This window comes from Saliniferula longa, assembly GCF_050789285.1.
Classification (GTDB): Bacteria; Pseudomonadota; Alphaproteobacteria; order Rhodobacterales; family Rhodobacteraceae; genus CAVPWP01.
The window spans coordinates 1233517-1289923 of the sequence record NZ_JBOUVX010000001.1; the positions used below are offsets into that span (position 1 = coordinate 1233517).

The window sequence follows — 56407 nt, forward strand, 5'->3', positions numbered from 1 at the left end:
TTTGCCGCGCGCGTTGAGATCATAGAGAAACGTGAAGCGGCAGCTTCGGCGGTGAACGAGGACATCGTCGGCACGAGTGTCCGCCTGCCGGGATATATGCTGCCCTTGAAATTCCAGGATCGAAAGGCGGTTGAGTTCCTTCTCGTGCCGACCGTCGGCGCCTGCATCCACACCCCGCCGCCGCCCGCCAACCAGGTCGTCCATGTCGTGTATCCCGAGGGCATCGAGGTGGACGGACTTTTCCGGCCCGTTTGGATCACTGGGACCATGGTCGCCCAAAGTTCGGTTCAGGACGTCGGCTACGTCGACGGACAGGCTCCGGTCTCCGTCAGCTATTCGATGCAGCCAGTGCTGGTCGAGAAGTACGGCGGCTGAACGCCGGAACAGGGGCAGACCGGTATCTCAGCTTCGTGGGGTCCTGTCAGAGAAACTTGGCTTGAGGCGGGGCAGGGCGCTGCCTAGGGGCAGGACCCAGATACCCTAATTAAAGGAAAGCGGACCTTGGTGCGCTCCGCAGCGAATGGCTGCTTCGAGCCCTTCTCGGACCTCCGGCTTGAGCGCAGCATTCGACTTGATGGGCGGTGAACGGACCTCCGTTGCGAGGGAAACGAATATCCGCTTTGGAGATCAGTGAAGGGACTGCGGGGCTGCCGCCTCGCACCGCCCGGGACGTCACCCTGGACGCCGATCCGTCGATGGGGCGCGTTGTGCGTGGGGAATGGGTTCGCTGAACCTTGCCGCGCTTCCATTTAGAGCACTAGGCGCATGGCCGCCCGACAGGTGCCCACGGGGTGCCAGGTTTTCTGTGACGATCTCCTGCAGGTGCTGAAGAAGGTACCCGGCCCGGTGTGGACCGGGCCCATCCTGGCCCAGTCCACGTCTTCTGGCGTCAGTTGCCCGAGGGCAGCCCGAGCGAGATGCCGTCCTTCGCCAGAGTGTCCCGCAGGTGCTGGAAGCGCTGGTAGTCGGTGATGGTGATCGGGCCCGAGTAGCCTTCGCTCTGCAGCTTCCGCGGCGGATACTGTACGTAGGTCTTCATGAGAGCCGAGACCGCCTCATTCGCCGGAACCATGGCCCAGGTGCTTTCGGTGAAGGTCGTCATGAAGATGTCGTAGCGTTCCTGCGGGTCGGCCAGGAGATCGAACACCTGCGGCGCCGTCGCGACGTAGCTTTCGGGGCCTTTCCAGCCGAGGTTCGTGTCGACCGCAAGTCCGCCGGTCTCCGCTCCGTCGTCGCCCCGCAGGTTGAAGACGTACTTGAAGTTGCCGACGCGCACCGCGCCGGGGCTCAACTCGTTCTCGGTGAAATAGAACCAGCTGTTCCGCTGGGCCTCGCCGGATCCGGTCCAGACGGGCGTCATGTCGTAGCTGTCGAAGACGATCGGCTGGCCTTCGCGGTCTGTCTTCGGCAGTTCCGTCCCGGCAAGCGAGGCGAACGTCGCCATGAGGTCGAGCCCGCCGAGGATGTCGTTGTTCACGGCGCCCGGCGCGACCTTGCCTGGCCAGCGGACCATCGTCGGCACCCGGCTTCCCCCTTCCCGGACGGTGCCCTTGGTCCCGCGGAAGGGCGTGTAGCCCGCGTCGGGATAGACGTCCTGCCACGCGCCGTTATCGACGGTGTAGAACACGACCGTGTTGTCGGACAGGCCGAGTTCGTCGAGCTTCGCAATCACGTTGCCGATCCGGGTATCGAGCTCGACGACGGCATCGGCATACTTCGACTTGCCCTCCGACTTTCCGATGAAATCGGGGTGCGGCAGGTTCGGCTGGTGGTTCTTCATGAAGTTGACGTTGATGAAGAACGGCGTGTCGGGAGTCTTCGCGGCATCCTCGAGGAATTCTATGGCTGCCTTCTCGACATAGGCGTCAAGGAACGGAATGCCGACGACACCCATTTCGGGCGTGTCGACGTATTCGCCGGTGACCTTGAAATCCTCCGTCGCAGGCTCGCCGGCGTTCCCAGACAGCGCGCCCTTGGTGACCTTCGTGAACATCTCCCGCAGTTCCGGGCTCATGGCCGGGAACCAGGCCGGATCGGCGTAAGTGTAGGCGTTGAGGTGATAGAGGAAGGCGTGCTTCATCACGTCGTAGCCTTGCGCATTCGGAAGGGCGTAGTCGGATTCCCCCAGATGCCACTTGCCGGTGAAGTAGGTCTTGTACCCGGCCTCGTGGAGGACGGAGCCGAGCGTCCACTCCGCGGCCGGCAACCCACCGCCCTGGCCCTGGAAGGCGACCGTCGTCATGCCCGAGCGGTTCGGGATGCGGCCAGTCTGGATCGCGGCCCGGCCAGGCGTGCAGGAGGGCTGGCCGTAGAAGTTGGTGAAGGTCATGCCCTCCGCCGCGAGTGCGTCGAAGTTCGGTGTCGCCATGCCACGTGCATCGCCGCCTAGATAGGGGCCGAGATCGCCCCAGCCCGTGTCGTCCGACACGATCAGGAGGATGTTGGGGCGCTCGGGCGTGGCCTGGGCCACGGCTTCCTGCGGCGCCGCCGTGAAGCTCGCCACCACGACCGCGATGCCGAGGATGATCGCTCGTCCACCTCCCTTGGTCCTGTTCCGATCTGATGATCTCATCGAAGCGTCTCCCGTTCCTGTGTTTCAGATGGTGTCGTTCCGTGACCCTCAGCCCGTCATTGGGCCAAGGCGCGCGAGGAGCTCACGTTCGAGCTCCTCGACTATCTCGTGGAAGTCGTTGGTTCTCTGATCCGCGGGGCCGGCCACCGCGGCCCAGTGGGCGTGTGCATCCGCGGCCTCCTCGTAGTCCTCGAGGGTCGCGCGGAAGGTCGGGTCACGGGCGCAGAGAAGCCGGATCTCGAACTCGCGCTCGGCCCATCGGGCGATGAATGACCGTGTTCGCTCCACTTCCCCTGACGCTCCCACGGCGTCGCCAAGACGTGCCCTTTTCGTTCCGGACCTCGAACTGACAGACGGACGCTGCCCCCTCGGAACATCGCGGAGAAGGGACGAACATGTTCGAACATGTGGCACCTTCGCGGCGGCGGCCGTGGTGATCTACGTCAAGGTCTTCGGGGCGGGGCCGTGGTAAGTCGCACCCTGTCCTGCGGAAGGAAATGGCAAGAGCATGACCCCCTCGCGAGCCCCGGGAGATCAGTCAGACGCGACTGGCGCGGACGAGGTTCAGGCCGAGCTTGACCGCGTTCTCTCGAGCGTCGAGTTCGAGGCGAGCGACAGGCGGCGGCGATTCCTTCGCTACCTCGTGGAAGAGACGCTTGCAGGGCGGGGCGAGCGTCTGAAAGGTACAACGATCGCGATGGACGTCTTCGGCCGCGACGAGACGTTCAACTCCCAGGAGGACCCTGTCGTGAGAATTGAGGCGCGGCGGTTGCGCCGCGATCTCGACAGCTTTTACATTGGTGCGGGTGCAGTTCACCCGCTGCGTATCCACATCCCGAAGGGCGGATACGCGGCGCGCTTCGACAGCCTCGCGCCTTCGTCACAGCCATCCGCTGGCGGGCCGGCGCCGGCCGAACATGGATCCGGCATGAACGCCTCCCCGCGCCGGCCCGGTACATTCACCTCGGAGTGGTTCCGGATGCGGACCCTCGGAGGCTTCGCCTTACTCGCCGGCATCATCGCGATCGTGGTGTCCATGGCCGGCCCAGGGCCGGTGGCGCCGTTCAGCGCGGCGGCCACGCGACCCTCCCCAAGGCTCTTTATCCAGGCTTTCGGGGCCAACGACGGCTCGGAAATCTCGCGGTCGATCTCGGCCGGCCTCGGGTCAGAGCTGCTCGTCGACCTGACGAAGTTCCAGGGGCTTCGGCTCTACATGCTCGCAGAGACCAGCGTCATGCCCGCCCCGGGAGACGGCCCCGCTTACCTTGTGAGTGGCGATGTACTGACGGACGGGACGCAAGCCAGCATTCTTGCGCGGCTTCTCGACGCGGAGACGGCCGAGGTCGTCTGGAGCGAGGCGTATCGCGTCCCGGTCACGCCGGCGACGCTCATTGAAACGCGGCGGGACATTTCCGCGCGGATCGCCACGGTCCTCGGCCAGCCCTACGGGCCGCTCGCCGACGATCTGCGCGAGGATCATGCTGGCTCCGCGGGGTCGAGCACGGAAAGCTACCTCTGCGTTCTGCGGTCTTACAGCTACCGCCGGTCCTTCACGGATGCGGCCTTCGCAGAGGCTCTCGCCTGCCTCGAGCCGGCCGTGCGGCGCGATCCCGATTACGCCGACGCCTGGGCCATGCTGGGTTGGCTCTACATGGACGACGGCCGCTTCGACTTCACCGGCGGCGACACCGCGACCCTCTACGCAAAGGGAGCGACCGCCGCGGAACGGGCGCTTGCGCTCGATGGCGACAACGTGACGGCCCTCAAGGCGCTCGCATCGATCCGGTACTACACGGGTCATTATGCGGAGTCCGAAGCGCTTGCCCGCCGCGCAGTCGCGCTCAATCCCTACGACCCGGATACGCTCGCCCAGCTCGGCTGGCGACTTGCGGCGCGCGGCAACTTCGACGACGGGATTTCCTACCTCGAACAGGCGATTGACCGCTCCGTCGATCCGCCCGGCTGGTACTTTCACATGATGATCATCGACCGCTATCTCGCGCAGGACTACGAGAAGATGCTCGCGCTGGCCCAACGTGCGACAAAAGACGGATCGGAGTTCAGTTCCGCCATGCTGGGTCTGGCCTACCTGCGTCTGGGCGACGAGGAGGCCGCGCGCGGAGCCGTCGAACGGGTTCCGGCGGCAAGCTCCCTCCGCTCGGACCCCGACGCGTTCTTCGCGCGGCACGGGGCGAGGGATGCGCTCAAGCAAGAGATGGCGAGCGCGCTTCAGGAAGCCTTTGCCGTCAGCATCCAGAAGAGCGGCTCACCTTAGGGCAGGGTCACGACATCGCGCTCTTGCAGGAAGTCTTCCACGTTCGGGAGCGAGAGCGGGAACCGGACGTACATCATCACCGCCAAGCGGATGGTCTCGGGCTGATGTTGAACCACTCGAACGGGATGTCGTTGGTCATGCCAAGACGTTACGGAGCCCCCTGTGCCTCAACCCAGGTCTCCCTGCCAAAGCCCTTTTCGTTGATCGCCGCTAGGCGCTCGAGATTGACAATCGTGGACAGCATCAGTCGGTCCTGGCTCCAATCCCCGGGTTGCCGGACCGAGGCGGCCGCCACGGCAACGCCCACGGCCATTCCGAAGGCGATGACCGGCATTGCCAGCGCGAAACGGGACGGTCCCGGACGGTTTGCCAACGCGAGCAGTCGACCGGCGAATGCGCGTTTGGCCAGAGGCTCCTGGCCACGGAAGAACGCCACATGCATCGCGTAGGGAAGTGGGTTGCTGACCTCGCGTTTGCAGAAGCCCATCAGGCAATCCATGTAGTCCCGGGTCGCAATCCGGTTCCGGGCTATCACCTTCTGGTCGCAGCTGAGCTCGCGCAACTGATCGAAAGACCGCTTCCAGATGCCAAAGGCCGGATTCCAGAACATGAGCGGGCGCATGACTTCGAAAGCCAATTCCCATTCTACGTCGCCGTCCCTGATGTGCTGAAGCTCGTGCGCCAGGATCATGCGCATTTCCTTGGGTTCCGAGACTAGGCTTGACGGCAAGACAACGTACCGACGCACGAAGCCGCGCGCCGCGAAGGGAATGCTCACCCTATCCGAAAGCCTGACGTCGATCTTGCCGATGCGGCGCCAGAGATAGCTTCCTTGGATGGCCCGTCGCAAAGTAGCGGCCGCCTGCAGCATCCTGATCGCCTGCAGCACAGCAACGGCAAGCAGAGCCGCGACAACGCCGGCCAGCCAGAGGGCCTCACCGTCGAACAGCGCATCCAGCAGCCGGCTCCTTGCGCCGAGCAGAGCCTCGAATTCCACGGCGGGGATGGCTATCTCGCCTCTCAGGTAGGACGCCACCGCAATGTCGCTGATCGTGATCGGCGTCGTTGGCCAGATGCTTTTGCTGGCCAGGATTGAGACATGTGCGATCGCCGGGCTGAGAGCAATGCAAATCAGCGCTATTTTCATCAGTCGAAACTGGGCTGGATAGTTGTGTTTGTAAACGGTGCGGGAAACACCCTGCTGGACCACCACCCACAGACAGAATGCCAATAGAAATACTATGTTGGCGTCTATGAACAGTTCAAGAACCGGCTTCATCGCTGCCATCTTGGAGCCTCCTCTCCACCAGCGCCCGAATGTCCTCAAGATCCCCCGCCGTCAGTCTCGCATCGTCGACAAGGCGCGCGACAAGAGATGCCGGCGTGTCGTCGAACAGAGTGCGGGACAAGTTCTGCAGCGAACGTATCTGATAATTGTTTTTTTGGAGAAGCGGCTTGTAGATAAGGGTCTTGCCTTCTTTGCGGCTTTGGACGAAGCCCTTCTCGTCAAGGATCCTCAGGATCGTTGCACCAGAAGTATAGGCAAGGTTACGGTCTGGCGGCAGTCGGTCAAGGACGTCCCGCACCGATCCTTCGCCCAGCGCCCAGAGTTCATTCATGAACTCCAGCTCAACTTCTGTCAGAAGGTTTCCGCTCTTCCGTTTCCGCATCGGTAAGTGCCGTTCCAATTCGATCGTCGCTCCCCGTGGTAACAAGACCACCGATTTCGACTCAAGCGAAGCCTAAACCTTCCAGAACACGAAGATTCCCCATCCGATGGCAATGAAAAGGGGGGTCCAGATTGGCTGACCGACAAATCCAAGCCATGCAAGAAAGATGTAGGCGGAGCCGAGAAGCGTGATGAACAGCCGGTCGCCCAGCGTCGTCGTCAGTCCCAGCACACCCTTGCGCTCCAGGCCGTCGCGCAACCAGAACACCTCCAGCAGACCGATAACCAGTATCGCAGAGAAGATCCCGACGAAGACCGCCAGAGTCGCGGGCGTCCAGGCCATCCAGAAATCCGGCCAGAGCGGGTCAGTCCAGGAAAAGCCAGCGCTGTCCTGCTGACCGACATTCCCCCAGCCCGCCGCCGCTTGCGCCAACGCCGGAGACGGAAGCAGAAGAAGGAGTGGCAGATACCGCAACATGTCTCAGACCCTTCCCATCGCAAAGCCACGGGCGATGTAGTTTCGCACGAACCAGATCACGATCGCGCCCGGAATGATCGTCAGGGTGCCGGCTGCCGCGAGAAGCCCGAGTTCGTAGCCCGCGCTGGACGCCGTGCGCGTCATCACTGCGGCGATGGGCTTGGCCTCGACGGCGGTCAGCGTTTTTGCCAGCAGCATCTCGACCCAGGAGAACATGAAACAGAAGAAGGCCGCGACACCAACGCCGGCCTTGATGTTAGGCAGGAAGATCGTCGTGAAGAAGCGCGGGAAGGAATACCCGTCGACATAAGCCGTTTCGTCCAGTTCCTTGGGAATGCCGCGCATGAACCCTTCGAGGATCCACACCGCGAGCGGCACGTTGAACAGCGTGTGCGCCAGCGCGACGCCGATGTGCGTATCGAACAATCCGATCGAGGAATAGAGCTGGAAGAACGGCAGGGCAAAGACTGCTGCAGGGGCCATGCGATTGGTCAGGAGCCAGAAAAAGAGCTGCTTGTCGCCCAGGAACCGGTAGCGAGAAAAGGCATAGGCAGCTGGCAGCGCAACAGAGACTGACAGAACCGTGTTCAGAGACACGTAGATGATCGAGTGCACGTATCCCATGTACCACGTCGGATCGGTCAGGATGGCCTCGTAGTTCTCAAGAGTGAAAGTCTGTGGAAACAGGGAAAAGCCCGACAGGATCTCATTCGTCGTCTTGAATGACATCGCGACAAGCCAGTAGATGGGAAGCATCAGGAAGGCGATGTAAAGGATCGGAATGATTGATCGTTTTCTCATTTCTGATCGTCCTTCGTCATCAGCGTGTAAAAGACCCAGCTGACCAGAAGCGTGATCGCGAAGTAGACCAGGCTCATCGCCGCCGCCGGCCCAAGGTCAAATTGCCCGAGAGCGATCTTCACCAGATCTATCGAAAGAAGCGTCGTCGCGTTGCCGGGCCCACCGCCGGTAAGCACGAAGGGCTCTGTATAGATGTTGAAACTGTCCATGAACCTCAGCAGGATCGCGATCGTCAGCACTGTCTTCATTTTCGGCAACTGGATATAGCGGAAGACGCTCCATGGGCTCGCGCCATCGATCTTGGCGGCCTGATAGTAGGCGTCCGGGATTGAGACGAGGCCCGCGTAGCACAGCAGCACCACCAGCGAGGTCCAGTGCCAGACATCCATGACGACGATGGTGATCCATGCAGCTAGCGGCTGTTGGGTCATGTCGTAGTTGATGCCCAGTACATCGTTCAGGAGATATCCCATCAACCCGATCTTCGGCAGCGTGAAGATGTTCCACATCGAGCCGACGACATTCCATGGGATCAACATGGGCAGCGCCATCAACACGAGGCAAACCGGCACCCAGATGCCTTTCCGGGGCATCGAAAGCGCCACGATTATACCAAGCGGTATCTCGATCAGGAGGATCAGGAAGGTGAACAGGAATTGGCGCCCAAGCGCAGCCTGGAAGCGTTCGGAACGCAGGATCTGTTCGAACCAGCCGAGACCTTCCCAGAAGAACTGGTTGTTTCCGAACGTCTCCTGCACCGAGTAGTTGACCACGGTCATCATCGGCACGAGAGCGTTGAACGCGACCAGCGCCAAAACCGGCAGGACGAAGAACCATGCCTTTTGATTCTCGGTTTTCATTTCCTCTCCTCGGTCGCGATCCAGCCGTCTCGATAGACCCGCGTCTTTTCGGGGCGAAAGCCGAGGTGGACCTCTGAGCCCTGTTCGGGGGCGCCGTGTTCGGAGACGACCTTGACGGCGCAGTCGCCGACCATCGCCTCGATGACAAAATGCCTTCCAACGTCGGCAACCTTGGAAACCCTTGCAGGCAGGCCAGCGTTCCCGATCTCGATGTGTTCGGGCCGGATGCCAAGCTTTACCGTACCACCCTTCCCCGTCACGGGGCCCTCAAGCGCCACCTCATGACCCTGGAAGCGCGCGCGGTCATCGTGGACTTCGCAGGGCAGAACGTTCATGCCTGGCGACCCGATGAAATGACCGACAAAGGTATGCCGCGGCCGCTCGAACAGATCGACGGGCGTGCCGATCTGTACGACCTCGCCGTGCTGCATCACCACGACCTCGTCGGCGAAGGTCAATGCCTCGGTCTGGTCGTGGGTTACATAGATCATGGTCACCTTCACGCGCTGATGAAGTTCCTTTAGCTTCGATCGGAGTTTCCATTTCAGATGTGGGTCGATCACCGTCAGCGGTTCGTCGAACATCACGACGTTCACATCGTCGCGCACAAGGCCGCGACCCATTGAGATCTTCTGCTTGTTGTCCGGGCTGAGGCCAGAGGCGCGGGTATCGAGCATCGACTCGACCTCCAGCATGGCCGCGATCTCTGCCACTCGGGCTTCGATACGGGCTGAATCCACGCCTCGATTCTTGAGCGGGAAGGCAAGGTTTTGACGGACAGTCATCGTGTCGTAGATCACCGGGAACTGGAACACCTGTGCGATGTTGCGCCGATCCGGCGGAAGGTGCGTCACGTCCAGGTCATCGAAAAGCACCTTCCCCTCGGATGGCGTCAGAAGCCCCGAGATGATGTTCAGAAGCGTGGATTTTCCACAACCCGATGGACCCAGAAGCGCATAGGCGCCACCGTCCCTCCAGGTAACGTCGATCTCCTTCAGCGCATAGTCGTCGGGTCCAGTCGGGTTCGGATAGTAGCTGTGGCGCAGTTTCGACAATGTAATCCGCGCCATGTCAGGCCACCCTCTTTCCGTCGGTGCCGAAGTAGCGGCAATGAGCGGGGTTCATGTAGAACACGTGGTCCGTTCCGACTTCGTAGGGATGCACCCCGACTGCAAGCGAAACCCAGGCATCCTCTCCCAACCGGAAATGCGCACTGGAGTCCGATCCGGAAAGTTCCGTGACTAGCACGTGCCCATTCAATGCGACGTCTCGGTCAGTCAGCCTGTGCGGCGTCACGCGATGCGGCCGCACGGCGATCGTGTATTCCCCGTCTGGAAGACTTGCCGCGTGGCCGTCCAGTTGCCAGCTGATGCCGCTTGCCAGCCGCATTTCGTTACCGAATTTCGTTGCGGCGGCGGAATTGATGGGCGGGTCAGAGAAGACCTGCGCGGCCTTCAGATTGTCAGGGTTGCGATAGATTTCTGCGGTCGGTCCGAACTGGGTCACCTGCCCATCCGCCATCAGCGCAGTCCGCCCCCCCAGAAGCAGCGCCTCTTCGGGTTCGGAGGTTGCATATACGACGACCGAGCCGCGGCCCGCCAGCAGTTCCGGCAACTGTTCGCGAAGTTCCTCGCGCAGCTTGTAGTCCAGGTTCGCCAGCGGCTCGTCCAGCAGGACGGCGCGGCTTTCCTTGGCGATGGCCCGGGCCAGAGCGGTGCGCTGCTGTTGTCCGCCCGACAATTCGCTCGGCCGGCGGTTCAGCATCGGGCGCAATTGCAGGAGATCAGCCGCCTCCTCGACCCGCCCTTGAATTTCGCTTCTTGCCATGCCTGCGACACGCAGCGGCGAGGCGATGTTCTCGAACACGGTCATATGGGGATAGTTCACGAAGAACTGGTGCACCAGACTGACTTTGCGCTTCTGCGTCGACACACGGCTGACGTCCACGCCGTCGATCAGGACCTTGCCGTTCGCCAAGGGGTCAAGACCGGCGATCAGCTTGATCAGCGAGGTCTTTCCCGAACCCGTCGCCCCCAGAAGCACGTTGAAGTGGCCTGCCTCCAGACGAAGTGTCGTCGGCTTGATGTGGGTGACCCGTCCGACCACCTTCGAGGCTTCTTGAAGCTCGATCATCCTCGGTATTCCACTCTTGGCAGGTCAGGTGAGTGAGACCGCCGCGAGCTGCGGCGGTCTCCGTTTTCGGCTGGTGCGCTTACTGCGACTGCCAGCGCGCAACCAACTCGTCGTAGTTGACGGTCTCGCCCATCGGCTTCTCGTTCTCGAGCTTCGCCTTGGGCCCGTCGGGACGACCAAGCCATTCCGAGGGATCGATTGCCTCGTTCAGGCGCGGGCCGCATCCACCGTAGACGCCGGCTGCCTCGTCGGCCTCCTGCATCCGCGCCATGGTGATGTCCATCTCTTCGGCGAGACGGTCCATGGCTTCCTGCGGGGTGAAGGCACCCGAGTTCACGTCACCGATCTGCTGCCACCAAATCTGGGCAAGCTTCGGGTAGTCGGGCACGTTGATGCCCGTGGGCGACCAGCGCACCCGGTCGGGCGAGCGGTAGAACTCTACCAATCCGCCAAGCTTCGGCGCGCGCTCGGTGAAGCTTTCGTGCCGGACCGACGAGTCGCGGATGAAGGTGAGGCCGACGTGGCTCTTCTTCACGTCCACCGTCTTCGAGGTCACGAACTGGGCATAAAGCCAGGCAGCCTGCGCCCGGTCAGCAGGGGTCGACTTTAGGAACGTCCACGACCCCACGTCCTGGTAGCCGACCTTCTGACCTTCCTGCCAGTAGGGGCCGTGCGGGCTGGGGGCCATCCGCCAAAGCGGATTGCCGTCGGCGTCGACGGTATTGTTGCCTTCCGACTGCGGCTTCACCATGTCGGCGGTGAAGGCGGTGTACCAGAAGATCTGCTGGGCCACGTTGCCCTGCGAGAGTGCCGGAAGCGACTGGTAGAAGTCGTAGGAGGCCGCACCCGGAGGAGCATAGTTCCTGAGCCACTCGTCCCATTTGGCGATCGCGAACACCGCCGCCGGCCCGTTGGCCTCGCCGCCGCGCGACACGGATGCGCCGGACGGGTTGCAGGACCCCGCTTCCATGCGGATGCCCCATTCGTCGATCGGGATACCGTTGGGCTCACCCACGGAACCCGCGCCCGCCATCGACAACCAGGCGTCGGTCATCCGCCAGCCAAGGTCGGGCGCACGCTTGCCGTAGTCCATGTGCCCATAGATGCGCGTGCCGTCGATTTCACCCACGTCGTTGGTAAAGAACTCGGCGATGTCCTCATAGGCCGACCAGTTTACCGGAACGCCCAGATCGTAGCCGTACTTTTCCTTGAAAGCGGCCTTGAGATCTTCGCGGTCGAACCAGTCCTTGCGGAACCAGTACAGGTTCGCGAACTGCTGGTCCGGCAACTGGTAGAGCTTGCCATCAGGGCCAGTGGTGAACTGCCGGCCCATGAAGTCTTCAAGATCGAGAGTCGGCGAGGTGGTGGCGGCCCAGTCGCCAGCCATCATGTCGGACAGCGGGTAGGCAAGTTGAAGGCGCGCGTGCGTACCGATCAGATCGGAATCGTTGACGTAGCCGTCATACAGGTTCCGGCCCGTCTGCATCTGAGTCTGCACGGCCTGAACCACTTCACCCTCACCGAGGATCTGGTGGTTCACCTTGATGCCAGTGATTTCCTCGAACGCCTTGGTCAAAACCTCGGATTCGTAGGAATGCGTCGGGATACCTTCCGACAGCACGTTGATTTCCATGCCGGCGTAAGGTGCGGCGGCGTCGATGAACCACTTCATCTCGGCCAACTGTTCTTCCTTGGTCAGCGTCGAAGGCTGGAATTCCTCGTCGATCCAGCGCTGGGCAGCGGCTTCGTCAGCCAAAGCACTGCCGTATCCCGCAATGACAGCGCTCGCCGCCACTGCGGAGAGTAGATACATCCGCATCTGTCTCCTCCCTGAGTGTTTGGTCCGAAAGTGTACCGGACGCGGGAAGCGTGTGACACGGCCGAAAATTTGTCAAACTAAAAGATTAGTACTTGATCCCGACGTTGCGACCGGCGAGTTGCTCGACGGCGGACACAGACGAACATTGACCTCTTCAAGCTTCTGCAAGATCCGCGCTCTGCGGCGATGGTTGGAATCAACCGCCAAGCAGGAAAAGCAGCGGGAGCAACAACGCAGCAAGGATTCCGCCTTCAAACCCCCCGCCGTCTTCAGGCGGCGCCTCGACCTCTTCCTCGGGGACTTCGCCGACTGGAACCTCGTCGATTTCCCCAAAATCGTCTGGCGTATAGTCCATGAGGTCGATTTCGTCGTCCATGGAGATCACGCTCAATTCGTCTGCAGCATCCTCCGTCTTTGCGAAGACAAGACGAACGACATCAAATGCGCCCATCATGACGCTCAGGGTGGCCCCTTCAATGTCGACATCCGCCGCCGATCGAACTCCCGGGGCGTAGGTTGCTGCCTCGGGGCTTTCATCGATCTCCGGATTGTCCGGTACGTCGAATTCCTGCATCCAGTCCGGATTGCTTCCCACTTCCAGGCGGTCGGCCCATAGCGAAATGAGATCCTCACCGATGCCTGCGACGTCCAGTGCAACCTTGCCGGGGGCATCTCCCCCCGCGGCTAGAAAGATGACAAGACGGTCGTCTCCTTCGAAACCGTAGGCGGTCAGGTTGTCGCCCCGTTCAAAATCCTTGGTCGATTGAAGAGCCCGGGTGCCCTTGAGGCTCTCGTAGATCATCTCGACCATTTTGCCGCCGACGAATATGTGGTCCTCGCCATCGGGCGATCGCCATGACAGGCGGCCGGGATGCATGACGTCAAATCCATAGACCGCCCCTGCGGACGCTCCTGCTTCGGCATAGCTGGCAAAGGTTTCGAGCAGGAGCCGGGGATGCTCTTCCCCGTAGGAGAAGTCCTGCAGGCGATCCTGCCAATACCTCTCGAATTCGGTTGTCGTCCTGTTCTCGAGATCGACATCTTCCCGGCTCAAATCGCGATTGATCGAGAGATACTCGTCGAGAGCGTCTTCCCGGGTGATCTGGGCGACGTTCCAGGCCGACACGAAGAGATCGCCCCCATCTCCCCCTGCAGTCTCGATCGCCGCTTTCCACGCTGCCTTGTTGGCCAAGACGATGTCCATCTGCCTGTCGATTCCCTGCGCCTCGGCGGGAAAGCGGTGGTGGATGAGAAGATCAACATTGTCGAAAACGAAGTCATTCAGACCGGCACGGATTTGCACGTCATCCACATGGGACCGTCCCATCTGAACAGCAATCTTGAAGTCGGCGCCGGCAATGTTGACCGAGAGATCCCCAAGCCCGGAAACGATCTCTTCGACCATGGTCTGGGCAATGGTCGCGTACTGTTGCGCCGCTGTCCTGGCTCCATCCTCGAAGTGCCCGTAGTATTCGCTGCCAACCTGCAGGATCAGGTTGTTCGGCAGAACGCCGTATTTGCCGCTGAGCAAGTCGGACATCAGATTGGAAATGTCTGACCGCAAGACCTCTTCCTTGCCAACATAGCGTGCCGTCGGGAGGATGATGGACAATGCTGCATCCGTCGCGATCGCCTGCTGCATCATATCCGCGAGGTCGGGTCGATCGATGTCGTCTCGGTAGAGGCCGGGATACTCCAACCCATACCTGTCGGTACGTTCTTCGGCGAGAGCCCCGCCCGGCCAGATGAGCAAACCGGGATTCGAAGGTTCCGTGTGTGCCTCGAAACGATCGAAGTTGTGAAAGCTGACGAAGCGCGCCCCGAACGCCAAATCGTCGAGCACGACGGCGTCCGGTGCAGGTTCGCGAGAGAAAAGATCAATGGCAGCAAGCGACAACGCACACCTCTACTTCGGGAGCAGGCCGGCACAACCGGCGGGACCCATGCGGGGTAGCGAAGTAAGGTTAATCACGGGCTAACTGTCGTCGGTGCGACAGGCGCCCTCTCCAGTGTCACGAGACAGCTTTCCTGGCACCGCTTGGCCGGGGTCTACTTCGGAGGGCGCGCGCCAAACGCGCCAGCGACTTCGCACGGAGATGTCACACGACGAGATGCCGGTGGATAAAGCTCTCTAAACCGTAGCCCGACAGCTACCAAGGCACCCGAAAAGCTCTCGGCATGGTGGCATGCTTCAAGGGAATCAGGGCTGTTACCGATCCCAGAACAATGACCTGCGGCCTGCCCAATTGATGCGATCGACAACTGCCTACTTTGTTTGGAGGCAACTCACGCCGAGGCCACCATATATTGTGCCCATGAGCATAATTCCGCCTATTTGAAGTGTCATATTAACCCGCCATTAAGGAAGTTGGCACCTACTGGGCGAGAATTGACCCCAGGCAAGGCAGCCATGTCCGATCTAAAAGACCACACCAATCCAGACGAAAAACTTTACATCCAGGACATCCTGGCGTCGGCAGCTGAAGCTCGGGCGGCTGGCTTCCATCATACCGCGGAAGCCTTCGAGCACCTCCACAAGCTCGCGGTGGAAGCGGAACTGCGCTGCAAGAGTGCGCGCGCCTGAACATTCCCATTTACTTGTCATTAACCGAATGCAACCGATAGTTGTATCACTCGGGGGTGTATGCGTTGATCTTGTTAGGAATGTAGGGTTACGATGCAACTAAGAAAGATGGGACAGACGCTCTTGACGCTTATCGAGAACGCAGAAGCAAACGGCAATCAACACTTGGTAACGGTGGCAATTGCCTCTGCTCGAGCCGCCTTGATGGAGATACCGGATGCGTTTCGGGAGCCCGACATTGTCAAGGCCGCCTCGTGGCGGACTCCATTCGGCATTTCCGATGTGCCACTGGAGCAATTGTTCGTGCCGAGTACCGGAGGAACTGATCGGAAGGGCCGCTCGTTCGACACGTCACAAGTGGCGTTCGCCGAGTTTCCGTTGATGGGCGACGACTGATGAACTCGCCGCACATCTACGGAAGACACATTCTCCTCACATTATTCACATAACGCTGACGCTATTCCTGCTGAAGGTACGATGGGGACCGGACCCGTCACTTTCGTTCTCAGGAGGCATGCCATGTGCAGCGATCGAGCAGGGCAAGCGCTAGCTGTCGATGAGGCCAGCGAACTCGAGGAAGATCTTCTCGACATGGGCGGCGTGCCGCACATGGAGCCGTCTAGGTCCTGGGAGCGTTCCTTTCCAAGGAGCACGATCGAGGGGGCTCGCTGGATGATTGATGTTCTCGATGATCTGATCGCGTTCTCAAAGGATCGGGAGCTCTTTCAGATCGCGGCCGATCTTCAGGAAGCGCGGGACAAGGTTCACAAAAAGCTCCTGGGATAGGTCATAGGCCGACTCTCTCGGCGCGCCTTTGCGAAAACGCTTGCCTTGGTGGTGATCATCACTGGATTATTGACCGCCATTCCCTGAACGAGTTCGAGCACGCTCAGCTTCGAAACCATCCTCTGAAGCAAGCCTTCTTGCCACAGCGACACCGGGTTCAAGAAAACCACAGCCGTTTCGTCGTAGCCTTGCACCGGCATCTCCTCCGCGGCGACCCATCCCACACGATAGGGGAAATACGACTTCAAATCCAACTCGATCCGCCGAAGGCTCCAATCTATCAAGATGCACATGCATCGATAGGCGAGTTCAGGCAGCTGAAAACCAGACCCGAAACTGGAGGAGAGTGGATTAGAGAGAAAGAGTTTGCCCGATAGGTTCCTGAAGTCATCATAGTCCTCAAACGCTCGTGCAAGCTCATCGCAGAAATCATTGCGGTATGCTAGGTTCAATTCTCGTTCTACAAGATTGATTGATTCCAGAAAGCGCAGGAGCGCGTAATTGATAACGTCGAAAACTGTGTGGAAGCGGAAATCTGTTTGCCAGTCCGAACCACTGCCGCTCCGCTCGATGCGGTTGTCAGTGATTTCTCTTGCGTAACTATGTTTGTCAATGCCCACGATACGCCTGAATTCCTCAGGCGATATCAATGTCGTTCTGAAGTCAATGACAACCATTCCACCCACTTCTTGGAGGTAGCATGCAAAGGATGGTGGGATTTCACTAAAATACTCCTAAAGACCTCCTTTTTCTCTCGTCTTGTCCCTTATTGTCGCGTCATTCGGATCACTGAAAGGGTGCCGGCAGTGACTATGTCCCTGTTACCACAGAGTAAACGAAGTGTTAACCTTTTCCCGCAAGGGTTGAGTGGTGTCTCGTGACTGGGAGTGCCGCTGATGCTGATCCTTCACCTCGTTTCTGTGCAGATATGTCTGTTGTCCTCGGCCGTGCTCCATTTTGCGTTCGGGCTGAACCCTTGGGTGCTATGGGCGGGCAGCATACTGGGCGTTCCCGTCTTCAGCTTGGTGCTGCTAGCCGTGGGAAGGCTTTCGGCGCGAGGTCGCCGGAGAACCCTTCTCGATGTAACGTGCCTCGTAACAGAAGGCCCCATCCGTGAAGAGTGCTGAACCGCTGCCGCCCCACGCTTGGCTCGTCTCGGTTCTTGAGGACGTCGTCGGTTATGCGGATGCCAACAATCTCGCCCAAACTGCTGATCTTGTCAGGCAGGTGCTTCCCTCAATTGTAGAAGAGACGGCCGGCACAGCGAATAGGCGGTTAAGTTCGACGCGTTGGCAATGATAGCTTGCGATTAGGTCATTGCCCACATTTAGCCTTCCTCTGGAGCAGCACGCCAAGAGCCCATCTCCCAAGCATGAGGGAGATGGCAATAGAAATTTGGTAGTAGTAGTGGCATGTTGGGTGTTGTCAAAAGGATTCCGGTTGAGACGGGCAGGGCGGCCCCGTAGCGTCCGGCCATGACCAAACCCAACCTGTTCAAGGGTTTCCAAAGCAGCCCCGAGATCATCCGCCTGGCGGTGATGCTGTATGTGAGGTTCCCGCTCTCGCTGAGAAACGTCGAGGACCTACTCCACGAGCGCGGTGTCGAGATCAGCCACGAGACTGTCCGGTTCTGGTGGCATCGCTTCGGTCCAGTGTCCGCCGCCTAGATCCGAAAGCGGCGGATCGAGGGTATGAAGTCCAGCCAGTAGCGGTGGCATCTCGACGAGATCTTCGTGAAGATCAACGGTGAGCGGCACTATCTTTAGCGCGCCGTCGGTCACGAGGGCGAGGTGCTGGATTGCTTCGTCACGAAATCGCGAGACAAGAAGGCCGCGTTGAAGTCCCTCAGGAAAGCAATGAAGAAGCACGGTCCGTGCGAGCGCTACGTCGCGGACAAGCTGCGGTCCCATGGTGCGTCGATGACGGAACTCGGTGTCGAGGACAGGCAGAAGTCGGGTCGCTGGCTCAACAACTGGGCCGAGAACTCGCACCTCCCCTTCCGACGACGGGAGCGGGCCATGCTTCGGTTCCGACGGATGCGAAGTTTGCAGAAGTTCGCCTCCGTAACCAACCTCTTCAACCAAGAACGCAGCCTCTCTAGCCGACCTTTCTTCAAGGCCAACCGCACCGCCGCTCTCGCCGGGTGGCGCTGTCACTGCGCGGCATAAACGACAGTGTCACTGTCCAAGCAGAGACGAGTTCGAATCCGTCTGACAGTACCGTTTCGATGGGTAAGCCCGAAGAGGAGGTTTGCTCCCAGTCGCGTCCCCTCCAGAGTACACTAAGGAAGGGATTCCGGGCATGGACCCATGCAGGATTGGAGCGCTCCGCCATAATCGCCAGCGTGCCGGACACTCTACATGTGCGCTCCGTGTGCAATCGCTTCGAATGTCCAAGAGCGCGTCAGGGTGGCCCCAGTTTCGCCCCGGATTGGCCGGTTTTCTTACGGGTTTATCCTTCCTGAACTGGCAAAAAAACTCGCAAAATCAAGCAACATCGACTCTCGAACCGCCCTCCGAAGGCAGAGGTCACAGGTTCGAATCCTGTCGGGTGCGCCACTCCCAAGGCCCGTGTTTGCAGTGGTTCATGCCGCTGAAGGGCCGCCGCGAAAACCCTCCGAAATGCAGCGTGTCGCACTCTGGTCCCGTCATGGGGAAGTCTGACAATCGAAGGGACGTCACGGTCAGGCCGCGCGTGGCGTAGCTTCGGTGGAGACGCGGCTGAAGTGGGTCGTGGATCCCGGATCGCCCACCGATGCGCCGGCGCCCTTCGCGGGAAGACGGTGGCATCGTCAGGCAAGCCCGGTCAGATGAAGGGCCACGCCGGCCGCGGCCGCGCCGCCAAGCACCGTCGCGGTTCCAAGGCCGAACCGGAAGACCGCCAGCATCGCGAGAACGGTCAACGCGGCGGCGGCCCAGTCGATCGAGCCCAGGACCGGCAGCTCAAGCGACAGGGGGCCCGCTTCGATCCTCAGGACCTCGCGCCAGACCACGTGGACCGCGAACCACAGCGCGAGGTTCAGAATGACGCCCACGACGGCGGCGGTCACCGCGGTGAGCGCGCCGGACAGGATCGCGTTCGCCCGGAGTCGCTCCATCCAGGGCGCGCCGAGAAAGATCCAGGCAAAGCACGGCGCAAAGGTGACCCAGGTGGCGAGAAGCCCGCCCAGCGTTCCGGCCAGAAGCGGCGCGGTCCAGCCCGCTTCGCGGAACGCCCCCACGAAGCCCACGAATTGCAGGACCATGATCAGGGGACCCGGGGTCGTCTCGGCCATGGCGAGGCCGTCGAGCATCTCGCCCGGAGCGAGCCAGCCGTAGGTGCCGACCGCCTCCTGCGCGACCCAGGCGAGAACCGCATAGGCGCCGCCGAAGGTCAGGACGGCGAGTTGCGAGAAGAACACGGCGATGTCGGTGAAGACCGAGCCGGGCGCGATCAGAAGGAGAACGCCCACCGGAAGCAGCCAGAGCGCCAGCGCGACAAGCCCGGCGCGGCGCGCCGCGGCGCGCCCTGCGAGATCTCTCTCACCGGCCTCTTCGCCGAGCAGCGTCTCTGCGTCGTGGACGTGGCGTGCCCCTGCGGTTCCATGCCCGCCTGCGGCGCGGAAGATCGCAAGTCCGGCCGCCGCCCCGACCCAGCCGACGACAGCCGCCGCGAGGACGATCACCGGGAACGGGACGCCGAACGCGAAGATCGCCACGAACGAGGCGGCTGCGATGACGCGAAGCCCCGCGCTTTCCAGCGCACGCCGGCCGACGCGGATGACCGCCTGCGCGACGATGGCGAGGACCGCCGCCTTCAGCCCGAAGAACATCCCCGAGACCAGGCCGACCTCGCCCCAGATGGCGTAGATCCAGCTGAGCGCCATGATGGCCGCCACGCCGGGCAGGATGAACAGGATGCCCGCGACAAGCGCGCCGCGCACCCCGTGCATGAGCCAGCCGATGTAGGTGGCGAGTTGCTGCGCCTCGGGTCCGGGCAGGAGCATGCAGAAGTTCAGCGCATGCAGGAACCGCCCGTCGCCGAGCCAGCGCTTCTCCTCGACAAGGATGCGGTGCATCACGGCGATCTGTCCGGCGGGCCCGCCGAAGGACAGGGCCGCGATCCGCGCCCAGACCCGTGTCGCGTCGCTCAGCGTGGGGTAGGCGGGGGGCGCCATCGGCGCAGCGGGCGTCTTGTCGTCCGGCGCGTCCATCATGCGGCACCGCCCGATCGGTTCGTCGGCCAGGCGTGCGTCTCTTCGGTCGCGTCCCGGCACCAGCGGTAGAACGCGTCGTAAAGCGTCATCCCCGCTTCGATCTGCTCGTGATCGTCCGTGTGCATCCGCGACAGGCCCAGCGAGGCCGCAAGAAGACCCGCCGCCTCGGGTGCGAGGTCGGGTCGTGCGGTGTCGGCGCCGCGCACGATCGCTGCAAGCCGGTCAAGCGCCGGGATTCGCAGCCCGAACTCCTCGATCATCACGTCGAAGGTGCACCGCTCTCCCCGGTGGCTCCAGAAGGTGTCCTCGACGTCAAAGGGCATGGCGCCATAAAGCGCGGCGACGCTTGCGACCTCGGCCGGCGAGACGAAAAGGATCATCGCGCGCGGGTCGATGAAGCGGCGGATGAGCCAGGGGCAGGCGACGCGGTCGACCTTCGGACGCGACCGCGTCACCCAGACGCTTCGGCCCCCCGTGTCGCGGCAGGTGATCTTGCCGGGATCGAAGACAGGCAGTCCCGCCGCGCGCCAAGCGGCATGTCCGCCATGGAGGTACTCCGCCGGCACGCCCCTCGTGCGCAGGAGCGCGGCAAGACCCTGGCTGCGCCCGTGTCCTTCGGCGCAGATCACGACCACTGGGCCCGAAAGCGTGCCGACAAGGCGGTCGAGCGGGTCGCCCTGGATTTCCGTGTCCGTCAGCGCACGCGCCCCTGGCAGAAGCTGCGGGTCCTCTGCCCGGACAACGTCGCGGCGCACGTCGAGAATGTCGGGACATCGCGGCGTGCCGATGAGCTTGGCAAGCTTGTCGCTGGAAATCGCGTCAGGCGCAGGCATGTGCGTTCCTCCGATTCATCGGATGGGTGGAACGCGAACTTCGGCTGTCGCCTCGTGGGGAGGTCGCGGGTCCCCATAGGCCAACTCTGCGTGAGCAGTGGGCGGGTGTCAACCACAGGGGCAGGCGCCGGACTGCCGGTTCTCACCGCTTAGGCTGGAAGCCTGCATCAGGCCGGATACTGCGCTTGGGGCGTTGCGGGCAGAAGTCGGCATTGTGCGCCTCTCAGACCTGGTACGTGATCTCGACCGCGTCGGCTTCGCCGACATAAAAGGCATTTGTATCGGAACAATCCAGCGCGTCGCCTTTCCTTGCTGTCTGCGTCCGAAGCCGGACGACGCCAGCAGACGGGCGACGATGCACCCCTCGGCATCGCCCGTAACCGGCACGAGACTGGAAGCGCGGTCCTCACCCCAGCTTTGGCGACAGGGCCACTGTGAACGCCGGCGGTGGCGCCCATTGATAGTAGTTTCGCACGGCCGGGCCATCGTTGACCGGGCCCAATCGCCAGTGTCGAAGGATTGCCCCCAGCACCAGAGTACAGAAGCGCAGCGTCGCGTTCTCGAACGGGCAGTTGTGCTTGTCGATCCCGAACGGCGCGAAGGCATTGCGTCCTGGGTTCCAGTCAAGGAACCGGCCGGGACAGTGCTCGAAGGGCCGTTCGAAGACCTCGGGGTCCTTGTGCGCCTCCCAAAGGCAGAGGCGAATGAACGACCCCTTCGGAATGAGCCAGGTCTCGAACACGATATCCTGCTTCGCCAACCGGGTGAGCCGCTCGATCTGGTTCATCCTGAGTGACTCCTTGACGAAGGCGACGGCGAGGGGGCGGGCGGGGTCGCCACGCGCGTCTTCCTGGGCGAGTGCCGTCTGGGACGCGGGATCGTATGCGAGGTCCCGCAGAACCCAGCGCAGCAGCGACGCGATGTCGTGTCGCCCGCCCTCGACCATGTAGATGAGATTTCCCGCCAGCGTTTCGTCCAGGCGCCCGCTTATCCGCGCGTGACCTGCCACGCTCTGTGCCAGCAGATCATCCGCGATCAGCCGATCCAGGATCTTGCGCAGGTCGGCAAAGCACGCTTGCTGGACGGGGCCGATCTGGAAGATCACGCGATCTGGTCCAAGCCGATGATAAACCTCCAACATCTTGATGTGATCTGGGTGGTCGGGCGCAAGCCCGAACACCAGGTCGATCAGTGCGGAACTGGCGATGCGGTTCAGCGTCTCGATCAGCGCCGCAGCGGGATCCTGGCCGGCGTCCACGGCCCCGGCCATTGCGGCGAACTGACCCTCGAGAAACTCCAGACTGGGCTTCGCGTCTTCGAAGGGGCGCGCCGCCGCAAGCGCGGTCACAAGGGCCTGGCGATACTTCTTGTGAACCTCGCCTTCCATCGATCGCAGGAACCCATTGGGAACAAGACGTTCGATATCGACCGTGACCGGGCGCAGCGCGTTCGCGTGGTCGCTCAAGAGGCGGCGGGCGCGTTCCAGTCCTTCTATGCAAATGAAGATCCGACCGAAGTCCACGGTTCTAGTGATCGGACCCATCTGCGCGAAGCGTTCCATCACCAGCCGCCTGTTGCGGCATTCCTTTGGGTGCAGCGGTTCGAAATCGCCGGGAGGCAACCTGTGTCCGCGACGGATCTCGGCCCATTTCGCCTTTAGGATGACGCGTTGCAACGATCCCACCCCAAGACCGTCGGCAACCTTCTGGAACAGCGCCTTCTTTCGCGAGGAACGAAGATCCACGGCACGAGAGGGTGTCGCCCGGAGTGTCTTGTCGCTCATCGGATCGGGGCCTTCTTGTTTGCCACTGTCACATCTCGCGCAACCGCTACCGCGACGCGCCTCCGCCGGGTCACGCCAGATTCTCCTCGATCGCCCTCAGGGCGTCTCCAAGCGACATGATCTGCGTTATCTGCAGCGCCGAGAACTGAATGTCGAAGGCCTCCTCGAGCGAGTCGATCAACTCGATATGGGCCAGCGAGTCCCAGCCCTCGGTGTTGAACGGTGTCGATTGCAGGGAAAGCTCTGTGACCGGCAGGTTGAAGCATCGCGCGGCGACCTCCAGCACATCCGGCGCGTCGGGGGTTGGCCTCGCGTACATCGCCTGGAGGTGGCCGGCCATCACCTTGCCGGACGGGGTCCGGGGCAATGCATCCACGATGAAGAACTCGCGCGGCGAGCGTTCCGATGAAAGCTGCGACCGGCAGTACGCCGCAACATCCTCGGGCCGGATCACGGCATCGGGCGCCGGAACGATGGCCGCGACCAGCCGCTCGCCCATCGTTGGATCGGGAACGCCGAAGGCATAGGCCTCGGCGACACCGGGCATCGCCGTGAGGACCTGCGTTGCCGTTTCGGGGTGAATGGTCTTTCCCGCCGAAACGATGGCGGTTTTCTTCCGGCCAACAAATCTGAACAGTCCGTCGGGATCGACGCGAACGATATCGCCGGTGTAGAAGCGGCCGTTCCTGAGCACCTTCGCGGTTTCCTCGGGCGCATCGAAATATCCCCGCATCACGATCGGACCGGAAAGCACGAGTTCGCCCGGCGCGCCGGGCGCCACGGGCTGATCATGCGCATCGAGCACCATGGCCTTGCACCCCACCGGACGGCCAAGCGAGCCCCGCCGCCGGGTGGCGCCGTCAGGGCCCGCGAAAATGGCGTCACAGACCACTTCGCTCAGTCCATAGGCGTTCACGACCGGAACGCCGAAGGTGTCTTCGAAGGCCTCCCACAGACCCTCGTCAAGCAGGTCGGCGCTGGACAGAACGAACCTGAACTCCGGTGCGTCAAACACGGAGGCGCGATCGCGCCCCACACGATGCACGATGCGAAGCATCGCCGGAACAGAGATGAAATGCGTGACGCGGCCATTCCTGACGTAGTCGAGGATCGCCGGAACAGCCTGGACGGAAAATCGCATGGGCCGATGCAGACTGCCGCCAAACCAGATCGCGGTGAGGGGGCCGCGTATGAGTCCGTCCACATGATGCAGGGGCAACAGGTTGAACAGCCGCGACGTCTCGTCGAAGCCGTAAACCTCATGGAAGATGTCAAGCTGCGCGACGAGGTTTGCGAACGTGAGTTCGATGGCCTTTGGCGCCGAGGTCGTTCCCGATGTCAGGACCAGCACCGCGACCTGGGGCACGTCCTGTGGGTCGGCAAACCGGTCGGGCGGCGCGCCATCGCGATCCTCTTCAAGCCGCAGACGGTCAATCGAGCCGTCCGGGGCGAAAAGGCGCAGCTCTGCTTCGCCGGACACCCCGTCGGTAACAAGCGCCCTTGCCCGGCAGAGGCCGACAAGCTCCGAAAGCTCGGCGTCCGTCGCCGCTGCATCGGCCATCACGGGCGTGATCCCGGATCGCAGCATGGCAAGAAACAGCACGATGGCCCGGCGCGCCTGATCGCAATGGACGATGATCCTGTCGCCCGGCTCGATACCCGCCCGGCGCAGCCTGTCCGCAAGCCGCAGCATCTCGGCCCGGCATGCCGCGTAGGTGAGGGGGCCGGTTTCCAGGTCTGCGAAGAGGGTGCCGTCGGTGCGATCGAAGATCTGGTCGAACCTCTGCGAAAAGCGGCGCCAGCCGTCATCCCCGGGCAGGCTGATTGTCGTCTGGTCAGGTGTCACGATGCGTCTCTTGGTTCACGGAGTGCGCGATCCGTCTTGCAATGACGGATGCGTTTTCAGGATCGTTCAGCATGGAAAGGTGGTCGCCGGGCACCGTGTGTACCGTGACCGGGCCTCGCACCATGTCGGACCAACCCAAGGAGTCACCAAGCCAATCGCGGTAGTGCGATCCGCTGGCCCGCAGCACCGTTGCCGGGGCAGAACTTGGGGCCGGTCGGTAAAGCCTGAATGCTTCATAGAGAAACCGCATCACGGTTCGGTAGGACTCGGGGTGCCGCGACAGGTCGATGCGCCAGATCCCGTAGGCGGACAGGACGGAGGGATCCTGTTTCCGCAAAATCAGACGGCGCCAATTGAGCCGAAGATGTCTGCGGATGGCCTTGGCATGATGGACGGGATGCTTGAGAAATTCGCGCAGCCCCAGGGGCTTTCTCAGCGGAAGATCGAGGATCCACACCATGTCGGGCCGCGCGCCGCGCAGATCGAGTTGCCGTCCGGTTTCATAGGCCAGGGCGCCGGCGAACGAAAATCCAAGAAGCTGTAGGGGGGGATGAAGCCCGTGGCTCAGGATCTCTTCCGCAAACCGCCCTGCGACCACTTCAAGGGACTGCGCGTCCGGTTCCGTGATGAGGTCCGCCGGCAGCCGGAGGGCATAGCAGGACAGGGTCGAAGCAAGGCTGGAAACCAGGGATCGGGCATAGATCGTGTTGCCGCCGAAATCCGGAAAGACGACCAGCGACCCGGGGCGATCTGCGTCCGTCAGTCTGTGCAGTATCGGGGATAGGCCTTGCGTGGGGCGCGTGTGTGTCACTGCCGCTCCCCTGACCGCACGAAGGGAAGTCGCGCTGTTTCCGCCATACGCTCGGCCTCTGCCGTTCGGGTCCGGCCGTGGCATGCGGCGATGGCCACGTCGCGAAATGCGGGCGAGCGGTACCAGAAGGCGTGGTGCGTCGGACTTGGTGCAAGCCCGTAGTGGGCCTTGTGCTCTCCGGTTGCGCCAAAATCGAGACACTCCAGCCCGGTCACAAAAGCGCGTTCGATGGCGCGGTAAATCACCTGATCGAAATACAGAAATCGCATGGCTGCCCTCTGGCCCCAGTAGAGCGAATATCCGCGCGACGGGCCGGCGACCGAAAACACCGCCCCGGCCAATTCGCCGCCGACGGTGGAGACGGAGACATCTATACGCTCGCTCATCGTTCGAAACACGTGGTCAAAAAACGACTGGTTGAGCCATGTCTCGGACCGATGGCGCAAGAAGTTGTCGACATAGAGGGGAAAGAAAGTCGCCGACATGTCCGCCGGGATCTCTGCCCCGCGATAGTGCCGGAACGACACGCCTTCATCGGCCAGCCTGCGGCGGTGCCGCTTGATCTCGGTGCGACGCTTGGTGATCATTCGACCAAGGAATTGGTCGAAAGACGTCTCGTCGCCGGCTTGCCAGGTGTAGGTGTTCGACTGGCCCATCGCGAAACCGCAGGCCGCAAGCGCGTCCACCTCGTCCGAGCCGTCACGAAGGTAAGAGATCTGGACAGAGGACGCTCCGCGCTCTTCCGCGGTGGCCTGAAGGGCTTCCGCCAGCCTTCTGATCGCCACCCGGCGATCCACGCCCCCGCGAACGAGCAGCCTTTGCCCCGAGAAGGGCACCATCGGCACTTCGACCTGGAGTTTCGGAAAGTACTCTCCCACGACGCGTCGGTGCGCTATCGCGTGGCCGATGTCGGCACCAAGTTCACCCTTCGAGTTCGTCTTGAGGTATGCCGGCGCGGCCGCGACGATGCGGCCCCCGGCGTCCTTCAGGACCACGTGGCAGGGCGTGAAACCGTTCTCGGCGCTGGCGACGCCACTGCGTTCCAGCGCGTCGAGCATCTGGTGACGCAACAGCGGGTCGTCGTGTCCGACGCAGGCGTTCCAGTCCGATGCGGGGATTTCCAGGATCGAGGAATGGGACTGCGTGGACCAGCCCGCACCGTCCTGCGCTGCCTCACCCAATGACATCGCCGCCCCCTGCCTGAAGGATCTGGCCGCTTGCGCGCCTGGGGTCGGCCGGCGCCTCGTCGCCGCCTGCACCCACCGACACAAGGCAGAGCGAGGCCTTGCCAACCCCCGCCGCCGGCGTGCGGACGGCCTTGTGACCGCGCCTGACGAGGTCGTCGAACACGCCTTCCGGCACCTCGTCCTCCACGCTGATGCGACCTGGAAACACAAGATGGGGCGACGACGACTGCGGTGCGCTTTGGGTGAAGACACGCGGCGCTGCGACCGCGGCCGCCAGAGACTCTCCCCGGAACAGATGCCGCGCAAGGACCTGGGTCATCGCCTGAAGCTGATAATCGCCACCGGGCCCGCCCCCTGCGACCACGCGCCCGTCGTCGTGAACGAAAAGCGTCGGGCAGGCCGTGACCCGGGGCCTTCGGCCCGGCGCCGCGGCGGCCCGATGGGTGGGTTCGACGAACGACTGGCTTCCCCGGGTGGAGATCACGAACCCCAGGCCAGGCACGACAGGGCCGTCGCTTGCCGCATCGCTTGGGGTTGCGGCAAATACGTTGCCACCCGAATCCGCCACGACCGCGACGGATGTGTCGAGCGCCATCTGGTCGCTGCCAATCGCCCCATCGCGCTTTGCCGCGCCCGGCAGGCCAGGGTGCGGCAAGGCGGGATGCGCCTTATCGCCATCGATCAGCCCCGCGCGATCCGCCGCGTATTGCGCGCAGAGAAGCCGTGCCATGGGGATGTCGGCAAAGTCCGGATCTCCGTAAAGCGCGTCCCGGTCGGCGAGCGCCAGCTTTAGCGCCTCGAGAACATGATGATAAAAGATGCCCTCGCGTTCCAAGGGGATACCCCGAAGGGATCGCTCGATGATCATGAGCGCCTGCGACAGAGCCGGGCCCTGCGACCAGGGCCCGCAGGTGAACACCGTTCCACCCGATATCCGCGCCTGCGTCGCGGCTTCGACCCGTGTCGTGTGGGTGGCTAGATCTTCGAGGTCCAGCCAGCCGCCCTCGTCGGCGACGTGCGAGACCATTTCCCGTGCAATTTCGCCGCGGTAGAACAGATCGTAGACGGCATCGAGTCCGCTTTCGCGGTCGGGTGCCGCACGGTCTGCGGCGATCATGCGCTCGATGGTGCGGGAAAGCTCGGGGTAGGTGATCTGGTCGCCCACGTCGGGGATCCTGCCTCCCGGCATCCAGATCCGCGCGTTGCCCGGGTACTTCAGATAACTGCGCGCATGCGAGGCGACGGTTTCAACCAGTTCGCGATGCGCCGGAAAGCCCTCGGCAGCCAGCCGCGCGGCCGGATCGGCCAGGTGGGCGAAGCGCATCGTGCCGAAGCGCCGCAGGGCGGTGATCCACGCGCCAACCGCGCCGGGCACGACGGTGCGCGCGATGCCGACGGGAATGCGGCCCCTGTGCCGTTCGCGGAACACATCCGCACGGGTTGCGGCGGGCCAGCGCCCGACTCCATCGACAACCTGCGCCGACGGATCGTTCGCCATCTTGACGATGATTGGGGAAATGCCGCCGATCTGGACCTGTTCGGCATGCAGAACCGACAGCGCCAGGCAGGCGGCCACGCCAGCATCTACGGCGTTTCCACCCCGCTCCAGAATGGAAGCCGCAATCCGGGCAGCATCCGGATGACCGGCGGATACGCAATAACCAGGCACTCTGACAATCCATCGACATGCGGAAGATCCGCGGTGCAACGTTGCACGACCGATGAATTTTTCCAAGCAGGGCTTTGCCAGGCCCCGGCTTCAGGACCTCGCGACCTGCCGTGCCAGCCGCCCCGGGGTCGAACTGTCTGTCAAAGGTGCGACGGCTCGGGTCCGGCTCATGCGGGCCGATCGTGCGGCCCGGCCGCGATTATCCGGCGGACGAGCAGCAGCAACAGCACGCAAAGACCGATCAGGACCACCGCCGCATCGAAGCTGCCCGCCGCCGATCCGGTCAGCGCGGCCAGCCATCCGCCAAGCACGGGTCCACTCAGCGTGACCGCGTAATAGAGCGTGAAGAACAGCCCCATGCCCAACGCGCGCGTCGCGGGGTCCAGCACCGCCGCCGGCAGCGTCATGATCGGCCCGGCGCACAGGCCCGTGCCGATCCCGATCAGCGCGAATCCCGGCGCCGGCGGCAGGCCGATTCGGATCGAGATCAGCCCCGCGCCGAAGACCGCCAGCCCGCACAGGATGACGCCGTCGCGCGCCCCCGTCCGATCCGCGAGGATGCCGCCGAACGGGGCGCAGAGGGCCAGCATCCACAGCGACAGGCTGGTCAGGCCGCTGGCCGCGACCAGGGGCAGGCCCCGCTGGGTCAGAAGCGCGGGCCCAAAGCTGAAGGCAAGGATCAGCGCCGCGTTGACGAAGGCCCAGATCAGCGCCGCCGCGACCAGTCCGGTGCGCCGCGCGCCGTGCGGCCACCCGGCGGGCAAGGCCCCGCCCGCAGCCTGTGGTGCGGCGCGGAACAGCCCCAGCAACAGCCCCAGGCCCAGCGCCGCAAGGGCGGCACTGCTGCCCAAGGCCCAATCCAACCCGCCCAGCGCCGCGACACCGGGCAGCACCGCCAGCGCCAGCGCGATGCCGAATGGCCAGGAATTGATGTAGATCGCCATCGCCGTGCTGATCTCGCGTCCCGCGAACCAGTCGGCGACGGCCTTGGTGCCGATCACGTTGAGCATGACGCCGCCGACACCGGCGATCAGCCGCGCCGCGATCTGCCCGGCGAAACCGTCGACCAGCAGCGCAAGGGCGCCGCCCGCCAGCATCAGCGCGCTACCCAGAACCAGCAGCCGCTTGTCGCCAAAGCGCGCCGACAGCGACCCCCCGGGCAGGGCGATGACGATGCCTGGCGCGAAATACAGCCCCACAAGCAGGCCGATGTCGGCCAGTCCGACCCCGTAGGTGGTGACGAACAGCGGCGACAGCGCGCCGACCATCTGGAACTGAAACGCCATCGCTGTCCGCGCGATGAACAGGATGGCCAGCATCCGCCAGCGCGCCGCTGCGTGTTCCATGCCGCCCCGCGATCGACCGCCGCCAGGTTGGCAGCGAGATGACTTTGCGCCAGATCGGCGGGAAGGTCCTACAGAACATGCTAAAAAGTTCTAAATCCGCACGGGCGGCCGGGCTGGCCTCGTCACGGCGGAAGCAACCTCCCGCAGAACGGTCAGCCCTCTCCTGTGCCGCTGCCGCAGGAAACGGCGCAATCGGGCGGGCATCGCTGCCCGCAGGTGCGACGGGCCGCCTGGGCGCGGTGGTCATTGCAGTCCCATCGCTGGCAGAGAAGACGGCCCGCGACCTGCCATGTGGGGTGACGCTGTCGCGGCGCCGGGTCAGCATTCCTTCGACGCGCCCTCGATCTGGCGGCCGCCGCCGCGCGTTCATCGGTGGCGGGGTTGCACGGAAATGCCGCAGGAAGGCCGTGGACACTTGACCGAAGTCATGGACGGGGGTCGAAAAAGCTGGCGAGCCTTTTCACCAGTGTTGAAGGCCGGACGCGGCAAGGAGCGAGATGACATGGCAGGCACCGAGACAGCGGACCTCTACATTGGGTTCACGGCGCCGCTCTTGCCGTTTTCCTATCTCGCGGTCCTGACCCTCATTGCGCTTCCCATCGCGGCATTCCTTGGGTTCCGTCTTGGAACGATCACATACCGCCGCCGACAGGACGCCGACGCGCCGTCCGAACAGGTGTCGGGTGCTACCTCGCTTGGAGCGATGCTTGCCCTGCTTGGGCTTCTGCTGGGCTTCGCCTTCAGTTCGGCGCTTGGCTGGCGCGGCGACCGGCAAGCGGCGCTGGTCCAAGAAGCGGCGGCAATCAGCACGGCCTTCCTGAGCGCCAACCTCGTGGATGACCCCGCGCGCACAAATCTTCAGTCTCGGATCCTTGCCTACGCACAGACGCGCATCGCAAGCAGTGACGATATTCGGACGGAAGACGCGTGGAATGCGTTCCTGAAACGGACATTCGAGGCACAGTCGCGGATTTGGCCCGCCACGATGCAGGCGATTGGCGGGGCCACATCCGACCCGATCCGGGCAGCGGTCGTGCGCAGCGTCACCGACATGCTGGATGCCCACACCTTCCGGCTTGCCGCGGCAGAGGAACAGATCCCGCCACCCGTCAAGCTCACGATCTTTCTGGCATCCTTCGCTGCGATCTTCTTTGTCGGCAACCAGAGCGCCCTGCAGGGCCGACGGCTGACCTGGCATGTGTTCGCATTTGCGGGGCTACTCTCCGTCGTGATGATCATGATCTTCGATCTGGACCGCGCGCTGGAAGGCACGATCAGGGTGAACCCCGATACCATGCTTGCCACCATCCGCGAGATGGAGGCGGCCTTGCCGGTTCCCTCCGACTGAGGTGCCCTTCGCCTCAGGGCATGGCGGTGCGTTGCGCCGGACGGCCTTGTGGGGCTGCCTTGCCGGCGTGCCGCGGAAGGGGAGAGCACGTGGTCCGCATGTCGCGTCCGGCGATCCGCAGGAAGGCCGGCCCGGGTGCCTGTGCACCCGGAACACCGCACGCTTTTCCGGGACCAGGCGGACCCCCCTTTGGCCGTGCGCGCTTCAAGCCGGGGCGCACCGCATGGATGCAGGCCCGGGCGTCGCCGTCCCAGATGGCAAATCGCCGGATTTGTGGCACAACCAAATGACGGGCCGTCCTGTGCCCGACGCGGGAGGGTGGATGAAACGCGCATGGGCCGCAGGTGCCTTCAGGGTTTGGGCCGGCGCCTGTGCGCTGGCACTTTCGGGATGCGTGGGCGCCGCGGATGACATCGCCGCGACGCGCGCGCTCGATCTCACCGGCCCGGTGGATGCGACCGCCTATGCCGGGGATGTTGAGTTCCGAATCGTCGAAAGCTTCAAGGCGGGCGAGAAGGACGTGCCGTTCACGGTCTTCCTGGGACTGACCCCGGGAACGGGAACGCGGCTCGCGGCGAATGCGCTTGTCGATCTTCGCCCCCTGCAACAGGCGTTGCCGGACTTGCTGACGGGCGCGTTCGATCCGTCCTGCGGCCTCGGGCTCGACGTGAATTTCAGGCAGGCGCGGGCCGTCGGGCCAGCGATCGAAGCCCGGGCCACAGTCGACGCACGGCTTTACCGGTGTCATGAGCGCGGCACCGAGACCGAAAAGCGCGGCGGGCGGATCATCACCCAGTCGATCGACGTGGTCGCGACGATCGGGGGAGACCTACGGGGCGACTGCATCGAATTCCGTCTTGAGGAGCTCGACCTTGCGCCCCGAGGTCTTCTGGGCGGGCTTGCGACGCTTTTCGGCGTGACGGAGAAGGCGCGCGCCGCGATCCTTGCGCAGACACGGGAAACCCTGTCGGCAAACCCCGTCTGCCCTGACCTGCCGGATGGGCTTTCGCCGCTGGATCCGCAGTTCTCCGCCTTCTCATTGACCGAGATCGGCGTTGGCGGCATCGGCGCGGCTGGTTCAGGGTCCGTGGATCTGGGCGCGGAAAAGGTTCTTCGCGTCCTCGCCTCGGCCAAGCCGGCCGCGACGGGGACGGACGGGAAGGCCCGCGTCGTCTCTGCCTCGCAGGACCGCCTCGAGGTGCGTGTCGATGACACGCTTGGAATCCGCGGCCGCGAGATCGCATATGGCCTCGACATCGGGTTGGCGGTCGCCGGCCCGACACGGATCGGTGTCGCGACCGCGCTCGACCTGCGGGACCTTCAGGCGCAACTGCCGGACCTTCTTGCCGGCGAGATCCTTGTCGAAACCTGCGGGGGCGGCGTCACGCTCGACAGGCTGGAAATCGAAGGCCGCGGGGCGACCCTTGTCGCCCGGGCCACGCTCGACGTGACGACCTACGACTGCGTGCGAACAGGCCCGGGCACGTGGGAGCGCAGTGCGCTTCTGAATGCCGACGCGATCGGCGTGCGGGCCGACATGTCGACCGAAGTGGTGGAAAACTGCATCGTGTTCCGGCTGCTCGACCTTGAGCGCGATCCGCCCGGCGTCTTTGCCCAGATGGACACGGGAAGCGGTCGGGCGCAGGCGGCGCGCGCGCTTCTGCTTGAAGCCGTGGGCCTGCTTCTCGAAGACAGTCCGCTTTGCCCGCAGCTTCCCGCGGAACTTGCAGTCCTCGACCCGCGCTTCGATCGCGGGGCGCCGCAGGAAGTCGGAGAGGGCGGCGTCGGCGTTCGCGTCGACGGGTCGATCGAGGTGGGCCCGCAAAGCGTCGTCGACCTGCTTCGGCTCTTGCAGGAACGGAAAGCGGAGCCTCCACCGCCCTGACGACGTCGCAGGCCGACCCCACCCGCGTCGACCGACCCCGGCCGCGCCTGGGGCAAGGACCACCTGCCGAACGGCGCGCAGGCTGCGGTCGAAGGTGACAAGGGTCAACCCGCGCGCTCAGCCGACGGGCGCGATCTGGGGGTACGACCGGAGGCCGTCGCGGATCGGGGCGCGCGGCTGATCGAGGCGGATCGCGTGGGTCGATCCCGGCGTCAGCTTGCCAGGATGTTGCGGAACTGCCAGGGGTCGCTTTCGTCGATGTCCTCGTCGAACTGCGTCCAGCGGTTCGTCAGCGGCGTCCAGTCGGTGTAATGCGCCTCGACCGGGCCAAGGTAGGGGCGCTGCACGGCAAGACAGCGGACATGGTCCATCTCGTCCGTCTCGACGATGCCGGCCTGGGGATTTTCCAGCGCCCAGACCATCCCGGCCAGAACGGCGGAAGACACCTGAAGCCCGGTGGCGTTCTGGAACGGCGCAAGGTCGCGGGCCTCTTCGATCGACAGGCGCGAGCCATACCAGAGCGCGTTCTTCTCGTGGCCATAAAGCAGCACGCCCAGTTCGTCGATGCCTTCCGTGATCTCGTTCTCGTCCAGGATGTGATGCCGCTCCTGGATGCGGCCGGAGCCGAATGTCTCGTGCAGCGACAGCACGGCGTCGTCGCAGGGATGGTAGGCATAGTGGCAGGTCGGCCGATAGTCCGGCCGCGCGGCGTCGCCCACCGTGTAGTAGTCCGAGATCGAGATCGCTTCGTTGTGCGTGACCAGAAAGCCGTATTGTGGACCCGGGGTCGGGCACCAGGTATGCACGCGCGTGATCGCGCCGGGGCGCGCGATCCAGATGGCCGACCGGCAGCCGGTCGCGTGGCGGTGGCCGTCCTCGGGAAACCAGGTTTCGTGGGTGCCCCAGCCCAGTTCGGCCGGCTGGAAGCCTTCGGAAAGGAAGCCTTCCACCGACCAGGTGTTCACAAAGGTGCCGATCCTCTTGTGGCGCGTCGATTTCTGGGTATCGCGCTCGGCGATGTGGATGCCCTTGACGCCAAGCGACTGCATAAGGCGGGCCCAGCCTTCCCGGCTTTCGGGCATCGGGTCGGCGCGGCCCGTATCGCGGACCAGCAGCATCAGCGCGTCCTTGACAAGCCAGCTGACCATGCCCGGGTTGGCGCCGCAGCAGCTGACCGCGGTGGTGCCGCCGGGTGCGCGCGCCTTCTCGTCCCGCACGGCCTGCCGCAGCGCGTAGTTCGTGCGCGCGGCGTTGTCTTCGGTCTCGAAGTAGAAGCCCGCCCAGGGCTCGACCACGGTGTCGATGTAAAGAACCCCCATCTCGCGGCAGTAGGTCATGAGGTCGAGAGAGGCCGTGTCGACGCTGAGGTTGACGCAGAACCCCTTGCCGCGCTCGAACACCGATCCCAGCACCTCGCGGAAGTTCTCGCGCGTGATTGCCACCTCGATGTGGTGGACGCCCCGCTGGGCCAGAAAGGTGTGATCCGACAGCTCCGGTTCGATCACATAGACCTTCCTTGCGTCGAATTCGAAATGACGCTCGATCAGGGGCAGGGTGCCCCGGCCGATCGAGCCGAAGCCGATCATCACGATGGGTCCGTCGATGCGGCCGTACGAGGGGAAATGGGTCAAGCTCGGGCTCCTCACGCGGGCGATGGACTGGCGTGCCGGGCGCCGGCCGAGACGGCCCGCCCCCGAAGCCGTCACTCCTAGCAACGCAGGGTCCAAGACGAAAGGGCAGAACGGCCTGCGCGGCCGGATATCGCCGGATATCGCCGGAGGGCGTCGACCGCGACGCCGTCCGGGGCTTGCCACGGTGCGGCGTATTCCGCATTGTCGGGCGCATCGAATGGCGAGGCGATGACCAACTCCGTTCCGCTGATCCGCGCCGCGGCCGTCGTGCCGTGGGTGCTCTGGCTCCGGGAAGCCGGCCGGCCGGTGCAAAGCCGACTCGACGCGGCCGATCTGGGGTTTCTTTCGGTCGACCATCCCAACCGGGTTGTCCCGCTCTTGAACGGGGTCGAGTTCATCCGCCAGCAAAGCCGGCTCGAAGGTCCGGACCTGGCCTTGCGGGTGGTGGCGGGCACCTCGCTTCGCGATCTTGCCAATCTCGGCCTCGTGATCCTGAACGCCGAGACCCCGCGAGACAGCCTCGAGCGGGTCGCGCGCGCCCTGCCGCGCCACTGCACTCACGAGGTCATCCAGATCGAAGAGACGGCGACCGGCATCCGTTTCCGGGAATCCTGGATCTGTCGGTTCGACCGGGAAGCCCTTCATATCGTTCAGCTTTACGTCGCCGCCATCGTGGCAAGCATCCTTCGCCTGACCGGAGCGGGTGATCCGGTCTTTCAGAACCTGAAACTGGTGCCACATCCCGATGCCGGCCTGAGCCATGCGGCGGCATGGTTCCGATGCCCCGTGCAGCCGTCCCGGCACCCCCATCTCGAGGTCGAGATCGCCGAGGCCGTCGCCCAGGCGAAGTTCGACCCGGGCCGGATGGACCCAGAGCTGCCATCTGCCCCTTTTGCCGACGAATGGCCGAAACTCAGACGATCGCACCTCGTGTCCGACTCGGTCACCGTGCTGATCGAGACGATGCTTGGGAACGGGTCGATGGACATCGGTCGGGTGGCGGCGTCGTCCGGCCTGTCCGCCCGGACGCTGCAACGGCAGCTGTCCGAGGAAGGCACCGATTTCTCGACCCTTCTGAACGGGGTTCGCAGATCGCGGGCGCTGACGCTGGGTGCAGAGGGCTCTCTGACCATCGGCGAGGTCGCCGCCGCGCTTGGCTATTCGAATCCCCCGGCGTTCACCCGCGCCTTCAGGCGCTGGACCGACCGTTCGCCGCGCGACTACTGGCACCAGTCCTGACCGCGTCCGGGTGGCGAATGGCGAATTTGGCGCGAAAGGGTAAGTTTCACGCCTGGCCGTGACTTCCCTCAATTGACTGTTCCGACAGAGGGCGCAGGGTCATCGCGTGGGGCCCCGCGCACACGCGACGATGCTGCGCGTTCGATGCCGGAAGTATTTCGCCCCCCCGTTTGATTGACGACAGAACGACGGGACCGCGTGCCGTCGATACCTTCGAGGAGAAGACACAATGTCCAAGACCGGGATTCTGGAGCTGGGCGCTGCCTTGGGCATCGCTCTGATCGGTTTGGCCACGCCGCTTGCCGCGCAGACCGCGGCAGGTCAGCCGGCGGTGGGGGCACCGGATGGGACCCGGACGATCGACGGCAGCCAGCTGCCGCCCGAGCCGCTGCCGTTCGGCGGCACGATCGCGGACGGGGCGCTTCAGTCGACGCCGTGGTGGCCGCCGCAGGTCGTCCCGCCGGCGGACGCCCCGAACATCCTGCTGATCATCACCGACGATGCGGGCTTCGCGGTCCCCAGCACCTTCGGGGGCGTCATTCCCACCCCGACGATGGACCAGTTGGCCGCCGAGGGGCTGAGCTTCACGTCGATCCATTCCACGGCGCTGTGTTCGCCGACGCGTGCCGCCCTCATCACCGGGCGCAATCACCATTCGGTCGGCTTCGGCGTGATCTCGGAGCAGTCGACGGGTTTTCCCGGCTACAACAGCATCATCGCGCCGGACAAGGCCACCATCGGGCGCATCCTGCTTGACAACGGCTACTCGACGGCGTGGTTCGGCAAGGACCACAACACGCCCGCGTTCCAGGCCAGCCAGGCCGGCCCCTTCGACCAGTGGCCGACCGGCATGGGCTTTGAATACTTCTACGGCTTCGTGGGCGGCGACGCGAACCAGTGGCAGCCGAACCTTTTCCGCAACACCACGCAGATCTATCCCTTCGACGACGCCGAGGGCGAGTGGAACCTGGTCACGGCGATGGCCGACGACGCGATCGCGCACATCACCAACCTGCACCAGATCGCGCCGTCGAAGCCCTTTTTCGTGAAGTATGCGCCCGGCGCCACCCACGCCCCGCACCATCCGACGAAGGAGTGGGTCGAAAAGATCGAGGCGATGAACCTCTTCGATGACGGCTACGAGGCGTTGCGACAGACGATCTTCGAGAACCAGAAGAAGATGGGCCTCGTGCCCCAGGACGCGACTCTCACGCCCTGGCCCGCCGACATCCTCAAGCCCTGGGACCAGTTGACCGACACCGAGAAGAAGCTTTTCATCAAGCAGGTGAACGTTTTCGCCGCCTACGCCGCCTATTCCGACCACGAGATCGGGCGCGTGATCGAGGCCATCGATGATATCGGCGAACTCGACAACACGCTGATCTTCTACATCAACGGCGACAACGGCACGAGCGCCGAGGGCGGGCCTTTGGGCACGCCGAACGAGGTCGCGTTCTTCAACGGCCTGAACGAGATCCCGGCCGAGACGCAGATGAAGTGGTACGACGTCTGGGGCACCGAACAGACCTACAACCACATGTCGGCCGGGTGGTCCTGGGCCTTCGACACGCCGTTCGACTGGTTCAAGCAGAACGCCTCGCGCCTTGGCGGCATCCGGCAGAACATGGTCGTCTCCTGGCCCGCGAAGATCACCGACAAGGGCGGGCGGCGCGACCAGTTCATGCACGTGATCGACGTGGTGCCGACCATTCTCGAGGTGACGGGCATCCCGGCGCCCAAGGAGGTGGACGGGATCGCGCAGGCGCCGATCGAGGGGACGAGCTTCGCCTATACCTTCGACGCGGCGAACGCGACCGCGCCGACGCGCCACACCACCCAGTACTTCGAGATGATGGGCCAGTACGCGCTTTACCACGAGGGCTGGCTTCTGAGCACGAAGGTCAACCGTGCGCCCTGGCAGGCCTTCGGTCCCGCCAATCCCGACCCGCTCAACAACCAGGATTTCCAGCTTTACGACCTGACGACCGACATGAACCAGACCAACGACATCGCCGCGGCGAACCCCGACAAGGTAAAAGAGATGCGGGCGATCTTCCTAGAGGAGGCGAAGAAGTACCAGATCCTTCCGATGGACGCCTCGGTGGCCTCTCGCATCGTCGCGCCGCGCCCGAACATCACCGCGGGGCGGACCGAGTTCGTCTATATCCGGCCGATGACCGGCCTGCCGCAGGGCGACTCGCCGCTGCTGCTGAACACCTCCTACACCATCACCGCCGAGATCGACGTGCCTGAAGGCACGGCGCCGCAGGGGATGATCCTGACCTCGGGCGGCCGCTTCGGGGGCTATGGCTTCTACCTGAAGGATGGCAAGCCCGTGTTCCTGTGGAACATGGTCAACCTCGACCGGATCAAGTGGGAGGGGACCGAGGTGCTGACGCCGGGCAAGCACGTTATCGAGTTCGACTTCAAGTACGACGGCATGGGCGCGGGCACGCTGGCCTTCAACGACTTCAGCGGCGTCGGCAAGGGCGGCACCGGAACGCTGCGGGTCGACGGCAAGGACGTGCAGACCAAGGAGATGAAGCAGACCCTGCCGATGATCCTGCAGTGGGACGAGGCTTTCGATATCGGCTCGGACACGCTTACCGGGGTGAACGACGCCGACTACGCGCCGCCATTCCCGCTGACCGCGACGCTTGAAAAGCTGACGATCAAGGTCGACCGGCCGGAACTTTCCGACGCCGACAAGGCCAAGCTCGAAGCCGCGATGAAGGCGGCGAGCGACTAGCGCGCCGCCGGCCCCAGCCCTGTGGCGAGGTTCGTCCTCGCTTTGGGTTGGGGCCAGCGCTGAAGCAAAGACGCGCTGTCGAGATCAACAGCCGAGTGGAGGCTTCAAGGGCGCGATGAGCGGTTGTTCCACTTCACATGGATGCAAGGAACCATATTCGATGAAGACCAATGAAAAACGCGCCGGCAGGAGCGTCGCGGCGGCCGGTGTGCTCGCGCTGATGGCGATGACCTCGCCCGCGGCGGCCGACGAAGCCGACGCGCGAACACTCCTCGCCGCCATGTCCGACTACATGACCGGACTTGAAACCTTCAAGTTCACTTACGATTCGACATTGGAAATCGTCACCACCGAAGATCAGAAGATCGGTCTTGCAACTTCCGGGACGGTTGCGGTCGCCAGACCGGGCAGCATCCATGCGACACGGGTGGGCGGCTTTTCGAGCGTGGAACTGGGCTTTGACGGAAGCACCTTCACGCTGATCGGACGGAACAGCAATGTCTACGCTCAGACTGTGCTCGACGGCACCGTCGACAGCATGATCGACACGTTGCGCGAAGACCATGGCGTGATCCTTCCCGGTGCGGACCTTCTGATGGCAAACCCCCAGGCGGTCCTTCTTGAGGGCGTAACAGACGTCAAGGATCTTGGCTCGGGCGTGATAGGCGGGCAGGAATGCGATCATATCGCGCTGCGCAATGACGAGCTTGATCTTCAGGTCTGGATCGCTCAGGGCGACATTCCTCATCCCTGTCGCTACGTGTTGTCGGCCCGCGACGTTCCGCATCAGCCGCAGTACGATATTCAGATCAGGAACTGGACGACCGATGTGGCCGCGGACGACCTTTCAGTCGAAATCCCCGATGGTGCGACTGAGGTCGAACTCGACGCGATGACATCGCTCATGCAAGCCCTGCCTGAAATCTTCGTCATTGGAGACGCTCAGTGAGACCCATCAAACGCATCAGTGCAATCTTCCTCGCCATTGTCCTTGGCATTGCAACGCTCGAGGTCGGCGACAGCTTCAAAGTGCCGGGTATGCACGGTTACGCCGGACCGGCACATGCCATCGTCGGCCGTCCGCTGACGCCCGTGAGCGTCGCAGGTGTCGCGCGCAGGTCTGTCCGGCGCTGCGCCGTCGGCGTTTATGTCTGTTAGGATCAAGCTTCTTCGATCAACCTCGAGGCGGATGCAGACCGGAACCGAAGGGAAATGCCCCGCGGGGTAACGCGGCCGTTTCTGCGCCGCCGACACGACCGTGCTCGGGATCATCAAGCGCGAGGCCGGCCGAGGTCGTCGCACGGTGACGCCACCGCACCCAGGCGCCTGGAATGACCCGCCACTCAGGCGGCGAGGGACGCGAGGATGGCGGCCAGAGCCTCGGGGTTCATCGCGAAGACCGAATGCTCCGAGGTGATCTCGATCGGCGTGACGCCAAGGGAGGCCGCGAAGGCGCGCTGCCGGTCGGGCGGGATGATCTGATCCTCGGTGCACAGGATATAGGCGCAGGGCGCGTCGGGCAGGGCGGCGCCCGGCCAGGGCTGATGGATCGCCGCCATGCCTTGCCGTCGCTGCGTCGCCTGAACGAACGCCACGTAGGCGTCGCGCTGCTCCGGCGGCACCAGGGTGGCGAGAAGCTCGAAATCGAACGACCGCGTCCCGTCGCCATTGTCGAGCGAGACCGCCATGATGGCGTCCGCGGTCGACGGGCCCAGGGCGTCGTAGATCGATTGTCCCGGCTCGGGCAGGATGGCGGCGGCGAACACCATCTGGTCCACCGGGATCCTGGACGCCACGAGAGGGATCGTCGCGCCCCCGGCCGAATGGGCGACAAGGATGCGCCGGCCTGTCGCGCCTGCCATCGCCCGGACCACCGCGTCGGCGTAGTCTTCCAGGGTGGCCTCGGGGCTTTCGCTGGGCAGATCGACGTTGATGACGCTGTGCCCCCGGGCTTCGAGATGGGGCACGGTCGGCGCGAGTTCAGCCGGCGATCCGAAGCCGCCGTGGACGAAGACGAAGGTGACCGGCATGCTGGTCTCTCCCGCAGGGGCGCGGCACGTCGTCCAACGCCCACCGCGCTACAGTGCCACAACAGGCAGGCCGGCGGAAGCCAGTGTCATGGGCAAGACCACGGTCCCGCCCGCCGTCCACACCGTCTCCGCCGGGGCTGTCCCGAAGGACTGCCTGACCGGGATGGTCGGAACCGAGGGGGAGGTTGCGCGTTTCAGTCCGATGGGGGTCGTGCCCACGGCCGTGAACCTAACGACCCGGCGACCAGTGCCGGAACGCCCCCAAAGCCGGCGTCGTCCGTGACCAGTCCGGCCGGGCAGGGCTTCGTCACAGCGCCTGGCAGGCGGCGCGCGTCGCCTCGGCGCTTTCCCCGGCCAGAAGACGGGCCCACCGTTCACGTGGGAGGGCGCCAGAGACCACCGTGCGCCCCAGGACCGCGCCCGGCGTGCCGGCAAGGCCAAGAAGCTGGAAAAGCGCAAGGTTTCCGGCAAGCGCCGCGTCGACCTCGGGCGAACCGGCAAGGGCGGCCAGACGGGCCCCGTCAAGCCCGAGGCTGGCGCCCGTCCCGGCCAGCCAGGCCGGGTCGGGGGAGGGCGCGCTGCGCAGAAGGCGCGCGCGGAAGGCGGCTTCGGCGCCAAGGCGGCGGGCGGCCAGTGCGCCGCGCGCCGCGATCTCGGACGTCGGGCCGAGAAGCGGCAGATCGTGCCAGAACAGCGTCACGCGCCCGCCCTGCGCCCCGACCCAGCCGCGCACCTCGGGTTCGGTCCGCCGGCAGACGGCGCAGTTGTGGTCGGTGAAGACCGCCAGCGGCACGCTATCGCCCGACCAGCCCGGAAACAGCGCGGCGCAGGGATCGGCGCGCACGGCCCTGTCCGCCGCTGCCCGTAGCGTGTCGGTCGCCGTCTCGGAGGCGGGCGTGCCAAGCCCCACGAAGGGGTCGAAGGCGCGCGTCAGGTCCGTTCCCTCGATCCGTCGAAACCCGGGCAGGCCGGGCAGAGGCTCAAGCGGCAAGGGCGCGAGACGCCGCAACAGCGGGGGAAGCACCGCCGCCGCGATCGCCAGTCCGGCCAGCACGGCCAGCGCGCCGCGCCGGCTGCGGGGTGGCCCCGACGGGGCAGGGGGGCGATCGCGCGTCATGCGCCGGTGGTGCCACAACGAAACGGGGCGGGAAAGTCCCCGCCCCGTCCTGCCGTCTGCTTGCCTGCCTGCCTTATCTTCCGGCCTAGCCGCCCCAAAGGCGAACCGGGCCACAATCCATGTGCACGAAGTTCGAACGCGAATACTTGCCGACGCCGCCCGCCGAACAGGCGGCTGCGGCACGCGCCATCTGCTGGACCGAGCGCCCGCGCATCCTGAGGTCGGCCGCCTGGCCCTGCATGTGGAGCGAGTTGCGCGCCACGCCGCTTGACCGGCTGCGCAAAAGCGCGTTGGTCTCGGGCGAGCGATAGCCCGACAGCATCATGTAGGGTTCGTCCACGTCGAGAAGGCTGTGTGCGGCGGCGAAGATATCCACCGCGCGGGTATCGATCTTGCGGACCTGGCCGGTGCGCCAGTCGCGCATGAAGCGGTTGATCTCGTCCAGGGCCTCGGGGATGTAGTCGCCGTCGATCCAGTAGATCGTGTCGATCCGTTCACCCGTTCGGCCGGAGGCCATGCTGATCCGCCGGATATCGCCCGCTCCCCGAAGGAAGCCGAAGGCATTTGCGTATGTCGGGGCAGCTGTTACGGCGGCTGCCGCGAAGATGCCAAGAAGTCCGCGCCGAGTCAGGCGTGAATCGGTTTCTGTCATGTCCCGTCGAGCGTCCTGTCGCCTACCTGTATGCGCCGCTTTCCGCAGCTTATTCGCCTCATCCCCAGGCGCATCCCGGGTATGACACAGACGGAATGCTCCACCAAGAGGCAGTTGCCTGCGAATAGTGCGCCCCCCGCGAAATCGGCGAAATCTCGCCCAACTTCGTCCTTAATGCCCTCGAAAGGTTAATTCGCGATGAGCGTTGCACGGATGCCAGACCCCGGAAACTTTCGCAGATGTGAGTGGACAGCGGCCGTTCGCGGCGACGAAACTTGCATTCGAATACAGGCTTGAAGGGTGTTCCCATGTCGTTCGCAACATGCGCGTCTTCCGATCGCCGCATGGCGCCCCGTTCCCCGCGCGGTGCGCTTGTGGCGCGCATCCTGGCGCTGGGGGCCGCGCTGATCCTTGCCGGGGTCGCGGCCGCGGCCTCGCCCTCGGCGGCGTTCCGGCAGGCGGTGGCCGAAGCCGCGGCGGGCGACCGCGACATCGCCGCCTTCTATCAGGCGGCCGATTACCAGCCGATCTGGACCGGGACCGGTCGCGAGGACCGGGCCCGGCGCGAGGCGCTGCTGCGCGCGGTCTCGGAGGCGGACGACCACGGTCTGCCCGAGGGTCGCTATGACGCCGACGACATCGCCGCCGCCATCCGCGCCGCGCGCAGCGAGTCCGATCTTGGCCGGCTCGAGGTCGACCTGAGCCGCGCCTTCCTGCGCTATGCCCGCGACGTTCAGACCGGCTTCATCACACCGGCCTCGGTCGACCCCGACATCGTGCGCGAAGTGCCGCTGCGCGACCGCCGCCAGCTTCTGCTGGCCTTCGCCGCCTCGACGCCCGACGCCTTCCTCAGGGCGCTGCCGCCGAAATCGCAGGAATACACCCGGCTGATGAAGGCCAAGTTCCAGCTTGAACGCACGCTGGGGCAGGGCGGCTGGGGCCCCACGGTCGAGGTGCGCGACACCCTGCGCCCCGGCGACCAGGGGCCGGGCGTCATCGCGCTGCGCAATCGCCTGATCGCGATGGGCTATCTCGGCCGCACGGCGACCACGGCCTTCGACGCCCGGATGCAATCGGCGGTGGCCGCGTTCCAGTCCGACCACGGGTTGACCGCCGACGGCGTCGCGGGGCCCTCGACAATCGCCGAACTCAACGTCCCGGTCGAGACACGCCTGGGCCAGGTCATGGTCGCGATGGAACGCGAGCGCTGGATGAACACGCCCGAGGGCCGCGGCAAGACCCACATCTGGGTCAACCTGCCCGACTTTCACATGCAGCTTGTCGACGACGGCAAGGTGACCTTCCAGACCCGCGCCGTGGTCGGCGAGAACCGCCTCGACAAGCACACGCCCGAGTTCTCGGACATGATGACCTACATGGAGGTGAACCCGGACTGGACGGTGCCGCGTTCGATCCTGGCGCGGGACTATCTGCCGAAGTTCCAGGCGAACCCGAACGCGGCGCGCTATCTTCAGCTGATCGATTCCAGCGGCCGGCAGGTGTCGCGCGAGGCGATCGACTTCAGCCGCTACACCGCGCGCAACTTCCCCTTCACCGTGCGCCAGGCGCCGGGCGACGCCAACGCCCTTGGCCGGGTCAAGTTCATGTTCCCGAACCCGCACGCGATCTACCTGCACGACACGCCCGCCAAAGAGCTGTTCTCGCGCGAGGTGCGGGCCTATTCCTCGGGCTGCATCCGGCTGAACGATCCCTTCGATTTCGCCTACGAACTTCTGTCGCGGCAGATGGCGAACCCGAAGCCCTATTTCGACGGGATCCTCGCCACCGGACGGCAGACCCGGGTCGATCTGGAAACGCCGATCCCGGTGCATCTGGTCTATCGCACGGCCTTCACCGACGCGAAGGGGCGCGTGCAGTACCGCCGCGACTTCTACGGGCGCGACGCCATGATCTGGGACGCGATGCGCGCCGCCGGGGTGGCGCTGCGCGCGGTTCGCAGCTAGACCCGGGCCCGAAGACACACGGGCCCGGACCATGGCATTCACCATCGAGGATATCGCGCGCGCGCTGGGGGCCACGGCCTATGGCCGGACGCAGCTTGCCGTGACCGGCGCGGCCGAACCCGCGGCGGCCGGGCCGGACGATCTTGCCCTGGCGATGACGCCCGAATACGCCGAGGGCCTGTCGCAGGGACGCGCCCGCGCGGCCGTGGTCTGGGACGGCGCAGACTGGCAGGGGCTGGGCCTTGAGGCCGCTCTGGTCGTGCACCGCCCGCGCTATGCCATGTCGGGGATCACGAAACTTTTCGATCCCGGCCCGGGAATCGCGCCGGGCATCCACCCCACCGCCGCCATCGATCCCACGGCCCGGATCGGCGCGGACGCGGCCATTGGCGCCTTCGTCAGCGTGGGGCCCGGCGCGCGGGTCGGCGCGCGGGCGCGCATCGCGGCCCATGCCTCGGTCGGGACCGGGGCAACGATCGGCGACGATGTCCTGCTGCTGGAAGGCGTGCGGGTCTGTCACCGCGTGAGCATCGGCGACCGCTTCATCGCCCAGCCCGGCGCGGTGATCGGGTCGGACGGGTTTTCCTTCGTCACGCCCGAACGCTCGTCGGTCGAGAAGGTGCGCGATACCTTGGGCGACCAGGGCGAGATCGTCGCGCAAAGCTGGACGCGCATTCATTCCATCGGCTCGGTCGTCATCGGCGACGACGTCGAGATCGGCGCGAACGCCGCGATCGACCGCGGCACCATCCGCGCCACGCGGATCGGATCGGGCTGCAAGTTCGACAACCTCGTGCACATCGGCCACAACGTGGTGGTCGGGCGCGACTGCGTCTTCGCCGGGCAGGTCGGCGTCGCGGGATCCTCGCGCATCGGCGACCGGGTCGTGCTGGGCGGGCAGTGCGGGGTGTCCGACAACATCTTCGTCGGCGACGACGTGGTGGCGGGCGGCGCCACCAAAATCTTCACCAACGCGCCCGCGGGCCGGGTCCTTCTGGGAAGCCCCGCGATGAAGATGGAGACGCAGGTCGAGGCCTCGAAGAACATCCGTCGCCTGCCGCGGCTTTTCCGTCAGGTCGCCGAGCTTCAGAAAGCGGTTTCAAAGCTGCGCGAGAATGACTAGATCATCGGCAGCGTCAGCACAGCCGGGATCGGGCGGGACGAGAAGTATGACGGACAGCGTTGCGGACAAGGTGATCGCCATCATCGCCGAGCAGGCGGTGCTCGAACCCTCCGACATCTCTTTCGATCAAAGCCCTGCCGACCTTGGCATCGACAGCCTTGGCATCGTCGAGGCGATCTTCGCCATCGAAGAGACCTTCGATATCCAAGTGCCCTTCAACGCCAACCAGCCCGAGACGTCGGAGTTCGACATCTCGTCGGTCGCCGCGATCATCCGTGCCGTCGAGGGGCTTGTCGCCGGGCAGAAGGCGTGACGGTCCGCCGATGAAGCGCGTCGTCATCACCGGGGCGGGCACGATCAACCCGCTTGGTCACAGCGTTCCCGCTACGATCGAGGCGATGCGCGAAGGCCGTTGCGGGATCGCCGAGCTTGACATCCGCGACATCGACCGGCTGTCGATCAAGATCGGCGGGCAGGTCAAGGACTACGCGGCCGACACCCATTTCAACCGCCAGCAGCAGGCCCTGTACGACCGGTTCACCCAGTTCACGCTTCTGGCCGCGCGCGAGGCGATCGGGCAGGCGGGACTTCAGTTCGCAGGCCAGCTGGCCGCCGAGGCGGGCGTCGTCTTCGGAACCTCGGGCGGCGGGCTGAACACCCAGGACGAGAATTACCGCGCGGTCTACGAGGAAGGGAAGAACCGCGTCCATCCCTTCATCGTGCCGAAGCTGATGAACAACGCTGCGGCAAGCCACGTGTCGATGGAATGGAACCTCAAGGGCCCGTCCTTCACCGTGGCGACCGCCTGCGCGTCCTCGAACCACGCCATGGGCCTTGCCTTCCAGATCGTCCGCTCGGGCGCAAGCCGGGTGATGATCACCGGCGGATCGGAATCCATGCTCTGCTTCGGCGGCATCAAGGCCTGGGAAGGGCTGCGCGTGATGTCGAAGGACGCCTGCCGCCCGTTCAGCGCCACCCGCAACGGCATGGTGCAGGGCGAAGGCGCGGGCGTCTTCGTCTTCGAGGAGATGGAGCATGCGAAGGCCCGCGGCGCGGACATCCTGGCCGAGGTGGTGGGGTTCTCGATGACCTCGGACGCCGCCGATGTCGTGATGCCGTCGAAACAGGGGGCGGCGCGGGCCATCGCCGGGGCGCTGAAGGACGCGGGCCTTGCCCCCGAAGCGGTGGGCTACATCAACGCCCATGGCACGGGGACGGCCGCCAACGACAAGACCGAATGCGCGGCGGTGGCCGATGTCTTCGGTCCTCACGCCGACCGGCTGATGATCTCGTCCACGAAGTCGATGCACGGTCACCTGATCGGCGGCACCGGCGCGGTCGAGCTTCTGGCCTGCATCATGGCGCTGCGGGATGGGATCATCCCGCCCACGATCGGCTACGAAGAGCCGGACCCGGAATGCGCGCTTGACGTCGTTCCCAATGTGGCGCGCGAGGCGAAGGTCGACGTGGTGCTGTCGAACGCCTTCGCCTTCGGCGGCCTCAACGCGGTTCTCGCACTGCGGCGGGTCTGACGGCGCCGGTCGGTGCCGGTGTCACTGCGCCGCGGTGTTGGAATCGATCACGGCCTGGAAGCCGGCGGTGAAGCCCGCAAGCGACATCTTCAGCTCGACCCGCTGACCCGGCGCAGCTGCCGGAACGATCGTCACGGTCGCTTCCACGCCACGGCGCAGCGCCTCGACCTCGGCCTCGGTCAGCCCGATACGAGAGAAGCAGCCGACCTGGCTGCAGAACGAGAACGGGTACTGTTTGGTCTCTGCGGCGTCGATGCCAAGGCGAAGCTGTTCGGTCAGAAGCGTCTCGAGCGGGGTGATGATCGTGGCGCCGGCGACGGCGGGGCCGCCGTCGGGGATATTGAACAGGCTGACTTCCGCGACCGAGTTGCCTTCGGCATCTACCAGCAGCTGATACAGCTGGCAGGGGTCGTTGCCTTCCTCGCTTTTCACGCAGCGCAGGTCCCAGTCGCCGAACTCGCCGGCGACGTAAAGCTGCCCGACCGCGGGTTCGGCGGTCGAGCCCATCGACAGGTCGCTGCCCGCGGCCTGGCCTTCGGTGGGTTCGGGTGCGGCCTCCTGCGCGCCGGCCGCAAAGGCGGTGGCAGACAGGGCAAGGGCAAGGGTGACGGTTCGGATCAGCGCGCTCATCGGCTCGAAACCTCGTTGGTTGATTGCCGGGCAGATACCATGGCGGGCCGGGGGTGTCAGGCCCCAATCCACAGCGTCAAGCGAACTCTCGCGCGCCCGTGATCGCGCGCGGGCCGATCCGCTCCTGGGCGCCCCGACCCAGAAAAGAAAAGGGTCCCTTGCGGGACCCTTTTCCTGTTTTGGTTCTCCCTGCCGGACTGGCCGGCTCGTTATTGAGGGGACGTTACGAAACTTGCACCAAGCGGTCAACCGCCAGAAGCATCCCATTGCCAATATACGAAAAAGGGCCGTGCCCCGAGGGAGCACGGCCAGTCTGACAGGGAGGAAGTTGCCCGGAACCAACCCCGATTCCGGACGACTTCCACTCTGGCAGAGAAAGGTTAACAAGCTATGGTGCGGGGGTGGACGGCTGACGAAGGACCCCTGAACGTGGACAATCGCATCTTCATCGGCGGCGGCGGCGAGAACTACGCCCTGCCGCAGCTTCTGCGGCTTGATTACGCCAACCGGCATGGTCTGATCGCGGGGGCCACGGGCACCGGCAAGACCGTGACCCTTCAGATCCTTGCCGAGGGCTTCTCGGCGCAGGGCGTGCCGGTGGTGCTGTCGGACGTGAAAGGCGACCTGTCGGGTCTGGCCGAGGCCGGGTCGCCCGCGTTCAAGCTGCATGGCGCGTTCACCGAACGCGCGGCGAAGATGGGCCTGCCGGACTATGCCTACAGGGCGTTTCCGGTCACCTTCTGGGACGTGTTCGGCATAGCCGGGCACCCGATCCGCGCCACCGTGGCCGAGATGGGGCCGCTGCTTCTGTCGCGGCTTCTGGAACTGTCCGAGGCGCAGGAAGGGGTGCTGAACATCGTCTTCCGCGTCGCGGACGAGGACGGTCTACCGCTGCTCGACCTCAAGGACCTGCAGGCGCTTCTGACCTGGGTGGGCCAGCAGCGCGACGCGCTGACCCTGCGCTATGGCAACATCTCGCCCGCCACGATCGGCACGATCCAGCGCCGGCTTCTGGTGCTCGAGACGCAGGGCGCGGCGATGTTCTTCGGCGAGCCCGCGCTCGAGCTTGCCGACCTCATGCGGACCGACGCCGAGGGGCGGGGCGTGATCAACATCCTGGCCGCCGACAAGCTGATGCAGGCGCCAAGGCTGTATGCGACGACGCTTCTGTGGCTTCTGTCCGAGCTTTTCGAGGAACTGCCCGAAGTGGGCGACCCCGAGAAGCCGAAGCTGGTGTTCTTCTTCGACGAGGCGCATCTGCTGTTCGATGACGCGCCCAAGGCGCTGGTCAGCAAGGTCGAACAGGTGGCCCGGCTGATTCGCTCGAAGGGCGTGGGCATCTACTTCATCACCCAGAACCCCGCTGACGTGCCGGACACCATCCTGGGCCAGCTGGGCAACCGCGTCCAGCATGCGCTGCGCGCCTTCACCGCCAAGGACAAGCGGGAACTCAAGCAGGCGGCCGACACCTACCGGCCGAACCCGCGCTTCCACACCGAAACCGCGATCCGCGAGGTCGGCACCGGTGAAGCGGTGACCTCGCTGCTCGAGGCGAAGGGCGCCCCCGGCATCGTCGAGCGCACGCTGATCCGTCCGCCGTCGTCGCGCCTGGGCCCGATCGACGAGCCCACCCGCGCGGCCCTGATGGCCGGGTCGGCCCTGTCGGGCAAGTACGACACCCCGCTGGACCGCGAGAGCGCCTTCGAGCGGCTGAGCGCCCGCGCCGAGGCCGCCGCGCGCGAAGCCGAAGAGGCCGAAGCCGCGGCCGCCGCCGCGAAGAAGGCGGACGAGGAATTCAAGGCCGCGCGCCGGTATCAGGCCGATCAGGCGCGCAAGCCCGCCTCGCGCAGCCGGCAGCCGCAAAGCCTTGGCGACGCGATGACCGACGCGCTGATCAAGGAACTGGGCGGCACGACCGGGCGGCGGATCGTGCGCGGCATCCTTGGCGGGATCTTCAAGGCCCGCTGAGGGGGGCGACGCCCCGAGCGGGGCAGCCGCGCCGCCCTAGCCCAGACGGCGGATCTTCAGCCGGGTGATCCGGTTGTCCTTCTTGGCCAGCACCTCGAAGCGGAAGCCGTGGAAGGAAAAGATCTGGCCTACCGCGGGGATCGACTGCGCCTCGTGGATCACAAGGCCCGCGACCGTGTTCGCCTCTTCGTCGGGCAGCGCCCAGTCCATCGCGCGGTTGACATCGCGGATGGTCATGGCGCCGTCGATCAGGATGTCGCCACCTTCGGTCTGGCGCAGCGGGTGATCGGCGTCGACGTCGAATTCGTCGGTGATCTCGCCCACGATCTCTTCGAGGATGTCCTCCAGCGTGATCAGCCCTTCGAGCGAGCCGTATTCGTCGACGACCAGCGCGAAATGGGTGTGGCGGCGTAGGAACTGGCGCATCTGTTCGTCCAGCGGCGTCGTCTCGGGGACAAAGTAGGGCTTCATCGCCACGTCCATGACGTTGAAGTCCACGAAGGCGTCGCCCTCGCCGCTGGCCCCGGCGGCCGCGCCGGCGGTCTGGTGGGCATACATCGCGCGCAGAAGGTCCTTGGCGTGGATCACGCCGACCACGTTCTCCTTCTCGCCGCGATAGATCGGCAGGCGGGTGTGCGGCGACTGCAGGCACTGCTCGAGGATCTCGCGCGGCGTGGAGTCCGCGTTGATCATCTCGATCTCGGAGCGATGCTTCATGATTTCTTCGACCGCACGGTCGCTGAGGTCGAGCGCGCCAAGCAGGCGGTCGCGGTCCTCCTTCTCGACCACGCCTTCGGAATGGCCAAGCTGGATCGCGCCCATGATCTCTTCGCGCACGGCAAGGATGTTGGTCGAGGGATCGGTGCGCACCCCAAAGATGCGCAGAATGCCCCGGACAAGCGCGCGCACCGCCGTGACGATGGGCGAGAAGACCAGGATGACGATGCGGATCGGCGCCGCGACCCGCGCGGCGGCGGCTTCGGCGTTGGTGATGGCATAGGTCTTGGGCAGCACTTCCGAGAAGATGAGGACCAGGAAGGTCATCACCAGCGTCGCCAGCGCCACGCCGGACTCGCCCAGCACCTTGGTGAACAGCGCCGTCGCCAGCGATGCGGCCAGGATGTTGACCAGGTTGTTGCCCAGAAGGACCGACCCGATCAGGCGTTCGTTGTCGTCGGTGATCGCCAGCGCGCGTTCGGCGCCTTTCGATCCCTTGTCGGCCTGCGCGCGCAGCTTGCCGCGCGACGCGGCGGTCAGCGCGGTCTCGCTGCCCGAGAAGAAGGCCGACAGGATAAGCAGCCCGGCGATGGCGCCGATCGTGATCCAGAAGGCGGCGTCAAGAAGGGGGGAGGGGTCGTCCATGGGAAATCTGTCTGCCTTTTTTGCCCGGTTATGGGCGGGCTCTGCCGCGCTTTCAAGACGTCTTCGTGCTGCGCCGGGCGAGCGGGTGATGACTGTGCACCAAGGTCTTCAGGCGCTCGTCAAGAACATGGGTGTAGATCTCGGTCGTCGACACGTCGGCATGACCCAGAAGCGTCTGAATCGCGCGCAGGTCGGCGCCGTTGGCAAGAAGATGCGTGGCGAAGGCGTGCCGCAGCCTGTGCGGCGTGACCTTCGCAGGGCTGACGCCGCCGGTCACGGCGATTTCCTTGATCAGCCCGTAGAAGCGGTGGCGCGTCAGATGCCCGCCCTTGCCGGACGAGGGGAACAGGAAGGGCGAGGGCCCGCGCCCGGCCGCCTTCGCCGCCGCTTCGCCCGCGTCGCGCAGGACCAGCCATTCGGCCAGCGCCGTGCGCGCGGGCGGCGACAGCGGCACCATGCGCTCGCGTCCGCCCTTGCCGCGCACGAGAAGCATCTGCGGATCGCCGCGCGCGGCGGCGGCGGGCAGGCCCACCAGTTCGCTGACCCGCAGGCCGGTGGCGTAAAGAAGCTCGACCAGGCAGGTGTTGCGCACCCGGTCCTCGGCACGGCCATGGACGCGCGCGGCTTGAAGCAGGCGGTCGACCTCGGCCTCGCTCAGGACCTTGGGCAGGCGTGTCTCGCGCCCCGGGCCGCGGATCTGGATCGCCGGATTGTCGCCGCGCCAGCCGTCCTCGAAGGCGAAGCGATAAAGCTGCCGGATCGACGACAGCCGCCGCGCCCGGGTCGACACCGCAAGCCCCTGCTCGTCGCAATGGACGAGATAGGCCTCGACATCGGCGCGCGTCGCGGTCTCGAGCGTCCGCCCGCGCTGGTCGAGCCAGCCGGCAAAGTCGGTCAGGTCGCGGGCATAGGCCAGCTGCGTGTTCCGCGCGGCGCCAAGCTCGGCGGCCTGCGCCTCGAGGAAGGCGCCGATGCGGGCTGTGGCGGTCATCCGCGGCGCTCCAGCACCAGAAGCTCAAGGGCCGCGCGCCGCGCCGCGGTGTCGAGCCCCAGATAACGCAGATAGGCGATGGCCTCGGTCACCTTGACGTAATCGCCAAAGGCGCCGTCGGAGAACTCGTTGATCGCCAGCAGCAGGCCCTCGCCCCGGCGGTCGTCCTCGACGAACTGGCGATAGCGCGGCGGAACGCCCTGAAGAACGAACCCGTCGCGCACCGCGAGGGGCAGGGGGGCGGTGCTTGGGGCATTGGCCGGCAGGCCGCGGGCCAGCGCGACGAGATAGCGTTCGTCCGGCGACATCGGGTTGTGATCGGTGGCCACCGCCACGAAGTCGGTCGACATCAGTCCGATGCGAAACGCCAGCGCGCGGCTTTCCGGCGGCAGGCTCGCGCGGGGAAGGCGGTGGGCAAATTCCTCGGCGAACAGGCGCTCGAGCTGCATCTCCTGCATCGCCGCCCAGGCTGGGGCCAGGGCCGTGGCCACACCAGCCGTGTCGCCGTCGGCCAGCGCCGCGTCGAGGGCCTGGATGGCCGCCGCGCGATCCCAGACCCCGCCCGAAGCCGCAGGGCGCCGTTCGCGGTAAAGCCGGAAGAGGTCGCCCCCGGAGACGGCGCCGGTCAGCGCAAGCCGCTCGGCGGCCAGAAGCCGCGCGCGCCAGCCGCTGGTGTCGCGCAGGTCGGCGCGGGCGAAGGCGATGGGCAGGCCCGAAGTCGCCTGCGGCTCGCCGATGGCTTCGAACAGGCGATAGGTCAGGGGGGTCGGGCGCTGCGGCGGGCGGGGCGGGTCGATCCCCTCGAAGAGTTCGGGATCGAGGAAGCGCGCCAGAAGGTGATCCTCGTCCTCGGTCAGGATGCCAAGCGCCTTCGCGGTCTCGAGCGTCAGCGCCGCCGCCTGCCAGTCGCCGCCGCGCGCAAGGCAGAAGATCCGCGCGGGGTAGGTGGGCGAGATTTCGGGCGTCTCGCGCATGGTGCGGCAGGCCGCGTCCTCGGCCCCGGTCAGAAGCGCCACGTCGAAGGCGCGGCGGAAGATCTCGGGGTCGTCCTTCGGCGCGCGGTCGAGAAGCGCCGCCGCCTCGGTCAGAAGACCCTGTTGCAGAAGCCGGTCGACCCGGGCCAGGAACAGGCTCGTGTCGGCGCTGGCGTCCACCGGCGGGTCAAGCCGCGCCAGCAGGACCCGGCGCAGCAACGCGCCCATCTCGGGCAGCATCTCGAGCGGTTCGGCCGACAGGCGGCGGGCGATGTCGGCGGCGGGCGAGGTGCCCCAGAGATCGGCCGGCAGGCCGGCCTCGGCCGCGCTGATCAGGCCGATGGTGTCGGGCAAGGCCGCGTCCAGCGGCAGCGTCGCCACATCGGCCGGCAGGGCCGAGGCCGCGATGTCGCCCGCCGGGACGCCGGAGGCCGCGATGTCGCCCGCCGGGACGCCGGAGGCCGGGCCAGGGGCGGGCAGGGGCAGTCCGGCGGGGGTTGCCACGCTGTCCGAAAGCCAGTCGATCGCCGACAGCGGCGCATCCGCCGGCACCTCGGCCTGCGCCATGGCGGCGGCCGGGGTGGCCAGGGTCAGGAAAAGGATCAGACTGCGGGCGCCCCTATTCGGCATCAAGCTCCACCGGCTGGCTGACCAGCGACGTGTCGGGCGTGAGATCGCCCAGATAGGCGAAACCGATGAACCCAAGGATCGCCAGAACGATCACGAACAGCACCAGCTTCCACAGTCGGCTCATCTTGGTCCTCGTCGTCTCTGCCCCGTGCGGGCCGCATCTGCGGCGGCCTTGACGCAACTTATAACTGGTCTTTCCGCCAAGATCACGCCATTCAGTGACCTCGGCGAAAAGATAGGCGCGTGGCTGCCGTTTTGAACTACCGGCTGAAGAAATCCGTGGCCATGGTCGGCATGATGGGCGCCGGCAAGACCGCCGTCGGCACGGCCGTCGCAAGGGTGCTGCGCGTGCCCTTCCTCGACAGCGACCGCGAGATCGAGAAGGCCGCCCACATGACCATCGCCGAGATCTTCGCCCGCGACGGCGAGGACTTCTTCCGCGAACGCGAGACCGAGGTGATCGAGCGGCTTCTGAAGACCCGCCGCTGCATCCTGTCGACCGGCGGCGGGGCGTTCCTGTTCGAGCGCAACCGCCGGATCATCGCCGAAAAGGGCGTGGCGGTGTGGCTGCGCGCCGACCTCGACCTGCTGTGGTCGCGGGTGCGGCACAAGACGACGCGGCCGCTTCTGCGCACCGCCGATCCGCGCGCGACGCTGGCCGAGCTTTACGCACGCCGCGTCCCCGACTACGCCAAGGCCGAGATCATCGTGGACGCCGATCCCGACTTCACGGTCGAGCAGATGGCCGACCGCGTGATCGCGGCCCTTGCCACACATCCCGACGTGCTGGAGGTCAGCCCATGACGACGACGACCGCGCCCGAAGGCACCACGATCCATGTGCCGCTGGGCGACCGCGCCTATGACGTGCGCATCGGCGCGGGCCTGATCGCGCGCGCGGGCGCCGAGATCGGCCCGCTGCTGCGCCGGCCGCGCGTGGCGGTTGTCACGGACGCGAACGTGGCCGAGGCGCACCTGGCGGGGCTGGAGCGTGGCCTTGCCGACGCCGGCATCGCTTCGTCCGCCCTCGTGCTGCCGGCGGGCGAGGCCACGAAGTGCTGGGCGGAACTGGCGCGCTGCGTCGAATGGCTTCTGGCCGCGCAGATCGAACGGCGCGACGTGGTGGTGGCGCTTGGGGGCGGCGTGATCGGCGATCTGGTCGGCTTCGCCGCCGCGATCCTGCGCCGGGGCGTGCGCTTCGTGCAGGTCCCGACCTCGCTTCTGGCGCAGGTCGACAGTTCGGTGGGCGGCAAGACCGGGATCAACACCGCGCAGGGCAAGAACCTTGTCGGCGCCTTCCACCAGCCGTCCCTTGTGCTCGCGGATATCGGGGCGCTCGACACGCTGCCCGGGCGCGACCTGCTGGCAGGCTATGGCGAGGTGGTGAAATACGGGCTTCTGGGCGACGTGGCCTTCTTCGACTGGCTCGAGGTCAACGGCCCCGCGCTGGCCGCCGGCGACGCAGAAGCGCGGGCGCAGGCGGTGACGCGCTCGGTTCAGATGAAGGCCGAGATCGTCGTGCGCGACGAGACCGAGCAGGGCGACCGGGCGCTGCTGAACCTTGGCCACACCTTCTGCCACGCGCTCGAGGCCGCGACCGGCTATTCCGGCCGGCTTCTGCACGGCGAGGGCGTGGCGATCGGCTGCGCGCTGGCCTTCGAGCTGTCGGCCCGGATGGGCCTGTGCAGCCAGGAAGATCCGTCCCGCGTGCGCGCGCACCTGCGCGCGATGGGCATGAAGACCGACCTGGCGGATATCCCCGGCGATCTGCCCGACGCGGACGGGCTTCTGGCGCTGATGGCGCAGGACAAGAAGGTGATCGACGGGCGGCTGCGCTTCATCCTTGCGCGCGGGATCGGACGGGCCTTCGTGGCCGACGATGTGGACCCCGCGCTGGTGCGGACACTTCTGGCCGACCGGCTTGCGGCGCGCTGACGGGCCTCAGGCGCGGTGGCCGCGCAGCACCATCAGCTCGCCGATGTTCTCGCGCGTGATATAGCCCAGAAACAGCCCGGCCGCGTCGGTCACGGCCACCGCTGGAACCTCGGGCCGGGCCAGCGCGTCGATCGCCTTCGTCAGCGGCGCGTGCAGCGGCACCGACGGAATGTCGGGCACCATCGCCTCGGCCGCCGTCAGGCCTGGACGCTGGCCCGCGACCGCGGCGAAGATCGCCTGCCGCGGCACGAAGCCCCGCAAGCGGCCATCTGGCCCCAGCACCGGAAACTCGTGCTGCGTCGTGCGGATCAGGCTTGACGACATGCCGTCGACCCCGTCGGCGGGATCGAGCGCCTCGTAGGCGGTGATCATGGCCGCGCGCGCGGGAAGTTCGCGCGCCATGTCGCGTAGCGCCACGTCCGAGCTTTCGGCCGCCGCCGCGACGAAGACGAAGACCGCGATCAGCAGCAGAAGCGGGTTGCCCGTGGTCAGCGCCAGAAAGCCGAAGACGAAGGCCACCGCCTGCCCGGCGTGCGCCGCGACGCGCGTGGCCTTCACCCGGCCCAGCCAGATCGACAGAAGCGCGCGGAACACCCGCCCGCCGTCCATCGGGAAGGCCGGGATCAGGTTGAAGAGGACCAGGAACAGGTTGACGGCGGCCAGCCGCGCCCAGAAGCCCGATGTGGGATCCTCGATCTCGGCCAGCGCCTCGAGGTCGGTCGTGGCGCCGACGACCAACACGATCAGCGCCCAGATCGCCACGTTCACGGCCGGTCCCGCCAAGGCCACGGCGATCTCCTGCGCGGGCTTCTCGGGCATCCGTTCCAGCCGGGCCATGCCGCCGATCGGCAGAAGCGTGATGTCGGGCGTGGCGATGCCGTAGCGGCGCGCCATCAGCGCGTGGCCGAACTCGTGCAGCACCACGCAGGCGAAAAGCGCCAGGATGAACAGCACGCTGACGATGGCGTCCTGTGATCCGCCCTGCAGGAACCCCGCCACCG

49 protein-coding genes and 1 pseudogene (2 of these 50 running past the window's edge) are annotated in these 56407 nt (G+C 65.2%); 20 read left to right on the forward strand and 30 right to left on the reverse strand.

Features of this window, described 5'->3' with window-relative positions; translation table 11 throughout:
* Positions 1 to 375: the 3' portion of a DUF3299 domain-containing protein gene (locus tag ACRDNQ_RS05835; RefSeq protein WP_431827687.1), read on the forward strand. The gene continues 282 nt to the left of window position 1, outside the view; only the last 375 of its 657 coding nucleotides appear in the window; its start codon lies off the left edge, out of view; the stop codon is at positions 373 to 375.
* A 514-nt stretch (positions 376 to 889) separates the two neighbouring features.
* On the opposite strand, the gene ACRDNQ_RS05840 is transcribed toward ACRDNQ_RS05835, so the two are convergent.
* Positions 890 to 2572 carry an arylsulfatase gene (locus ACRDNQ_RS05840; protein WP_431827688.1) on the reverse strand — a complete coding sequence of 561 codons (1683 nt, stop codon included), beginning with the start codon at positions 2570 to 2572 and terminating at the stop codon, positions 890 to 892.
* 48 nt (positions 2573 to 2620) lie between these two features.
* Positions 2621 to 2860 (reverse strand): hypothetical protein, encoded by a 240-nt coding sequence (locus ACRDNQ_RS05845; protein ID WP_431827689.1) that lies wholly within the window; start codon positions 2858 to 2860, stop codon positions 2621 to 2623.
* A 220-nt stretch (positions 2861 to 3080) separates the two neighbouring features.
* Between ACRDNQ_RS05845 and ACRDNQ_RS05850 the strand changes: the two genes are divergently transcribed.
* Positions 3081 to 4847 (forward strand): tetratricopeptide repeat protein, encoded by a 1767-nt coding sequence (locus ACRDNQ_RS05850; RefSeq protein WP_431827690.1) that lies wholly within the window; start codon positions 3081 to 3083, stop codon positions 4845 to 4847.
* A gap of 148 nt (positions 4848 to 4995) precedes the next feature.
* Here ACRDNQ_RS05850 and ACRDNQ_RS05855 read toward each other — a convergent pair whose 3' ends face one another.
* From ACRDNQ_RS05855 to ACRDNQ_RS05895, 9 genes are all read right to left on the reverse strand, one after another.
* Complete coding sequence (locus ACRDNQ_RS05855; protein ID WP_431827691.1) at positions 4996 to 6135, reverse strand: M56 family metallopeptidase; 1140 nt, start codon at positions 6133 to 6135, stop codon at positions 4996 to 4998.
* Positions 6110 to 6517: a BlaI/MecI/CopY family transcriptional regulator gene (locus tag ACRDNQ_RS05860; RefSeq protein ID WP_431827692.1), complete on the reverse strand. Its 408-nt coding sequence runs from the start codon at positions 6515 to 6517 to the stop codon at positions 6110 to 6112. The genes ACRDNQ_RS05855 and ACRDNQ_RS05860 overlap by 26 nt, the downstream gene beginning before the upstream one ends.
* Positions 6518 to 6589: 72 nt before the next feature.
* Positions 6590 to 6994 (reverse strand): DUF2160 domain-containing protein, encoded by a 405-nt coding sequence (locus tag ACRDNQ_RS05865; protein WP_431827693.1) that lies wholly within the window; start codon positions 6992 to 6994, stop codon positions 6590 to 6592.
* 3 nt (positions 6995 to 6997) lie between these two features.
* Positions 6998 to 7795 (reverse strand): carbohydrate ABC transporter permease, encoded by a 798-nt coding sequence (locus ACRDNQ_RS05870; protein WP_431827694.1) that lies wholly within the window; start codon positions 7793 to 7795, stop codon positions 6998 to 7000.
* Positions 7792 to 8655 (reverse strand): carbohydrate ABC transporter permease, encoded by an 864-nt coding sequence (locus ACRDNQ_RS05875; RefSeq protein WP_431827695.1) that lies wholly within the window; start codon positions 8653 to 8655, stop codon positions 7792 to 7794. Before ACRDNQ_RS05875 ends, ACRDNQ_RS05870 begins: the two co-directional genes overlap by 4 nt.
* Entirely contained in the window at positions 8652 to 9725 is a 1074-nt protein-coding gene (locus tag ACRDNQ_RS05880) for an ABC transporter ATP-binding protein (RefSeq protein WP_431827696.1), read from the reverse strand. The genes ACRDNQ_RS05875 and ACRDNQ_RS05880 overlap by 4 nt, the downstream gene beginning before the upstream one ends.
* Position 9726: 1 nt before the next feature.
* The gene (locus tag ACRDNQ_RS05885; RefSeq protein WP_431827697.1) at positions 9727 to 10788 is read right to left on the reverse strand and encodes an ABC transporter ATP-binding protein; all 1062 of its coding nucleotides are present in this window, start codon (positions 10786 to 10788) and stop codon (positions 9727 to 9729) included.
* 79 nt (positions 10789 to 10867) lie between these two features.
* Positions 10868 to 12607 (reverse strand): ABC transporter substrate-binding protein, encoded by a 1740-nt coding sequence (locus ACRDNQ_RS05890; protein WP_431827698.1) that lies wholly within the window; start codon positions 12605 to 12607, stop codon positions 10868 to 10870.
* Between the two features lie 196 nt (positions 12608 to 12803).
* On the reverse strand, positions 12804 to 14450 hold the full coding sequence (locus tag ACRDNQ_RS05895) for a hypothetical protein (protein WP_431827699.1): 1647 nt from the start codon (positions 14448 to 14450) through the stop codon (positions 12804 to 12806).
* Between the two features lie 567 nt (positions 14451 to 15017).
* Here ACRDNQ_RS05895 and ACRDNQ_RS05900 point away from each other — a divergent pair.
* From ACRDNQ_RS05900 to ACRDNQ_RS05910, 3 genes are all read left to right on the forward strand, one after another.
* The gene (locus ACRDNQ_RS05900) at positions 15018 to 15191 is read left to right on the forward strand and encodes a hypothetical protein (protein WP_431827700.1); all 174 of its coding nucleotides are present in this window, start codon (positions 15018 to 15020) and stop codon (positions 15189 to 15191) included.
* Between the two features lie 108 nt (positions 15192 to 15299).
* Entirely contained in the window at positions 15300 to 15587 is a 288-nt protein-coding gene (locus tag ACRDNQ_RS05905; RefSeq protein ID WP_431827701.1) for a hypothetical protein, read from the forward strand.
* Between the two features lie 123 nt (positions 15588 to 15710).
* Positions 15711 to 15977: a hypothetical protein gene (locus ACRDNQ_RS05910; protein ID WP_431827702.1), complete on the forward strand. Its 267-nt coding sequence runs from the start codon at positions 15711 to 15713 to the stop codon at positions 15975 to 15977.
* Here ACRDNQ_RS05910 and ACRDNQ_RS05915 read toward each other — a convergent pair.
* Entirely contained in the window at positions 15956 to 16654 is a 699-nt protein-coding gene (locus ACRDNQ_RS05915) for a hypothetical protein (protein WP_431827703.1), read from the reverse strand. The genes ACRDNQ_RS05910 and ACRDNQ_RS05915 overlap by 22 nt on opposite strands.
* A 798-nt stretch (positions 16655 to 17452) precedes the next feature.
* On the opposite strand from ACRDNQ_RS05915, the pseudogene ACRDNQ_RS05920 reads away from it, so the two are divergent.
* Positions 17453 to 18145: pseudogene (locus tag ACRDNQ_RS05920) on the forward strand (IS6 family transposase).
* A gap of 623 nt (positions 18146 to 18768) precedes the next feature.
* Here the strand turns inward: ACRDNQ_RS05920 and chrA are convergent.
* The 3 genes from chrA to ACRDNQ_RS05935 form a co-directional block, all read right to left on the reverse strand.
* Positions 18769 to 20172 carry a chromate efflux transporter gene (chrA, locus tag ACRDNQ_RS05925; protein ID WP_431827704.1) on the reverse strand — a complete coding sequence of 468 codons (1404 nt, stop codon included), beginning with the start codon at positions 20170 to 20172 and terminating at the stop codon, positions 18769 to 18771.
* The gene (locus tag ACRDNQ_RS05930) at positions 20169 to 21005 is read right to left on the reverse strand and encodes a chromate resistance protein ChrB domain-containing protein (RefSeq protein WP_431827705.1); all 837 of its coding nucleotides are present in this window, start codon (positions 21003 to 21005) and stop codon (positions 20169 to 20171) included. The genes chrA and ACRDNQ_RS05930 overlap by 4 nt, the downstream gene beginning before the upstream one ends.
* 406 nt (positions 21006 to 21411) lie before the next feature.
* Entirely contained in the window at positions 21412 to 22353 is a 942-nt protein-coding gene (locus ACRDNQ_RS05935; RefSeq protein ID WP_431827706.1) for a cytochrome P450, read from the reverse strand.
* A 21-nt stretch (positions 22354 to 22374) separates the two neighbouring features.
* Here ACRDNQ_RS05935 and ACRDNQ_RS05940 point away from each other — a divergent pair, with 21 nt between their 5' ends.
* On the forward strand, positions 22375 to 22665 hold the full coding sequence (locus ACRDNQ_RS05940; protein ID WP_431827707.1) for a hypothetical protein: 291 nt from the start codon (positions 22375 to 22377) through the stop codon (positions 22663 to 22665).
* Positions 22666 to 22858: 193 nt separating this feature from the next.
* On the opposite strand, the gene ACRDNQ_RS05945 is transcribed toward ACRDNQ_RS05940, so the two are convergent.
* The 5 genes from ACRDNQ_RS05945 to ACRDNQ_RS05965 form a co-directional block, all read right to left on the reverse strand.
* Positions 22859 to 24634 carry an AMP-binding protein gene (locus tag ACRDNQ_RS05945; protein WP_431827708.1) on the reverse strand — a complete coding sequence of 592 codons (1776 nt, stop codon included), beginning with the start codon at positions 24632 to 24634 and terminating at the stop codon, positions 22859 to 22861.
* Positions 24624 to 25445: a thioesterase domain-containing protein gene (locus ACRDNQ_RS05950; RefSeq protein WP_431827709.1), complete on the reverse strand. Its 822-nt coding sequence runs from the start codon at positions 25443 to 25445 to the stop codon at positions 24624 to 24626. Before ACRDNQ_RS05950 ends, ACRDNQ_RS05945 begins: the two co-directional genes overlap by 11 nt.
* A complete protein-coding gene (locus tag ACRDNQ_RS05955) occupies positions 25442 to 26626 on the reverse strand; it encodes a GNAT family N-acetyltransferase (protein ID WP_431827710.1) in 1185 nt (394 codons plus the stop codon). The genes ACRDNQ_RS05950 and ACRDNQ_RS05955 overlap by 4 nt, the downstream gene beginning before the upstream one ends.
* A complete protein-coding gene (locus ACRDNQ_RS05960) occupies positions 26619 to 28301 on the reverse strand; it encodes a gamma-glutamyltransferase family protein (protein ID WP_431827711.1) in 1683 nt (560 codons plus the stop codon). Before ACRDNQ_RS05960 ends, ACRDNQ_RS05955 begins: the two co-directional genes overlap by 8 nt.
* Before the next feature lie 167 nt (positions 28302 to 28468).
* Entirely contained in the window at positions 28469 to 29647 is a 1179-nt protein-coding gene (locus tag ACRDNQ_RS05965; protein ID WP_431827712.1) for an MFS transporter, read from the reverse strand.
* Between the two features lie 502 nt (positions 29648 to 30149).
* Between ACRDNQ_RS05965 and ACRDNQ_RS05970 the strand changes: the two genes are divergently transcribed.
* Together ACRDNQ_RS05970 and ACRDNQ_RS05975 are read left to right on the forward strand one after the other, a co-directional pair.
* Positions 30150 to 30995: a bestrophin-like domain gene (locus ACRDNQ_RS05970; protein ID WP_431827713.1), complete on the forward strand. Its 846-nt coding sequence runs from the start codon at positions 30150 to 30152 to the stop codon at positions 30993 to 30995.
* Positions 30996 to 31317: 322 nt separating this feature from the next.
* Positions 31318 to 32880 (forward strand): hypothetical protein, encoded by a 1563-nt coding sequence (locus tag ACRDNQ_RS05975; RefSeq protein WP_431827714.1) that lies wholly within the window; start codon positions 31318 to 31320, stop codon positions 32878 to 32880.
* A gap of 212 nt (positions 32881 to 33092) precedes the next feature.
* Here the strand turns inward: ACRDNQ_RS05975 and ACRDNQ_RS05980 are convergent, their stop codons facing one another.
* Positions 33093 to 34466 (reverse strand): homospermidine synthase, encoded by a 1374-nt coding sequence (locus ACRDNQ_RS05980; protein WP_431827853.1) that lies wholly within the window; start codon positions 34464 to 34466, stop codon positions 33093 to 33095.
* 273 nt (positions 34467 to 34739) lie between these two features.
* Between ACRDNQ_RS05980 and ACRDNQ_RS05985 the strand changes: the two genes are divergently transcribed.
* The 4 genes from ACRDNQ_RS05985 to ACRDNQ_RS06000 all read left to right on the forward strand — a co-directional run bounded on the left by ACRDNQ_RS05985 (position 34740) and on the right by ACRDNQ_RS06000 (position 39657).
* A complete protein-coding gene (locus tag ACRDNQ_RS05985) occupies positions 34740 to 35750 on the forward strand; it encodes a helix-turn-helix domain-containing protein (protein ID WP_431827715.1) in 1011 nt (336 codons plus the stop codon).
* A 229-nt stretch (positions 35751 to 35979) separates the two neighbouring features.
* Positions 35980 to 38499, forward strand: a complete 2520-nt coding sequence (locus ACRDNQ_RS05990) for an arylsulfatase (RefSeq protein WP_431827716.1) — start codon at positions 35980 to 35982, stop codon at positions 38497 to 38499.
* A gap of 160 nt (positions 38500 to 38659) precedes the next feature.
* Positions 38660 to 39448: a DUF2092 domain-containing protein gene (locus tag ACRDNQ_RS05995; RefSeq protein ID WP_431827717.1), complete on the forward strand. Its 789-nt coding sequence runs from the start codon at positions 38660 to 38662 to the stop codon at positions 39446 to 39448.
* Positions 39445 to 39657 (forward strand): hypothetical protein, encoded by a 213-nt coding sequence (locus tag ACRDNQ_RS06000; protein ID WP_431827718.1) that lies wholly within the window; start codon positions 39445 to 39447, stop codon positions 39655 to 39657. Before ACRDNQ_RS05995 ends, ACRDNQ_RS06000 begins: the two co-directional genes overlap by 4 nt.
* A 185-nt stretch (positions 39658 to 39842) precedes the next feature.
* On the opposite strand, the gene ACRDNQ_RS06005 is transcribed toward ACRDNQ_RS06000, so the two are convergent.
* From ACRDNQ_RS06005 to ACRDNQ_RS06015, 3 genes are all read right to left on the reverse strand, one after another.
* Entirely contained in the window at positions 39843 to 40529 is a 687-nt protein-coding gene (locus ACRDNQ_RS06005; RefSeq protein WP_431827719.1) for an alpha/beta hydrolase, read from the reverse strand.
* 307 nt (positions 40530 to 40836) lie between these two features.
* On the reverse strand, positions 40837 to 41646 hold the full coding sequence (locus ACRDNQ_RS06010; RefSeq protein WP_431827720.1) for a DsbA family protein: 810 nt from the start codon (positions 41644 to 41646) through the stop codon (positions 40837 to 40839).
* Between the two features lie 85 nt (positions 41647 to 41731).
* Positions 41732 to 42298 carry a YcbK family protein gene (locus ACRDNQ_RS06015; protein ID WP_431827721.1) on the reverse strand — a complete coding sequence of 189 codons (567 nt, stop codon included), beginning with the start codon at positions 42296 to 42298 and terminating at the stop codon, positions 41732 to 41734.
* 344 nt (positions 42299 to 42642) lie between these two features.
* On the opposite strand from ACRDNQ_RS06015, the gene ACRDNQ_RS06020 reads away from it, so the two are divergent.
* From ACRDNQ_RS06020 to ACRDNQ_RS06035, 4 genes are read left to right on the forward strand one after another with little or no spacing between them, the layout of a single operon-like run.
* Entirely contained in the window at positions 42643 to 44262 is a 1620-nt protein-coding gene (locus tag ACRDNQ_RS06020) for a L,D-transpeptidase family protein (protein WP_431827722.1), read from the forward strand.
* Positions 44263 to 44293: 31 nt separating this feature from the next.
* Entirely contained in the window at positions 44294 to 45385 is a 1092-nt protein-coding gene (gene lpxD / locus ACRDNQ_RS06025) for a UDP-3-O-(3-hydroxymyristoyl)glucosamine N-acyltransferase (protein ID WP_431827723.1), read from the forward strand.
* 46 nt (positions 45386 to 45431) lie between these two features.
* Complete coding sequence (locus tag ACRDNQ_RS06030) at positions 45432 to 45698, forward strand: acyl carrier protein (RefSeq protein WP_431827724.1); 267 nt, start codon at positions 45432 to 45434, stop codon at positions 45696 to 45698.
* A gap of 10 nt (positions 45699 to 45708) precedes the next feature.
* Positions 45709 to 46917, forward strand: a complete 1209-nt coding sequence (locus ACRDNQ_RS06035; RefSeq protein WP_431827725.1) for a beta-ketoacyl-[acyl-carrier-protein] synthase family protein — start codon at positions 45709 to 45711, stop codon at positions 46915 to 46917.
* A 21-nt stretch (positions 46918 to 46938) separates the two neighbouring features.
* On the opposite strand, the gene ACRDNQ_RS06040 is transcribed toward ACRDNQ_RS06035, so the two are convergent.
* A complete protein-coding gene (locus ACRDNQ_RS06040) occupies positions 46939 to 47547 on the reverse strand; it encodes an invasion associated locus B family protein (protein ID WP_431827726.1) in 609 nt (202 codons plus the stop codon).
* 429 nt (positions 47548 to 47976) lie between these two features.
* Between ACRDNQ_RS06040 and ACRDNQ_RS06045 the strand changes: the two genes are divergently transcribed.
* Positions 47977 to 49515 carry a helicase HerA-like domain-containing protein gene (locus ACRDNQ_RS06045; protein WP_431827727.1) on the forward strand — a complete coding sequence of 513 codons (1539 nt, stop codon included), beginning with the start codon at positions 47977 to 47979 and terminating at the stop codon, positions 49513 to 49515.
* Positions 49516 to 49551: 36 nt separating this feature from the next.
* Here the strand turns inward: ACRDNQ_RS06045 and ACRDNQ_RS06050 are convergent, their stop codons facing one another.
* Genes ACRDNQ_RS06050 through ACRDNQ_RS06065 form a run of 4 tightly spaced genes read right to left on the reverse strand, consistent with a single transcriptional unit; the run spans position 49552 to position 53596 of the window.
* A complete protein-coding gene (locus ACRDNQ_RS06050; RefSeq protein ID WP_431827728.1) occupies positions 49552 to 50877 on the reverse strand; it encodes an HlyC/CorC family transporter in 1326 nt (441 codons plus the stop codon).
* A gap of 52 nt (positions 50878 to 50929) precedes the next feature.
* Entirely contained in the window at positions 50930 to 51868 is a 939-nt protein-coding gene (locus tag ACRDNQ_RS06055; protein ID WP_431827729.1) for a site-specific tyrosine recombinase XerD, read from the reverse strand.
* Entirely contained in the window at positions 51865 to 53472 is a 1608-nt protein-coding gene (locus ACRDNQ_RS06060; protein ID WP_431827730.1) for a hypothetical protein, read from the reverse strand. The genes ACRDNQ_RS06055 and ACRDNQ_RS06060 overlap by 4 nt, the downstream gene beginning before the upstream one ends.
* Positions 53462 to 53596 (reverse strand): hypothetical protein, encoded by a 135-nt coding sequence (locus tag ACRDNQ_RS06065; RefSeq protein WP_431827731.1) that lies wholly within the window; start codon positions 53594 to 53596, stop codon positions 53462 to 53464. Before ACRDNQ_RS06065 ends, ACRDNQ_RS06060 begins: the two co-directional genes overlap by 11 nt.
* A gap of 119 nt (positions 53597 to 53715) precedes the next feature.
* Here ACRDNQ_RS06065 and ACRDNQ_RS06070 point away from each other — a divergent pair, with 119 nt between their 5' ends.
* A complete protein-coding gene (locus ACRDNQ_RS06070; protein WP_431827732.1) occupies positions 53716 to 54276 on the forward strand; it encodes a shikimate kinase in 561 nt (186 codons plus the stop codon).
* Positions 54273 to 55406, forward strand: coding sequence for a 3-dehydroquinate synthase (gene aroB / locus ACRDNQ_RS06075; RefSeq protein WP_431827733.1), 1134 nt, complete (start codon positions 54273 to 54275; stop codon positions 55404 to 55406). Before ACRDNQ_RS06070 ends, aroB begins: the two co-directional genes overlap by 4 nt.
* A 6-nt stretch (positions 55407 to 55412) precedes the next feature.
* On the opposite strand, the gene ACRDNQ_RS06080 is transcribed toward aroB, so the two are convergent.
* Positions 55413 to 56407 carry the 3' portion of a site-2 protease family protein gene (locus ACRDNQ_RS06080; protein ID WP_431827734.1) on the reverse strand. The gene runs 85 nt beyond the window's last position, so 995 of the gene's 1080 nt are visible here — the last part of the coding sequence; the start codon falls outside the window, past its right edge; the stop codon is at positions 55413 to 55415.

Excerpts from the sequence above, each read along its gene's own strand:
- ACRDNQ_RS06065 (WP_431827731.1), bottom strand. The coding sequence starts at position 53,596 with ATGAGCCGACTGTGGAAGCTGGTGCTGTTCGTGATCGTTCTGGCGATC.
- ACRDNQ_RS05985 (WP_431827715.1), top strand. The coding sequence starts at position 34,740 with ATGACCAACTCCGTTCCGCTGATCCGCGCCGCGGCCGTCGTGCCGTGG.
- aroB (WP_431827733.1), top strand. The coding sequence starts at position 54,273 with ATGACGACGACGACCGCGCCCGAAGGCACCACGATCCATGTGCCGCTG.
- ACRDNQ_RS06030 (WP_431827724.1), top strand. The coding sequence starts at position 45,432 with ATGACGGACAGCGTTGCGGACAAGGTGATCGCCATCATCGCCGAGCAG.
- ACRDNQ_RS05870 (WP_431827694.1), bottom strand. The coding sequence starts at position 7,795 with ATGAGAAAACGATCAATCATTCCGATCCTTTACATCGCCTTCCTGATG.
- chrA (WP_431827704.1), bottom strand. The coding sequence starts at position 20,172 with ATGATGGACGCGCCGGACGACAAGACGCCCGCTGCGCCGATGGCGCCC.
- ACRDNQ_RS06035 (WP_431827725.1), top strand. The coding sequence starts at position 45,709 with ATGAAGCGCGTCGTCATCACCGGGGCGGGCACGATCAACCCGCTTGGT.
- ACRDNQ_RS05975 (WP_431827714.1), top strand. The coding sequence starts at position 31,318 with ATGAAACGCGCATGGGCCGCAGGTGCCTTCAGGGTTTGGGCCGGCGCC.
- ACRDNQ_RS05970 (WP_431827713.1), top strand. The coding sequence starts at position 30,150 with ATGGCAGGCACCGAGACAGCGGACCTCTACATTGGGTTCACGGCGCCG.
- ACRDNQ_RS05880 (WP_431827696.1), bottom strand. The coding sequence starts at position 9,725 with ATGGCGCGGATTACATTGTCGAAACTGCGCCACAGCTACTATCCGAAC.
- ACRDNQ_RS05910 (WP_431827702.1), top strand. The coding sequence starts at position 15,711 with ATGTGCAGCGATCGAGCAGGGCAAGCGCTAGCTGTCGATGAGGCCAGC.
- ACRDNQ_RS05860 (WP_431827692.1), bottom strand. The coding sequence starts at position 6,517 with ATGCGGAAACGGAAGAGCGGAAACCTTCTGACAGAAGTTGAGCTGGAG.
- ACRDNQ_RS05995 (WP_431827717.1), top strand. The coding sequence starts at position 38,660 with ATGAAGACCAATGAAAAACGCGCCGGCAGGAGCGTCGCGGCGGCCGGT.
- ACRDNQ_RS06005 (WP_431827719.1), bottom strand. The coding sequence starts at position 40,529 with ATGCCGGTCACCTTCGTCTTCGTCCACGGCGGCTTCGGATCGCCGGCT.
- ACRDNQ_RS05865 (WP_431827693.1), bottom strand. The coding sequence starts at position 6,994 with ATGTTGCGGTATCTGCCACTCCTTCTTCTGCTTCCGTCTCCGGCGTTG.
- ACRDNQ_RS05990 (WP_431827716.1), top strand. The coding sequence starts at position 35,980 with ATGTCCAAGACCGGGATTCTGGAGCTGGGCGCTGCCTTGGGCATCGCT.
- ACRDNQ_RS06010 (WP_431827720.1), bottom strand. The coding sequence starts at position 41,646 with ATGACGCGCGATCGCCCCCCTGCCCCGTCGGGGCCACCCCGCAGCCGG.
- ACRDNQ_RS06050 (WP_431827728.1), bottom strand. The coding sequence starts at position 50,877 with ATGGACGACCCCTCCCCCCTTCTTGACGCCGCCTTCTGGATCACGATC.
- ACRDNQ_RS06015 (WP_431827721.1), bottom strand. The coding sequence starts at position 42,298 with ATGACAGAAACCGATTCACGCCTGACTCGGCGCGGACTTCTTGGCATC.
- ACRDNQ_RS06040 (WP_431827726.1), bottom strand. The coding sequence starts at position 47,547 with ATGAGCGCGCTGATCCGAACCGTCACCCTTGCCCTTGCCCTGTCTGCC.
- ACRDNQ_RS06020 (WP_431827722.1), top strand. The coding sequence starts at position 42,643 with ATGGCGCCCCGTTCCCCGCGCGGTGCGCTTGTGGCGCGCATCCTGGCG.
- ACRDNQ_RS05980 (WP_431827853.1), bottom strand. The coding sequence starts at position 34,466 with ATGATCGGCTTCGGCTCGATCGGCCGGGGCACCCTGCCCCTGATCGAG.
- ACRDNQ_RS05850 (WP_431827690.1), top strand. The coding sequence starts at position 3,081 with ATGACCCCCTCGCGAGCCCCGGGAGATCAGTCAGACGCGACTGGCGCG.
- ACRDNQ_RS05890 (WP_431827698.1), bottom strand. The coding sequence starts at position 12,607 with ATGCGGATGTATCTACTCTCCGCAGTGGCGGCGAGCGCTGTCATTGCG.
- ACRDNQ_RS05915 (WP_431827703.1), bottom strand. The coding sequence starts at position 16,654 with ATGGTTGTCATTGACTTCAGAACGACATTGATATCGCCTGAGGAATTC.
- ACRDNQ_RS06060 (WP_431827730.1), bottom strand. The coding sequence starts at position 53,472 with ATGCCGAATAGGGGCGCCCGCAGTCTGATCCTTTTCCTGACCCTGGCC.
- ACRDNQ_RS05900 (WP_431827700.1), top strand. The coding sequence starts at position 15,018 with ATGTCCGATCTAAAAGACCACACCAATCCAGACGAAAAACTTTACATC.
- ACRDNQ_RS05930 (WP_431827705.1), bottom strand. The coding sequence starts at position 21,005 with ATGCCTGCGCCTGACGCGATTTCCAGCGACAAGCTTGCCAAGCTCATC.
- ACRDNQ_RS05875 (WP_431827695.1), bottom strand. The coding sequence starts at position 8,655 with ATGAAAACCGAGAATCAAAAGGCATGGTTCTTCGTCCTGCCGGTTTTG.
- ACRDNQ_RS05855 (WP_431827691.1), bottom strand. The coding sequence starts at position 6,135 with ATGGCAGCGATGAAGCCGGTTCTTGAACTGTTCATAGACGCCAACATA.
- ACRDNQ_RS05965 (WP_431827712.1), bottom strand. The coding sequence starts at position 29,647 with ATGGAACACGCAGCGGCGCGCTGGCGGATGCTGGCCATCCTGTTCATC.
- lpxD (WP_431827723.1), top strand. The coding sequence starts at position 44,294 with ATGGCATTCACCATCGAGGATATCGCGCGCGCGCTGGGGGCCACGGCC.
- ACRDNQ_RS06055 (WP_431827729.1), bottom strand. The coding sequence starts at position 51,868 with ATGACCGCCACAGCCCGCATCGGCGCCTTCCTCGAGGCGCAGGCCGCC.
- ACRDNQ_RS05905 (WP_431827701.1), top strand. The coding sequence starts at position 15,300 with ATGGGACAGACGCTCTTGACGCTTATCGAGAACGCAGAAGCAAACGGC.
- ACRDNQ_RS05840 (WP_431827688.1), bottom strand. The coding sequence starts at position 2,572 with ATGAGATCATCAGATCGGAACAGGACCAAGGGAGGTGGACGAGCGATC.
- ACRDNQ_RS05885 (WP_431827697.1), bottom strand. The coding sequence starts at position 10,788 with ATGATCGAGCTTCAAGAAGCCTCGAAGGTGGTCGGACGGGTCACCCAC.